56 protein-coding genes and 4 pseudogenes (1 of these 60 cut by a window edge) are annotated in these 56,403 nt (G+C 70.1%); 29 read left to right on the plus strand and 31 right to left on the minus strand.

Features of this window, described 5'->3' with window-relative positions; all coding sequences use genetic code 11:
- Window positions 1-428: 428 nt before the first annotated feature.
- Complete coding sequence (locus CRV15_RS38020) at window positions 429-812, plus strand: DUF1214 domain-containing protein (RefSeq protein WP_078504733.1); 384 nt, start codon at window positions 429-431, stop codon at window positions 810-812.
- A gap of 151 nt (window positions 813-963) precedes the next feature.
- Window positions 964-1,095 carry a hypothetical protein gene (locus tag CRV15_RS37640; protein WP_003952736.1) on the plus strand — a complete coding sequence of 44 codons (132 nt, stop codon included), beginning with the start codon at window positions 964-966 and terminating at the stop codon, window positions 1,093-1,095.
- 231 nt (window positions 1,096-1,326) lie between these two features.
- Here the strand turns inward: CRV15_RS37640 and CRV15_RS35435 are convergent, their stop codons facing one another.
- Window positions 1,327-1,977 carry an NAD(P)-dependent oxidoreductase gene (locus tag CRV15_RS35435; protein ID WP_003952739.1) on the minus strand — a complete coding sequence of 217 codons (651 nt, stop codon included), beginning with the start codon at window positions 1,975-1,977 and terminating at the stop codon, window positions 1,327-1,329.
- A gap of 243 nt (window positions 1,978-2,220) precedes the next feature.
- Window positions 2,221-2,430 (minus strand): hypothetical protein, encoded by a 210-nt coding sequence (locus CRV15_RS35440; RefSeq protein WP_003952741.1) that lies wholly within the window; start codon window positions 2,428-2,430, stop codon window positions 2,221-2,223.
- Window positions 2,431-3,400: 970 nt separating this feature from the next.
- Here CRV15_RS35440 and CRV15_RS35445 point away from each other — a divergent pair.
- From CRV15_RS35445 to CRV15_RS35455, 3 genes are all read left to right on the plus strand, one after another.
- Window positions 3,401-4,546 carry a PP2C family protein-serine/threonine phosphatase gene (locus tag CRV15_RS35445; protein ID WP_003952743.1) on the plus strand — a complete coding sequence of 382 codons (1,146 nt, stop codon included), beginning with the start codon at window positions 3,401-3,403 and terminating at the stop codon, window positions 4,544-4,546.
- 353 nt (window positions 4,547-4,899) lie between these two features.
- Window positions 4,900-5,334 carry a hypothetical protein gene (locus CRV15_RS35450; RefSeq protein WP_003952744.1) on the plus strand — a complete coding sequence of 145 codons (435 nt, stop codon included), beginning with the start codon at window positions 4,900-4,902 and terminating at the stop codon, window positions 5,332-5,334.
- Between the two features lie 46 nt (window positions 5,335-5,380).
- Window positions 5,381-6,070 carry a CDGSH iron-sulfur domain-containing protein gene (locus tag CRV15_RS35455; RefSeq protein WP_003952745.1) on the plus strand — a complete coding sequence of 230 codons (690 nt, stop codon included), beginning with the start codon at window positions 5,381-5,383 and terminating at the stop codon, window positions 6,068-6,070.
- Between the two features lie 772 nt (window positions 6,071-6,842).
- Here CRV15_RS35455 and CRV15_RS35460 read toward each other — a convergent pair.
- The 8 genes from CRV15_RS35460 to CRV15_RS35515 form a co-directional block, all read right to left on the minus strand.
- Window positions 6,843-7,298: a hypothetical protein gene (locus CRV15_RS35460; RefSeq protein WP_003952747.1), complete on the minus strand. Its 456-nt coding sequence runs from the start codon at window positions 7,296-7,298 to the stop codon at window positions 6,843-6,845.
- A 955-nt stretch (window positions 7,299-8,253) separates the two neighbouring features.
- Window positions 8,254-8,523 (minus strand): hypothetical protein, encoded by a 270-nt coding sequence (locus tag CRV15_RS35470; RefSeq protein WP_009999685.1) that lies wholly within the window; start codon window positions 8,521-8,523, stop codon window positions 8,254-8,256.
- Between the two features lie 697 nt (window positions 8,524-9,220).
- A complete protein-coding gene (locus tag CRV15_RS35480; protein ID WP_003952752.1) occupies window positions 9,221-9,475 on the minus strand; it encodes a type II toxin-antitoxin system RelE family toxin in 255 nt (84 codons plus the stop codon).
- Window positions 9,476-10,037: 562 nt separating this feature from the next.
- Window positions 10,038-10,535, minus strand: a complete 498-nt coding sequence (locus CRV15_RS35490) for a hypothetical protein (protein ID WP_009999686.1) — start codon at window positions 10,533-10,535, stop codon at window positions 10,038-10,040.
- A gap of 410 nt (window positions 10,536-10,945) precedes the next feature.
- A complete protein-coding gene (locus CRV15_RS35495) occupies window positions 10,946-11,749 on the minus strand; it encodes an SAM-dependent methyltransferase (protein WP_003952758.1) in 804 nt (267 codons plus the stop codon).
- A gap of 436 nt (window positions 11,750-12,185) precedes the next feature.
- On the minus strand, window positions 12,186-12,530 hold the full coding sequence (locus CRV15_RS35500; protein WP_003952759.1) for a GNAT family protein: 345 nt from the start codon (window positions 12,528-12,530) through the stop codon (window positions 12,186-12,188).
- A 470-nt stretch (window positions 12,531-13,000) separates the two neighbouring features.
- Window positions 13,001-13,546 (minus strand): hypothetical protein, encoded by a 546-nt coding sequence (locus CRV15_RS35510; protein ID WP_003952760.1) that lies wholly within the window; start codon window positions 13,544-13,546, stop codon window positions 13,001-13,003.
- A gap of 551 nt (window positions 13,547-14,097) precedes the next feature.
- On the minus strand, window positions 14,098-14,379 hold the full coding sequence (locus CRV15_RS35515) for a hypothetical protein (protein ID WP_003952762.1): 282 nt from the start codon (window positions 14,377-14,379) through the stop codon (window positions 14,098-14,100).
- A gap of 228 nt (window positions 14,380-14,607) precedes the next feature.
- Here CRV15_RS35515 and CRV15_RS35520 point away from each other — a divergent pair, with 228 nt between their 5' ends.
- Both CRV15_RS35520 and CRV15_RS36200 read left to right on the plus strand, forming a co-directional pair.
- On the plus strand, window positions 14,608-14,919 hold the full coding sequence (locus tag CRV15_RS35520; protein ID WP_003952763.1) for a transposase: 312 nt from the start codon (window positions 14,608-14,610) through the stop codon (window positions 14,917-14,919).
- Window positions 14,916-15,092, plus strand: coding sequence for a hypothetical protein (locus CRV15_RS36200; protein ID WP_003952765.1), 177 nt, complete (start codon window positions 14,916-14,918; stop codon window positions 15,090-15,092). Before CRV15_RS35520 ends, CRV15_RS36200 begins: the two co-directional genes overlap by 4 nt.
- Before the next feature lie 13 nt (window positions 15,093-15,105).
- Here the strand turns inward: CRV15_RS36200 and CRV15_RS35525 are convergent.
- Window positions 15,106-16,792: pseudogene (locus CRV15_RS35525) on the minus strand (ISAzo13 family transposase).
- A gap of 127 nt (window positions 16,793-16,919) precedes the next feature.
- Between CRV15_RS35525 and CRV15_RS35530 the strand changes: the two are divergent.
- Window positions 16,920-17,558 carry an IS3 family transposase gene (locus CRV15_RS35530; protein WP_261785547.1) on the plus strand — a complete coding sequence of 213 codons (639 nt, stop codon included), beginning with the start codon at window positions 16,920-16,922 and terminating at the stop codon, window positions 17,556-17,558.
- Here CRV15_RS35530 and CRV15_RS36420 read toward each other — a convergent pair.
- A complete protein-coding gene (locus tag CRV15_RS36420) occupies window positions 17,519-18,268 on the minus strand; it encodes an IS5 family transposase (protein ID WP_197361317.1) in 750 nt (249 codons plus the stop codon). The genes CRV15_RS35530 and CRV15_RS36420 overlap by 40 nt on opposite strands.
- Window positions 18,269-18,551: 283 nt before the next feature.
- On the opposite strand from CRV15_RS36420, the gene CRV15_RS35540 reads away from it, so the two are divergent.
- Window positions 18,552-19,868, plus strand: coding sequence for a bifunctional folylpolyglutamate synthase/dihydrofolate synthase (locus CRV15_RS35540; RefSeq protein WP_230864278.1), 1,317 nt, complete (start codon window positions 18,552-18,554; stop codon window positions 19,866-19,868).
- Between the two features lie 395 nt (window positions 19,869-20,263).
- Here CRV15_RS35540 and CRV15_RS35550 read toward each other — a convergent pair whose 3' ends face one another.
- From CRV15_RS35550 to CRV15_RS35565, 3 genes are all read right to left on the minus strand, one after another.
- Window positions 20,264-20,611: a nuclear transport factor 2 family protein gene (locus tag CRV15_RS35550; RefSeq protein ID WP_003952773.1), complete on the minus strand. Its 348-nt coding sequence runs from the start codon at window positions 20,609-20,611 to the stop codon at window positions 20,264-20,266.
- Between the two features lie 648 nt (window positions 20,612-21,259).
- A complete protein-coding gene (locus CRV15_RS35560) occupies window positions 21,260-21,502 on the minus strand; it encodes a DUF2267 domain-containing protein (protein WP_106428596.1) in 243 nt (80 codons plus the stop codon).
- A gap of 102 nt (window positions 21,503-21,604) precedes the next feature.
- The gene (locus tag CRV15_RS35565; protein ID WP_009999692.1) at window positions 21,605-23,392 is read right to left on the minus strand and encodes a cytochrome c biogenesis protein CcdA; all 1,788 of its coding nucleotides are present in this window, start codon (window positions 23,390-23,392) and stop codon (window positions 21,605-21,607) included.
- A gap of 251 nt (window positions 23,393-23,643) precedes the next feature.
- On the opposite strand from CRV15_RS35565, the gene CRV15_RS35570 reads away from it, so the two are divergent.
- Window positions 23,644-24,507 carry a DUF4394 domain-containing protein gene (locus CRV15_RS35570; RefSeq protein WP_003963749.1) on the plus strand — a complete coding sequence of 288 codons (864 nt, stop codon included), beginning with the start codon at window positions 23,644-23,646 and terminating at the stop codon, window positions 24,505-24,507.
- 165 nt (window positions 24,508-24,672) lie between these two features.
- On the opposite strand, the gene CRV15_RS35575 is transcribed toward CRV15_RS35570, so the two are convergent.
- Window positions 24,673-25,326 (minus strand): fasciclin domain-containing protein, encoded by a 654-nt coding sequence (locus CRV15_RS35575; RefSeq protein ID WP_003952778.1) that lies wholly within the window; start codon window positions 25,324-25,326, stop codon window positions 24,673-24,675.
- 638 nt (window positions 25,327-25,964) lie between these two features.
- Between CRV15_RS35575 and sigK the strand changes: the two genes are divergently transcribed.
- The 3 genes and pseudogenes from sigK to CRV15_RS35590 all read left to right on the plus strand — a co-directional run.
- Window positions 25,965-26,552 carry an ECF RNA polymerase sigma factor SigK gene (gene sigK, locus CRV15_RS35580; RefSeq protein ID WP_003952779.1) on the plus strand — a complete coding sequence of 196 codons (588 nt, stop codon included), beginning with the start codon at window positions 25,965-25,967 and terminating at the stop codon, window positions 26,550-26,552.
- Complete coding sequence (locus tag CRV15_RS35585) at window positions 26,549-27,292, plus strand: anti-sigma factor (protein WP_003952780.1); 744 nt, start codon at window positions 26,549-26,551, stop codon at window positions 27,290-27,292. The genes sigK and CRV15_RS35585 overlap by 4 nt, the downstream gene beginning before the upstream one ends.
- 120 nt (window positions 27,293-27,412) lie before the next feature.
- Window positions 27,413-27,915 (plus strand): annotated as a pseudogene (locus CRV15_RS35590) (transposase); the annotation flags it as partial.
- A 103-nt stretch (window positions 27,916-28,018) separates the two neighbouring features.
- Here CRV15_RS35590 and CRV15_RS37280 read toward each other — a convergent pair.
- Window positions 28,019-28,895: pseudogene (locus CRV15_RS37280) on the minus strand (IS3 family transposase); the annotation flags it as partial.
- 131 nt (window positions 28,896-29,026) lie between these two features.
- On the opposite strand from CRV15_RS37280, the gene CRV15_RS35605 reads away from it, so the two are divergent.
- A complete protein-coding gene (locus CRV15_RS35605) occupies window positions 29,027-29,914 on the plus strand; it encodes a radical SAM/SPASM domain-containing protein (RefSeq protein WP_003963752.1) in 888 nt (295 codons plus the stop codon).
- 14 nt (window positions 29,915-29,928) lie between these two features.
- Complete coding sequence (locus CRV15_RS35610; protein WP_003963753.1) at window positions 29,929-31,083, plus strand: methyltransferase domain-containing protein; 1,155 nt, start codon at window positions 29,929-29,931, stop codon at window positions 31,081-31,083.
- 595 nt (window positions 31,084-31,678) lie between these two features.
- Here the strand turns inward: CRV15_RS35610 and CRV15_RS35615 are convergent.
- A complete protein-coding gene (locus tag CRV15_RS35615) occupies window positions 31,679-32,443 on the minus strand; it encodes an adenosylcobinamide amidohydrolase (RefSeq protein WP_003952790.1) in 765 nt (254 codons plus the stop codon).
- Between the two features lie 400 nt (window positions 32,444-32,843).
- Here CRV15_RS35615 and CRV15_RS35620 point away from each other — a divergent pair, with 400 nt between their 5' ends.
- Entirely contained in the window at window positions 32,844-33,560 is a 717-nt protein-coding gene (locus CRV15_RS35620; RefSeq protein ID WP_009999700.1) for an RICIN domain-containing protein, read from the plus strand.
- 417 nt (window positions 33,561-33,977) lie between these two features.
- Here the strand turns inward: CRV15_RS35620 and CRV15_RS36215 are convergent, their stop codons facing one another.
- The 4 genes from CRV15_RS36215 to CRV15_RS37285 all read right to left on the minus strand — a co-directional run bounded on the left by CRV15_RS36215 (window position 33,978) and on the right by CRV15_RS37285 (window position 37,558).
- On the minus strand, window positions 33,978-34,118 hold the full coding sequence (locus CRV15_RS36215) for a hypothetical protein (protein ID WP_003963758.1): 141 nt from the start codon (window positions 34,116-34,118) through the stop codon (window positions 33,978-33,980).
- A gap of 544 nt (window positions 34,119-34,662) precedes the next feature.
- Window positions 34,663-35,493 carry a class I SAM-dependent methyltransferase gene (locus tag CRV15_RS35625; protein ID WP_003952795.1) on the minus strand — a complete coding sequence of 277 codons (831 nt, stop codon included), beginning with the start codon at window positions 35,491-35,493 and terminating at the stop codon, window positions 34,663-34,665.
- On the minus strand, window positions 35,490-36,668 hold the full coding sequence (locus CRV15_RS35630) for an alpha-hydroxy-acid oxidizing protein (RefSeq protein WP_003952797.1): 1,179 nt from the start codon (window positions 36,666-36,668) through the stop codon (window positions 35,490-35,492). The genes CRV15_RS35625 and CRV15_RS35630 overlap by 4 nt, the downstream gene beginning before the upstream one ends.
- A 401-nt stretch (window positions 36,669-37,069) precedes the next feature.
- The gene (locus tag CRV15_RS37285; protein ID WP_307786339.1) at window positions 37,070-37,558 is read right to left on the minus strand and encodes a hypothetical protein; all 489 of its coding nucleotides are present in this window, start codon (window positions 37,556-37,558) and stop codon (window positions 37,070-37,072) included.
- 60 nt (window positions 37,559-37,618) lie between these two features.
- On the opposite strand from CRV15_RS37285, the gene CRV15_RS37290 reads away from it, so the two are divergent.
- Entirely contained in the window at window positions 37,619-37,777 is a 159-nt protein-coding gene (locus CRV15_RS37290; protein WP_009999702.1) for a hypothetical protein, read from the plus strand.
- Between the two features lie 555 nt (window positions 37,778-38,332).
- Here the strand turns inward: CRV15_RS37290 and CRV15_RS35640 are convergent.
- Window positions 38,333-38,872 (minus strand): phenolic acid decarboxylase, encoded by a 540-nt coding sequence (locus CRV15_RS35640; protein ID WP_003952800.1) that lies wholly within the window; start codon window positions 38,870-38,872, stop codon window positions 38,333-38,335.
- Between CRV15_RS35640 and CRV15_RS37295 the strand changes: the two are divergent.
- Window positions 38,871-39,155 (plus strand): annotated as a pseudogene (locus tag CRV15_RS37295) (hypothetical protein); the annotation flags it as partial. The gene CRV15_RS35640 and the pseudogene CRV15_RS37295 overlap by 2 nt on opposite strands.
- A gap of 113 nt (window positions 39,156-39,268) precedes the next feature.
- Here CRV15_RS37295 and CRV15_RS37300 read toward each other — a convergent pair.
- Window positions 39,269-39,469, minus strand: a complete 201-nt coding sequence (locus CRV15_RS37300; RefSeq protein ID WP_009999704.1) for a hypothetical protein — start codon at window positions 39,467-39,469, stop codon at window positions 39,269-39,271.
- Between the two features lie 158 nt (window positions 39,470-39,627).
- On the opposite strand from CRV15_RS37300, the gene CRV15_RS37645 reads away from it, so the two are divergent.
- The 8 genes from CRV15_RS37645 (at window position 39,628) to CRV15_RS35680 (ending at window position 48,022) form a co-directional block, all read left to right on the plus strand.
- Complete coding sequence (locus CRV15_RS37645) at window positions 39,628-39,792, plus strand: hypothetical protein (protein ID WP_009999705.1); 165 nt, start codon at window positions 39,628-39,630, stop codon at window positions 39,790-39,792.
- 455 nt (window positions 39,793-40,247) lie between these two features.
- Window positions 40,248-40,697: a hypothetical protein gene (locus CRV15_RS35650; RefSeq protein ID WP_009999706.1), complete on the plus strand. Its 450-nt coding sequence runs from the start codon at window positions 40,248-40,250 to the stop codon at window positions 40,695-40,697.
- Between the two features lie 123 nt (window positions 40,698-40,820).
- Window positions 40,821-42,155 (plus strand): FG-GAP-like repeat-containing protein, encoded by a 1,335-nt coding sequence (locus CRV15_RS35655; RefSeq protein ID WP_003963768.1) that lies wholly within the window; start codon window positions 40,821-40,823, stop codon window positions 42,153-42,155.
- Window positions 42,156-42,274: 119 nt separating this feature from the next.
- The gene (locus tag CRV15_RS35660; RefSeq protein ID WP_003963769.1) at window positions 42,275-43,441 is read left to right on the plus strand and encodes a transglycosylase family protein; all 1,167 of its coding nucleotides are present in this window, start codon (window positions 42,275-42,277) and stop codon (window positions 43,439-43,441) included.
- Between the two features lie 148 nt (window positions 43,442-43,589).
- Window positions 43,590-44,900, plus strand: a complete 1,311-nt coding sequence (locus CRV15_RS35665) for a VCBS repeat domain-containing M23 family metallopeptidase (protein WP_003952804.1) — start codon at window positions 43,590-43,592, stop codon at window positions 44,898-44,900.
- A 9-nt stretch (window positions 44,901-44,909) separates the two neighbouring features.
- Window positions 44,910-46,655 (plus strand): FG-GAP-like repeat-containing protein, encoded by a 1,746-nt coding sequence (locus tag CRV15_RS35670; protein ID WP_003952805.1) that lies wholly within the window; start codon window positions 44,910-44,912, stop codon window positions 46,653-46,655.
- 143 nt (window positions 46,656-46,798) lie between these two features.
- Window positions 46,799-47,209, plus strand: a complete 411-nt coding sequence (locus CRV15_RS35675; RefSeq protein WP_003952806.1) for a hypothetical protein — start codon at window positions 46,799-46,801, stop codon at window positions 47,207-47,209.
- Between the two features lie 408 nt (window positions 47,210-47,617).
- Complete coding sequence (locus CRV15_RS35680; RefSeq protein ID WP_003952807.1) at window positions 47,618-48,022, plus strand: hypothetical protein; 405 nt, start codon at window positions 47,618-47,620, stop codon at window positions 48,020-48,022.
- Window positions 48,023-48,825: 803 nt separating this feature from the next.
- On the opposite strand, the gene CRV15_RS36225 is transcribed toward CRV15_RS35680, so the two are convergent.
- The 3 genes from CRV15_RS36225 to CRV15_RS35695 form a co-directional block, all read right to left on the minus strand.
- Window positions 48,826-48,963, minus strand: coding sequence for a hypothetical protein (locus CRV15_RS36225; protein ID WP_003952809.1), 138 nt, complete (start codon window positions 48,961-48,963; stop codon window positions 48,826-48,828).
- 69 nt (window positions 48,964-49,032) lie between these two features.
- Window positions 49,033-49,614 carry a tetratricopeptide repeat protein gene (locus CRV15_RS35690; RefSeq protein ID WP_003952810.1) on the minus strand — a complete coding sequence of 194 codons (582 nt, stop codon included), beginning with the start codon at window positions 49,612-49,614 and terminating at the stop codon, window positions 49,033-49,035.
- 94 nt (window positions 49,615-49,708) lie between these two features.
- Entirely contained in the window at window positions 49,709-50,404 is a 696-nt protein-coding gene (locus CRV15_RS35695; RefSeq protein WP_003963770.1) for a flavin reductase family protein, read from the minus strand.
- Between the two features lie 65 nt (window positions 50,405-50,469).
- Between CRV15_RS35695 and CRV15_RS35700 the strand changes: the two genes are divergently transcribed.
- Window positions 50,470-51,189: an ArsR/SmtB family transcription factor gene (locus CRV15_RS35700; RefSeq protein WP_029183298.1), complete on the plus strand. Its 720-nt coding sequence runs from the start codon at window positions 50,470-50,472 to the stop codon at window positions 51,187-51,189.
- Window positions 51,190-51,836: 647 nt separating this feature from the next.
- Here the strand turns inward: CRV15_RS35700 and CRV15_RS35705 are convergent.
- From CRV15_RS35705 to CRV15_RS35715, 3 genes are all read right to left on the minus strand, one after another.
- Entirely contained in the window at window positions 51,837-52,580 is a 744-nt protein-coding gene (locus CRV15_RS35705; RefSeq protein WP_003963773.1) for an SDR family NAD(P)-dependent oxidoreductase, read from the minus strand.
- A gap of 84 nt (window positions 52,581-52,664) precedes the next feature.
- Entirely contained in the window at window positions 52,665-53,096 is a 432-nt protein-coding gene (locus CRV15_RS35710) for an Rrf2 family transcriptional regulator (protein WP_003963774.1), read from the minus strand.
- Window positions 53,097-53,196: 100 nt separating this feature from the next.
- The gene (locus CRV15_RS35715; RefSeq protein WP_003952816.1) at window positions 53,197-54,066 is read right to left on the minus strand and encodes a helix-turn-helix domain-containing protein; all 870 of its coding nucleotides are present in this window, start codon (window positions 54,064-54,066) and stop codon (window positions 53,197-53,199) included.
- 137 nt (window positions 54,067-54,203) lie between these two features.
- On the opposite strand from CRV15_RS35715, the gene CRV15_RS35720 reads away from it, so the two are divergent.
- Together CRV15_RS35720 and CRV15_RS35725 are read left to right on the plus strand one after the other, a co-directional pair.
- Window positions 54,204-54,947: an SDR family oxidoreductase gene (locus CRV15_RS35720; protein WP_003952817.1), complete on the plus strand. Its 744-nt coding sequence runs from the start codon at window positions 54,204-54,206 to the stop codon at window positions 54,945-54,947.
- Window positions 54,948-55,169: 222 nt separating this feature from the next.
- Complete coding sequence (locus CRV15_RS35725) at window positions 55,170-55,622, plus strand: hypothetical protein (RefSeq protein ID WP_009999715.1); 453 nt, start codon at window positions 55,170-55,172, stop codon at window positions 55,620-55,622.
- Window positions 55,623-55,773: 151 nt separating this feature from the next.
- On the opposite strand, the gene CRV15_RS35730 is transcribed toward CRV15_RS35725, so the two are convergent.
- On the minus strand, window positions 55,774-56,403 hold the 3' portion of the coding sequence (locus CRV15_RS35730; RefSeq protein WP_009999716.1) for a hypothetical protein. It continues 219 nt past the right edge of the window; the window shows 630 of its 849 coding nt (coding positions 220-849); the start codon falls outside the window, past its right edge; it ends in the stop codon at window positions 55,774-55,776.

Here is a 56,403-nt window from a genome sequence, read left to right on the forward strand (position 1 = left end):
GGATTTCTCGATCTTCTCCGGAGAGCGGATCGACGGAACGATGAGTGGTGATCCAGCAGGATATTGCCAGTGAATCGGTCAGAAGCGGTCATAAATGAAACGTACGTGATCTCGCTTCAATCCCCCTCCTGCGAAGATACGTTTGCATGAGGGGAAGTTGCAGGAAGCCCGGAGCGAAGGCCGTCTTCTGAGGCTGGGGTGACGCCACCCGCACGAATGGGCGGGTAGCGGAGTGACGCCATGGCGGCGGCCCACGAGGGTTGCCTCCCCGAGGGCCACCACGGGCCGTCACCACCTCCGAAAGGGCGATACATGACCCAAGGAAGAGTCCCGAGGCTGATGAGTCCTGTCCCGGGCATTCCCCCGACCATTATTCCTTCCCCGCGTGGTGGTGAAACACCTACCTCGACGTTCCTGCCGGGCCGGGTCTGGGGCAGCGGTGTGTCCATGCACGCCGCCGCGCCCGCGGTGCTGTCCAGGGGGCGGGCGCGGTCCGCCGGGGCCGGTCTGTCCGGTGTGCGGGCGGGCCTGCGGCCCGCGGCGACGGCGACGACACCTCCAGCACCCAGAACCGCTACACCCTCACCTTCCCCGCCGGCCAGCTCCAGCCCGTCAACGCCTTCTGGTCCCTCACCGCCTACGACGAGCACGGCTTCCTCATCCCCAACACCCCCCGGCGTCTACTCCATCGGCCACCGCTCTCCCGCACCCACTGCGGCACCGATGTCGTACGTTCCCGCCCGCCCGGGACCGGCCGGTGCTTCCTCGCTGTGAGGTCGCCCGGCCCGGGTGGGAAGGACAACCCACCATGAAGATCATCGGAGACGGTCTGTACATCCACGACGCACTCGCCCACGGACCGCTCGCCGAGGCCGCGCTGCGCCGTGCGGGACAGGCAGGGAGCGGCTGGACCGGCTTCAGGAGGAAGCCGGGCACCTCACGGACGCCCAGCTCCGCCACCGGGTGCACGGCGCACTGCCGCACTTCACGCAGGACACGGCGCCCGCCCGCCGGGCCGCCGATCCCGTCGCCCAGATCCGCCGGGGCGTCCGCGTCGTCGAATGGACCGTGCCGGACCGGCAGCGCTACGGCTGACCGCTGTCGGTGGCCCGCCCGTGCCGACCGGGCCACCGTGCGGGACCCGCACGGGCGGCTGACGGTTGGTCGGGTGGTCACGTCGGCAGGGCAGTTGCCGACCCGAGCGCGTTCTCGCCCAAGGGCGAGAACGCGCCGGGCAGATGCTCGTCGAGCCAGTCAGCCGTCACGATCGATGAGGCCAACCTGCACTTCTGTAGCCACCTGCTGGCAGGGCCCGGCTCCGGAGCCTCACGCTCCAACCGTGAAGCGCTCGCCGATGTGGTTCGCTTTCTCGATCTCATCGACGAGGGCCACGGCGTAGTCCTCGGCGGAGATCCGGCTGATTCCGTCGGCGTCCGTCACCAGGTCGTCGAGAGCGGTGCGGTAGGTGCCGGTGCGCTCGCCGGGCGCGATCTGTCCAGCGGGGCTGAGGCATGTCCAGCGGACGTCATCGACGGACCGGTAGAAGTCCAGGGCATCGCCGTGCGCGTGCATGATCTGGAGCAGGAACTCGGGCAGCCCCTCGGCGTCCCACACCTGCTTGCCGTCCGGCGTGCGCAGCGACCCGGCGCCACCAACGGCGATCAGCCGCGGGGCACTCCCGCCGAGCGGGCGCACTCCGGCCACCAGGGACTTGGCTGCCGGTGCGATGGTGGCGATGTGACCGGGGCCGTCGCCGCCGCCGACAGCGCTGACGACGACGTCCTGTCCCTCGGCGACAGCCGTGACCGACGCGGGGTCGAGTACGTCACCGGTGGTGACCGTGAGGTTCGGGTGCTGCTCAGTGATCTTGCTGGGGTTGCGGACCGCGGCCGTGACATGATGGCCACGGTCCAGGGCTTCGCGCAGCACGCGGCTGCCGATCGTGCCGTTGGCGCCGAAGAGTGCGATCTTGGCCATGCGTAGTCTCCTTACAGCGAGCGGGAGTTGTACGTGAGGGCCACGTTATGAGCGGGGCCCGGAGCCGGGTAGGCCCGTGCCTGTTCGCTACATCACTCGGGCGGTCCAACGAGGCCCCGAGGCCGAAGGAACGGCGTCTTCCGAAGGCGCCGTGATCCGTGTTTGGGGCTGGTGACATGGTCGTCAACGGCTCACGACACCGCACGGCTCCCAGAGGGAAGTCGGGAAGGACACACATCCAGGTCACTCGATCGAGTGCGTCCGCGGTCGGCTCTCCGGGCCATCTGCACTGGTGAGACAGCCGTCTGCCCGGACAACAGTGTCCAGGGCCGCGTACCCGTCCGGATCGGTGAGGATCTTCTGCGCCCGGGCGACGGCGGGTCCGAGACCGCCCCACCGGGCCCGGTCCGCCCGCCGCCGCGCCTCCGCCTGTTCATGGGCGATCTCGTTCACGCACGATCCGCGGCGCCGGGATGGCTGTCGCCCGCTCGCGCCCGCTCATCACCGGCCACACGGTGAGCGGGAACAGTTCCACCGGGCACCGCCGACAGGAGCGTTCCACCGGCGATCGTGCCGCCCGCCATCCGCGTTCGATCCGTTCGTCGTTCGATCCGTTCGTCGCCCGCCGGGCACATCCCGCCGCCGGAGCCCCCGGCCGGCCGAACCGCGGAAGAGGGTGCCGCAGTCCCGGCACATACGGCGGCGCAGCGCCGCCGGGCGCCGGGCCTCACCGTCCAGGCACCGGCCGGACATCCCCCACACCGGGGCCGGAGACAGGACGCCGCAGCGGTGGCGGCCCCGCACTGAACCGGCCGCTGTGGAGCTGGCGGCGGACCTGCTCCAGGCGAGTCCCGCCCTGCTGGTGGAGGCCGCCGGGACTCTCCGCCGCCTGGCCGACGCACCTGTAACCGGTACCCCGGCCCCGGCCCGTCGCAGGCCGCCGGGGCCCGGGCCCAAGGAAGGGCACCGGCGGGTGTCGAGAGCAGGGCTGCCCGGACGCTCGTCCCAGCGGCGCTCGCGGGCGGCTGCAGGACCCCGTGGCGCTGGCCGGGATCATCAACAACGGGAAGACCGCGCCGTTCGTGACGGTCGCCGTTCGTGACGGTCGGGGCTCTGGAGTCCGATGGGGAGGAGACGCCGTACCGGGAGGTGCACATCGTGGGCCATCCCGTGGGCTCGCCCTCGCCCATCAGGCCGCCGGGAGCGTAGGCACGACTACCGCCGGGCCGGACGGCTCCGGCTTCACGGGATCACCCGGGAACGCCACAGCCGGTCTTGCCTGTGCTCCTGCGCCGAACGGCCCCGCTCACAACCCAGCGCCACCGGTCCGGCCCCAGCGCGGCACGCCAGGCAGTCCGCATACCGTTCCGCCACTGGCGTACCCGGCGTGGCACGGTCCGCCGTCCTGTGATCAGGTGAGAGCGTGCGCCGTATCCGCAGGCCGACCCCGGTGGTCGACCGCCACGCGCCCGGCAGCAGTGTGCCGTCCGTGCTGTGGCTGCTGCCCTGGCTTGTGATCGGCGCCGCGATCGTCTACGACACCTTCGTCCCGCCCAGCTACACCGCCGCACCACTGCTCGCTTCCGCGCCGCTGCTGGCGGCCCCGTTCTACAGCTGGCTCGGCACCCTGGGGGCCGGGCTGACCGCGATCGCCGCGCAGATCGGCCTCCACCTGAGCACCGGCTCCCTGGGATCACCCAGAGCGGACACCGAGACCGCGACCGTCCTGTTCGTCACCGGCCTCGCCGTCCCGGTGAACCGCATCATCTTCACCGCGAGCCGCCGCCTGGCCTCCGCCCGCCAGACCGCCGCCGCCGCCCAGCGCGCCGTTCTGCCGCTGCCGCCCCGCAGGGTCGGAGGGCTTCAGGTCGCCGCCCGCTACGAGCCCGCCGCCACCGAAGCCCTGATCGGCGGCGACCTCTACGCCGTCCAGGAAACCCCCCACGGCATCCGCCTCCTGATCGGCGACGTCCAGGGCAAAGGACTGGACGCCGTCGCCGAAGTGGCCGTCGCCATCGGGGCCTTCCGCGTCATCGCCGACACCGAACCCGCCCTGCTCGCCGCCGCCGACAGCCTCGACCGCACCATCACCCGCGAAACCACCCGCCGCGCCGGAACCGTACCCGCCGAGTCGTTCACCACCGCGGTGCTCTGCGAGATCCCACCCGGGCGCCACACCCTGCGGATCGTCAACCGTGGCCACCCCCCACCCCTGCTGCTGGACCCGGACGGCACCGTCCACACACTCGAACCCGCCCACTACGCCCTGCCACTCGGCACCCACGGCCTCATCCCGGACAGCGGCGGGGACACCCGCCCCGACACCTACGCACTCCAGGCCCGCGGCTGCCTGCTCCTGCTGTTCACCGACGGCCTCACCGAAGCCCGCGACACCCACGGTGTCTTCTACGACCCCGCACGGCGTCTCGCGAACCACCGCTTCACCGGCCCGGACGCCCTCCTCGACCACCTTGTGGCCGACGTTCGCCGCCACACCGGCGGGCGCGTCACCGACGACCTCGCCCTCCTCGCCCTCGCCCTGCCACCCCACCCGCACACGGACCCATGAGCGTCCGGTCACCGCCCCGTCCGAACGGCTCGGCGCCGCGGGTCCTCGCTGTCTCTGTCCGCCGGCTGCACCTGGGGCCGGGGGCGTCGGCACAGCGGCGTCACCGCCGCAGAAGCCGGACCCGTACGTAGGGTGCCGTGCCGGTCGTCCGCCGTCGGCGGTGTGCACGGGTGCGGGGGCGGGCGTAGCGTGGTGGGAGCGGGGCGCTGCGGAGTGGGCCGTGCCCACGGGACGGGGTCGAAGCCGCCCGGAGGTCCGGGTCCGGCCGGTTTCCCCGGTTCTGCGCGGCTGCCGCTGCACGGGACCGGACGAGGCGGGAACGGTACCGACCTCGGGGAGTGCGGGAGTGACTCATGCCGACCGTGGAATGGATCAGGGTGACGACGGCCGCCGAACTGTCGGGTGCCTTGGCGAAGAAGGTCCCCGCGATCGAGCTCTACGACGGCAGCCTGCGGCAAGCGCGGTTCGACTCCGTCACCAGCACCGGCGGCATCGGCACCAGCCTGGTCCGCGGGGTGCGGACACAACTCTCCGCCACCGCGCTCAGCGTCAAGGAAGGCGGGCACGTCGGCACCGCGGAGATCGGCGGCCGGATCGCCTCCCGGGGCGACGGGGTGACCACCGTGGAGATCGACGGCGGCCTGGACACCCTCACCGTGACGGGCGGAATCCACGCGGACGGCCCGGACGCCGACGCCGTCCACCTCACCACCGACCACGGATCCGACCTCGGTGGTATCGCCGTCACCGCCGCCCACGGACGGCCCCTCGTCCGCAACTCCCCCTGAACGTCCCCGCCCGGCATCCACGGGCGGCGAACGGGAGACGATCACGATGACAGAACAGCCGCAGCCGCCCCCGTCGGTCCGGGTGACCGAGAACGGACCCTACGAGGTCACCGGGGACATCCCCCTCAGCCGTCAGAGAATCGTTCCCGACACCGAAGGGAACTCGGTCGGCTGGCAGGAGACACGCACCTACGACACCCCGGACGGGCACTACGCCCTCTGCCGCTGCGGGCGCTCGGCGAACAAACCCTTCTGCGACGGCACCCACACCACCATCGGCTTCGACGGCACCGAAGGGCCCCTCGCGCGCGTCCCCTATCTGCAGCAGGCCGGTGAGGAGGACGGTCCCGACGTCATCCTCACCGACGCCCAGCCGCTCTGCGCCTTCGCCCGCTTCTGCGACGTCGACGGTTCCGTCTGGCGCCAGATCGACGAGCCCGGCAAGGGAGAAGCCGTTATCAGGGAGTCCGGCTACTGCCCCTCCGGCCGCCTCATCGCCTGGGACCGCGAAAGCCGTACCCCCATCGAACCGGATCTGCCACCGTCCATCGGCGTGGTCGAGGACCCTCAGCAGAACGTCGCCGGCCCCCTCTGGGTCCGCGGCAACATCCCCGTCACCGCTCCCGACGGCACCCCGTACGAAACACGCAACCGCGTCACCCTCTGCCGCTGCGGTGCCTCCCGCAACAAACCCTTCTGCGACGGCTCCCACGCCGCGACCGGCTTCCGCGACTGATCTGTGCTCCCCAGAGCCGAACCGGACGGCGATCGGGACGCAGGGCCTCCGCGCGGCATCAAACACGCCTTCTCTTTCTTGGCCCCTCCACGGCCCACGCGACCACCCGTCGCGCCGGCACCCTGCCCGCCTGGTCGTTCATCACCGCGGTGCTCTGCGAGATCCGACCGGGGTGCAGCGTCCTGCGGATCGTCAACCGGGCCACCCCCGCCCATGCCGCTGGACCCGGACGGCACCGTCCACACACTCGAAGCCGCCCGCGACGCCCTGCTGGCGGTGTCACTCTCCGGACTGAGATCCCTGGCCAGAACGCCGCGCGCCCGGCGCGGCCTCCCGGGCAGGAGGTATACGCCGCTCCTGTGCTGGAGCGGCCGTTCCCGCCGGTGCTGTTCGTGTTCGCTCCCGCCCTCAAGCGCACTGCCCCGGCGATGAGGGCCTTGATAGCTCGCTTGCGCCTGTGATCGGTGCCGTGTTCCGGGCCCGGCTCTGGGTCTGCCGGGCCGGGTTCGGCAGAGTAGGAGCGGTACTTCCCTCAGCAGCGCACGCCGGTCCCGTCGCCGGGGCCTGGAGCCGGGTTACGCGGGTATCCTCACCGGCTGAGCCGTTGGAGTCGGCCGGAGCCGGCGCACCCCCGGGTGGGCGCTCGGTGATGACGCGACCCGCCGGGCGCCGGAGGAATGCCAGGACACCGCCCGCGACAAGACCCTGACGTGGGCGGAGGATGCCCTCGCGGAGATCCGCTCCTTTGTCGTCGTGGCGGTGTGGTCCGGTGTCAGTGCAGGGTTACCAGGACGCAGCTGTTGCCGCCCGATCCGGCGGAGTGCCCGGCTCCTGTGGCGGGGCCGCCGTTTCCGGCGTTGGGGCACCTGCCGTCCGACCGGTTGGCCCTGGCACCGGTTCCGCCCGGTCCACCGAGGCCCTGTTCGATGCCGCTGGTACTGCCACCGCCGCCGCCCCTGCCGTTGCCCAGGGGACCGCTTCGGCCGGTGCAGAGGGAGACGTCACCGCCGGTACCGCCGTTGCCGCCGCTCCCGCCGACCTGCGATCCACGGGCGCCGCCCGCCCCCCAGGCGGTCAACGTCCTGCTGTCGTGGCTCATCGAGGTGCTGCCGCCGCTGCGGCCGTCCCCGCCCTCCTGGAAGAGCTGGCCGCCTGAGCCGCCGGTCCCGCCGGCTCCGACGGCGAGGCTCAGCAGGGTTCCGGGCCTGAGGTGGATGGTGCAGTCCACATCGCCTCCGCCTCCTCCGCCACCGGACGTGCCGATACGGCTGGACGTACCGCCCCCCGCCTCCCCCGCCGCCGGCCCCGATGATCAGCAGCGAGGCGGACTGGGCACCGGAGGGGATGGTGCACTGATACGTACCGGGCCAACTGTAGGCGGTGGTCTGCCAGGCGCAGGACGCCTGCGGCAGCGCGACGGCCTGGGTCGGCGCGGTCACCACACCGCTCACGGCGAGCGCGAGAGCTGATCCGCCGATCACGGCGGCCTTGCGGAACACAGTCACGGAATGTGCTTTCTCTTCCCCGGGGCGGGTCCCCGCGTTCCCTGGTTCTCCCACCCCGACGATGCACCCGGGAGGCTCGCGCGGGAACGCCGCGGGAATACCCGTACCAGCGGGGAGACGCTACGGTCTCCTCGTCGGCGGGGAACTGGAGCTGGATACAGTGCCCTTGCTGCTCTCGCCACCCTCGGCGAACTCCACGTCCTGGCCCGGGAGGGCCGGCCCGTCCTGGTCCCGAGTCTGCCGACTTCCTGCTCCACCACGGTGTAGCAGCACACCCCGGCCCCCGCGTGAACAGCGTGACCGCGGGCGACACCACCACCTGTCCGGCGCGGACCACACCCCGCCGCCCCACCATTGGCCCACGGCCGCCCCAAAGCATTCCGGAACGGCACCGGCCGCCCAGACGGCCACCGGATCACCGATATACGTCGCACCCTGCGAGGCCCACCCGGCGACGGGCGCCACAAACGGGCACGCCTTCGCTTCGCCGCGGTGCTTCGTACCCATCACGCGCAGACGCTCGCCGAGACGGGCCGGTGCCCGGACCCAGGCCACGTGGGGTCCCCGGCCCGTGCAGCGGCCGGGGTGTGTCAGGGGGAGTCCGAATAGGCGAGGTGGGTTCCGCAGTGCCGGCAATGGGGCGCCGGGCTTCCGGTCGGTGGCGGGTGGCCCGGGTGGTTATGGGGTGGTGGTCTCGGGCTGGGTCACGGCCAGGGACCAGCGAATGTGCTCCGCCGAGGCGTCGATGCCTATGGTGAAGTCGCCCGGCCGGACGATTCCCGGATCGAGCGTCACGGCCCCCGTACCCGCTTCACCGGACGGACAGTCCACCGTGAACCGGGCGACCTGCACCTGTTGGTACTCCATCGAGGCCACGACGCTGCCGCCCCCTTCGCACGCCACCGTGAGCACGGTGGGCAGCGTCTCCCAGGCTCCCCCCGAGGCCACTCCTCCGTCTCCGGTTACTCTCCTCGACCCACACCACACCGTCCGGCCCGGGATGCGGGAGGAGTCCTCCGGCGGAGGCTGCGGGCAGGGTCGCCGACCCGGTGAGGCCGATCACCACCGTCAGCACCGCCGCGGTTAACGCCTTTGTCGCTCTGTTCCTGTTCCGTCCCCTTCTGTTTGCCGTGCCTGGAGGGGGACAGTCCGGCGTGGGAAGGTGCTCGTACCTGAGTACGGATCCTTATACGCACACGGCGAGAGAGGCCGGCCTGCCCGAGCCGGCAGCGGGAGCTGGACGGCCCCGGCCCGCTGCCCGACCATCCCGTACTGGTCGACCGCCCCCTCGACCGGCGGCATCCTCGCCCGCCAGATCAACCATGAGGAAGAACAGCGCCGCACCCTGGTTGACTTCCTGGATGGCCGGGGCACGGCGCGCGGGGGAACACGGTCGTAGCGCCGGACGGGCGCCGACAGCGTCAGACGGCTGTTGCCCGGGCCACGTGCAGTGATGCGGGCGGGGAGCGTGGCCATTCCCAGCGCGCACGGCTGCTCCCAGTCGACCTTGGGGTGGGCAGGGACGACCGCGTCGACGAGTTTGGTGGTGTAGAGGGGGGCGAAGCGGCAGTGAGCGGTCTGTGCGCGTTCCAGCGTCCTGGTGGTTTTCCGGGCCCGGCTCGGCGATGCCGGGGGTGGGTGGGGTTCAGGCGGGTGTGGCGCCGACGGTGAGGATTTTCACGGCGATCCGGGTGCCGTCGATCTCGTAGGTGGCGCGGAAGTCGCCGACCCGTAGTCGGCGCAGGCTGGTTCCGCCGAGTTTGCTGCTCGCGGGCGGCTCGGGATCGGAGCCGAGAGCGTTCACCGCGCGGACGAACGGCTTCACCGCGTCTCCGTACCTCGCCCGCAGCCGCTTGAGGCCCTCGGCCGCGGCGTGCTCCCAGACAACCGTGTGGCTCACGACACCACACCCATGATCATCCGCTCCACCTCGGCCGGGCTGTGGACCGGCCCGCCCGCGGCGCGCGCCCGCAGGGCGACAGCGAGATCCGCGAACTCAATGACCCGCTCCCGCACATTCCCACTCCCACCCCGCCTTCGGCGATGTCGACGAGAGCCTGGACCCACCAGTGACCGAGGAACACATCGAACGCCGCGCCCCGTCAAGGCCGCCGAGTTCCCGGTCGAAACCGGCCCGCCGTTCGGCACGGACCGCTGTCCGTGCCGCCGCCACGGTACGGGCGGGAACCTCACCGCCGAAGCCGGTGGACTCCCGGGCCTCCCGCACCGCACCCGCCCAGTCCACTGCCGTCATGTCCGTCCGCTCCTCCCACGGCAGACCCACGCTACCGCCGGACCGGGCGCCGGGAGCCATTCGCCGAACGAGCACATCACCCGTCGAATCGCTGTACGGAAACTGTCGGGGACTCCCGTATCCGGTAGGGAGCGAACCGTACGCACCCGGATTCCTTCCCGTGGGCCGGCTGCCGGAGTCGGCCGTGGCCGGCGTGGTGGTGGTTCTGTCAGTGGCGTCGTCGGCCGGGTCGTTCCTGGTCGGGTGCGGGGAGACGAAGGACGCCGAGATCGGCTCGGGCTTGTTCGTGGTAGGTGTTCATCAGGCTGATCAGCTCTTCTTCCTCAGGCACGGCATCCTGGGCGCGGGTCGCTTCGACAGCCCGCCACAGGGCGAGGTTGACCTGGTGGGCGGCCTCGGTGGCGGCCGGGGAGGCGAGGAGGACGAGGGTCTCGAACAGCACTGACCTCCTCAGCTCGGCCGATTCCATCGCGGCGAGATACTCCCGCCGCTCGTCCGATCCCTCCGCCGCGAGCCGGGCTCGTTTCGCCGTGCTCGAAATCTCCTTCACACAGGAGGCGTATTCGATGTAGGTGCTGAGTTTGCGTTCGTCCCAGCGCGTTGCCATGGTCTGCCGGTGCCGGGTGCGCTCGGCCATGGTGGCTGCCAGGAACGAGGTCAGGGCGCCGACCACGACACCGACAAGGGTCACTATCTGAGTGATCATGAGAATGAACTCAATCCCCGCCGGGACAGAACGGCAAGACCGGAAACCGGACAATGTCGGCACACGGCCACCGGTGGAACGGCCTCCCCGGATCCCGTGGCGGAGACGTCCACACGGTCCATCCGGCTCGTCCGGGAACGCCGGGGTGGAATGAGCCTGCGGATTGCCTTCACCCTGTAGCCGATGCCGACTTCCGGTGTCCCCGCCAGGGCGGGTGGCTGCCGACCCGGCCCCGGGGCACGATGTCCCGGGGCCGGGTCGGTGCGCTCGCTGACCTCTGGACTCAACGAAGGGCGGGGGAGTGTCTCGCGCCCAGCCCATGCCGGGTTTCGCGAGTGCGTCCCGCTGGTCCGGGGTGAGTGTGTCCTGCCTCATTTTCGTGTTGGAGACCCATAAGCCCAGTTTTCCGGTTACGGAATGCGGGCGACGCCGCCCCAGCCGGCGCGCTCGGTGAGGCGGCCGGTGTTCCCGTCGGGCCGCCAGTTCGGCCAGGAGACGAAGCCGGGCTCGACCAGCTGCAGGCCGTCGAAGAACGCCTTTGTCTGCTCCGGCTCGCGGAAGATGTACGGGATCGCTCCGGAGTTGTTGTACTCCTCCTGGACGGCACGGTGCTTCTCGTCGGCGGCGGTCGAGTGGCTGAGAGCCAGGTAGCTGCCGGAGGGCAGCCGTCCGACGAGGCGTCGTACCAGGCCCAGGGCGTCGTCCCAGTCCACTATGTGGCCGAGCACGTCGGAGATGACCAGGGCGACCGGCCGGGTGAGGTCCAGAGTCTTGAGCGCGCCGTCGATGACGGCGTCGGTGTCCCGCATGTCCGCGAGTACGTAGGCCATGGCCCCTTCGTGGGTACTGAGGCCCATGGCCCCGACATGCAGCAGGACGAGGGGGTCGTGGTCGACGTAGACGACACGGCAGTCCGCGGCGATACGCTGGGCGACCTCATGGGTGTTGTTGCTTGTGGGGAGACCGGCACCCACGTCGAGGAACTGTCGGATACCCGCCTCGCGCGCCAAGTAGCGCACGGTCCGGATCAGAAAGGCCCGGGACTCTTTCGCGAAGGGCTCGATGTCCGGGTAGCGCTCGCGGTAGGCGTCGCCGGCGGCCTGGTCGGCGGGGTGGTAGTCCTTCCCGCCGAGCCAGTAGTTCCAGACCCGGGCGCTGTGCGGGACCGAGGTGTCGATCTCCCCGCGGGTGGTTCCGGAGAAGGGTTCATTCATGAGAGTGCCTCTTTCGATTCATCGGGCTGAAGTGCCGTTGCGCACGATGCGTTCAGGAGTTGCCGGTACGAGGCGACGACATCCCATGTGTCCCATACGGTGGCGCCCCGGGGAAGACCGCTCTTCAGAACGAGTTGGTCCGGGATCTCCGCACGTCGACCCGGAAATACGTGAGCGCGGGAACGCCGGTCGGAGGGGCAGCGGGCACGCCAGGCGGTGTATCCGCAGGAAGCGGGGCCAGATCCCGTCGAAGACCTGCCGCCGGTCCCGGGGTTTGCGCCCCATCACCGGTAACTCGGCCAGCTCCGCCCTCAGACGCCCCCATTGTTCGTCGGTCAGATCCCCACGAGCCACTCCAAGATGGTTCCACAGGGAAGATCAATATCTCGAGCACGCCTTGATTCTGCTCGAAAGTCGCTGTCCGTGGGGACGGCTGTCAGTCTTGGTCGGCCGTCCGCGTGGCTGTTGGTGGCCAGAGTTTGTCCGTGGGCTGCCAGGGTCGGGATCGGGCGACGATGCTCCCCGTCGCCGGCTCGACCACCGCCAGGTCCAGCCGGTCGTCCTGCTGCCGGCGGCTTTCGTACCAGGCGTGTATGCGCCTCTCATCGAGTGGCCCGTCGTCATGGCTGCCGGTCAGCCGTGATGTCTCGGCGTCCATGAGCATGGGCATCAGCGCAGGCATGTCATCGGCCGTGACCGGCCGGAGCAGTACCTGTTCCCCGCCCAGCGACGGCTTGCTGAGAAAATCCGGGCGCGAAGCATCTCGAACATGATCAACCATGGCCGCATTGTGCCCGACCGACCCACCCGACAGCCCCCCGATAATTGCCACAGACCCCTTGCGACCGGGGACACAGGGCCTGCGCCTTCTGGCTGCAGAACGAGTTCACGGTCACCGGCAACCCCACCACAGTGGAGTCATCCAGAGCGCCATCGGCAGGCCGGTGCCGGTGATCCTCCACGAGCTGGAGTACTACGAGGAAATCGCTCGCCGGACCGGGCGGCCGACCCGCCAGGGCTCGTCGACGAGTTCACCGTCTGGGTCCACACCGGGTGAGGCGTCCCGGCAGTTCCCATTCCCGCCTCCACCATCAGCGATCTGCCCGCGGGACGTGATCTCCCACCACCGGGGCCTTCATCGCCCTCGGCAGGACCGAGCGACCTGGCATCGGGGTCGCGCGACCTTGAGCCTGAACCCACTTCACGGGTGTCCGGGTGCGGGAGTACCGAGTACCTCGTGGCCGTCTTTGCTCATCGGAGCTCAGGCAGTGGTCCGGGGGTTTTCGGGTAGCAGCCTTCTTCAAGCCGGAAGAGGTACTTCCGGAGGTCCGTGCCGAGCCCTTCGGTGATGTAGGCGGCGAAGTCCCTCAGCCCCTCCGCGGCTTCCCGCTCGTCGGTCCTGTCGCTGGACGACCATCTGGGCAGGAGGGACTCCAGGTGCCCGGTGACCCGCCCGCGGTCGTGCCACCAGCCCCGGACGGCCTCGGGTGTCCATCGGCTGTCGCCGTCGCAGGCGTAGCCGCGGTACGGATCTACCTGGGCTGCCGTCGCCAGGTTCAGGACCTCGGCCGTGGTCGCCGGCTGGCGATACACGTACTCACTGAAGTGCTCGCCGCCGTAGAGCACACGACGCGGTGCGTGCAGCCGGCCCGTCCAGCAGTTGTCGGCGATGCCGGTGTAGAAGGGGCCGGGAACGTTCAGCCAGAGCCGGTCCTCCCAACGCCCGCCGAAGGACGTCTCGGGCTCGCCTTCCGGGAGCGCCGCTACCGGTTCCCAGCACAACTCTTCGTACGCCATCCGCGAAGCCTAGGGCCGATCCGAGGGGAAGGACCTCCCAACGCCGGCGCTGCTTGGTCCGGTGCCGCATCGGATGTCGGGCCTACCGAGGTGCGGGGGACGGCAGCCCGGCCGCAGATCCTGCCCCAGGATTTTCACGGCGTGAAAACCCGGGCTCCAGCACGACCCGCCGAAGGGGCCCTGAAACGCCGGAGGGCCTGTGCTCCCCCGCAGGGCTGCGGGGGAGCACAGGCCTTGCGGGTTCGGCCCGGTATCGGGTGATGAGGGTCAACTTCACTCATGGTGTCCCAGTTGGTTGGCGGTCCGGCCAAGTCCTCGGGTTGTCGTGTGCGGTTCGGTGTGCTGGATGTGGGCCGGGTCGGTGGTGGTGGTGTGGGTCGGCCTCGGCAGCGTGGAGGCTCCGTCCCGGAGGGCGCGGCTGATCATGCGAGTGGTGACGCCGACGACAGCGACCAGAGCGACCGGGGTGGCGCCTGTGATGGCGAGTGCGGCGGGGTCGACTCCGCCCAGTGTCCAGATGCGTTTCCGGGCTCGGGTTCACCGATGAGCTGTCAGAACGGTGGCTCGTTCCAGGCGGGGGCGGGCAGGAGTCGGATGCGTAGTTCGCGGCGGTCGGCCCAGCAGCTGCATGCCTCCATGTCGGGGAAGGCTCCGTCTGTCCACCAGCCGCCGTTTCCGTGGCATTGGGGGCAGGCGGGCCGGGGACGGGCGGCGATCTCGATGCGGTGCCGGTCGGCGTGGAGCTTGAGGCGGCTGGCGTTGAGCACGACGGCGACCGTCACCGCGGCGAACGGGACAGCGAGCAGCAGGGTGGTGTGTGGGCGGGTCAGCATGGGGGTGTTCCGGTGGTCTGGGTGTTGGTGAGGGTGGTCCAGAGGTGTGTGGAGGGGCCCCAGGTGGTGTCGGTGAGGGTGATGTGGGTGGCTCTGGTGAGGGCGGTGAGTGCGTCGGGGTGGGTTCCGGTCCAGAGTTGTGTGAGGTGGTCCGGGTGAGCTGTACCGAGTTTTGTGGAGTCTCTGATGCCAGGGTTACGGTCCTGGCGAAGGAGAACCACCAGCAGCATGCCAGCACCCCGTAAATACCCCGATGAGCTCCGCGAGCGCGCGGTCCGTGAGGTCCGTGCCACCGGTCGGCCGATCGCGCACGTCGCCAAGGACCTGGGCATCCACAAGGAGGCCCTGCGCGGCTGGGTCCGCCAGGCCGAGACCGACCGCGGCGAACGCGACGACCGGCTGACCACCGCCGAGCAGGACGAGCTGAAGCGGCTCCGCAAAGAAGTGGCGGAGCTGAGGCGGGCGAACGAGATCCTGAAAGCGGCCTCGGTGTTTTTCGCCCAGGAGATCGACCGTCCCCGGACGAGGCCGAGCAGGTGATCGACCACCTGCGTGACAAGGGCCTCGGGGTCGATCCCGTCTGCCGGGTACTGAAGCTGTCGCTGTCGACGTACTTCGCCCGCAAGAAGCGGCCGAAGTCCGCCCGTCGGCTCCGGGACGAACAGCTGATGCCGCTGATCGAGGAGGACCACACTGTCTCGGGCGGTACTTAGGGCTTGCCGGGAATCAACCCGTCGGTTTGATCTTGATTCTGTCGAGGTCGAGGAACCTCGCAATGTCAGCTGGTGTGCGGAAGCGGGCGGTCGAGGCGGGGATGTGAATGCCGTGGGCGTCCAAGAGCGGGCGGACGTCTTTCGCTGCGCGGCTGATGGTCATGGCGGTGGTGTCGAAGAGCTGGCCCAGGAGGTCCATGGTCGCGATTTTTCGCAGGTGGAGAACGGTTGCCAGGACACGGTCGGCGTAGGTGAGCTTGGCTTTGGCGCCTGGGCCCGGGGCCACCAGGCGCTCATGGCCCCGACGCGTGCGGAGCACTTGCTCGCGTTGAACCTCCATCGCTGGAGTCAACGAGTCGATGAGCTGGCTGAGCTGCAGACGGGTCATCCCGGTCAGTTCGGGGTGCTGGAGCGTACGCGGCGTGAGGTAGGTCAGCCGGTCCGCCATGGCCTCGTCCGGTGTACTGCCGGTGGTCGCCGTGTCCGCCGGATGCTGGGGGTGGAGGGTGTAGTTCCAGTCGCCGTGGAAGCGGTGGCGGTTGATGGGCAGGGCGGCGATCTCGTTGTCGCTGACGCGGATGCCGGTGGGGTACTCGCCGCTGTCGAGTTCGGCGTGGACGGTGAGTCCGGTGCGGCTGGTGGTCGCGGCGATGGTCTGGAGCATGACCTCGTGGCTGGTCAGGGGTCTGCCGCGCCAGTTCATGGTGATGCGGGAGAACAGCCTGTGCTCGATCTTGTTCCACTTCGATGTGCCCGGCGGCAGGTGACACACGGTGATGTCAAGGCCGGTCTCGGCGGCGAGGTCGGCGAGCTGGGTCTTCCAGCCCCGGGTGCGGTAGCCATTGGATCCCCCGCCGTCGGCGGTGATCATCAGTCGGCGGGCGCGGGGGTAGTCGTACCGGCCGCGGGCCTGCCACCAGCGGCGGATCGAGGCGACGGCGAACGCCGCGGTGTCGTGATCGGTGCCGATGCTGACCCAGCCGGTGTTCGCGGCCATGTCGTAGATCCCGTACGGGATCGCCTTCTCGGCCTGGCCGGGGAAATCATGCGTCTTGACCTTCACAGGCTGTCCCGCGGGCCGCCATTCGTGCCCGGCGTTCTTGTAGTCGCCGATCAGCTCTTTCTTCTTGCTGTCCACGCTGATCACCGGGTCACCGGTGTCCCTGTGGTCCCGTGCCTGCTCGTTGAGGTAGTGGAACTGGGCATCCCTGTCCGGGTGCTGAGTGCCTTCGATGGTTTTGACGTTGGTTGGCCTGCAGGCTGAAGCCTTCCTCCCGCAGCAGGCCCGCGACCGTATCGGCGGAGACCCGGTGACCCTGCCGGGTCAGCTCCGCCGCCAGCTTCCGGGTCGACTTCGTCGTCCACCGCAGTGGAGACATCGGGTCGCCGCGTTCGTCGGGCTCGACCAACGCCAGCAGCGCCGGCCGCAGCCCTGGATCACGGTCCGCAGCCTTCTTCCGGCCCCCACCAGGACGCCGGACCCGCCCCACCAGAGCTGGACCAGAGGCTAGCTCGGCCGCCCCGCGCGAGACCGTGCCCTCCCGGACCCCGGCCGCGGCAGCGACAAGTCTGATCCCACCATGCCCCAGTGACAGCGCTTCCGCTCCTATGGCCAACCGACGCTGACGCTCGTCCAGATGCGGCAACAACACCTGGAACTTCGCAGCCAGAACGGCCTCGATCCCCTCCGGTCTCCCCATACCACAACAACGAGCCCCACCCCTGGAAACTACGACTTGTTTCCCGGCAAGCCCTTACGGCGCCCGCCGGATGACCCGCGTGCTTCGGCGCGAGGGCCACGAAGTGGCCTGATGCACTGTCGAGCGCCTGATGGCCGAGCTGGGCCTGGAGGGCGTCATCTGTGGCCGCCGGCGCAGGACGACGGTCCCGGAGACGTCGGCTCCCCGGCCGCCGGACCTGGTCGACCGCGACTTCACCGCGATCCGGCCGGATCAGCTGTGGGTGGCGGACATGGCCTATGTCCGCACGTGGTCCGGGTGGACATACGTGGCGTTCGTCCTGGACGTGTACTCGCGGATGATCGTCGGCTTGCAGGTCGCGAACCACATGCGTACGGAACTCCCTCTGGAAGCACTGGAAATGGCGCTGTGGAGACGAAGGTTCAAGAAGGGCTCCAGGCTCATCCATCACAGCGACCGCGGGTCGCAATACGTGTCAATTCGCTATACCGACCGCCTCGCCGACATCGGTGCCTCAGCCTCCGTCGGCTCGGTCGCGGACTCGTACGACAACGCGATGGCCGAGGCCCTGAACGGCACCTTCAAGGCCGAACTCGTTGAGATGCAAGGCCCCTGGAAGGATATCGACCAGGTGGAGCGGGCGATCTTCCAGTGGATCACCTGGTACAACGAAGAACGACTCCACTCCGCCCTCGGCTACGTACCGCCTGGCGAATACGAACAGGACTACTGGCGAGGCCAGGAACAAACCCCGCAGTCCGCATGAACCAAGACCACCAGGCTCCACGAAACTCGGTACAGCTCAAGGCTGCCGGTGCAGCCGCCGTCGGCCCAGACGAGTTCCAGCCGGTGGTGCGCGTCGGCCACCTGCTCGAGCAGAACCTTCGCGGCGGCGCGGTCACCGATCCCCGCGCTCGTGACCATCACGCCCAGCAGCAGGCCCAGGGTGTCGACCACGACGTGCCGTTTGCGCCCGTTGATCAGCTTCCCCCCGTCGAAGCCGCGGCTGTCGGCGCCGACGACCGCGTCGGCTTTGACCGACTGCGAGTCGATCACTCCCGCACTCGGCTCGGCATCCCGCCCCGCCTCCAGGCGGACCCGGCCGCGCAGCCGGTCGTGGAACTCCCTGACCAGGGCACGGTCACGCCAGCGGCGGAAGAACGCATAGACCCGGTCCCACGGCGGGAAGTCGGCCGGCATCGCCCGCCACTTGATCCCGTTGTCCACCAGGTAGCGCACCGCGTCCAACATGGCCCGGTGGCAGTACGCCTCCGGCTGTCCGCCCCGGCCCCGCATCCAGCCCGGCACCGGCAGCAGCGGCCGGACAGCCGACCACTCCGCGTCCGTCATGTCCGACGGATACCGCCGGACACGCTCCGGGTGATCGGCCGCATTCCCGAACCGATGAGCGAAGCAATCACACGACGGGGCAGCCGAGTTGAAATCCACCGGCGCGAGCACGTACAACTGCGGCAACAGGGCCTCCTGGATCTCGGTTGGCTTCGCAACCCCGAGCTACCAAGAGGCCCTGCCTTCATGCCCGCGGCCGACCGCGATCACCCAATCGAGACTCCCGTTCGACACCCACCCCTCAAGATCGGAACGACAACAGCCACTCAGTTCAGCTCGGCTGTCGTCGCCAGGTGTCCAGAAAGGGCTGCCGGGCACAGAGATCGTCACCCAGTGCTTCTGTCTCATCGCGCTCAGTGCCATAATGTGGCGGGTGGATTACCAGCGCTGCACAGACATCCTCGCAAAGGTGCACGAGAACCCGCACGGGCTTCCTCGGGAGGTGCGGCAGGCGAACGTCTCCAGACTGCTGGAGGCGCTGGGCCGTCCTGAGCGGGGGCTGCGCGGGATGCTGGTGGTCGGGACGAACGGCAAAGGGTCGACCTGCGCGTTCGCGGTGTCTGCGGTGGCCGCGGCCGGCGCGCGGGTGGGCAGTCTGCCCAGCCCGCACCTGCAGGAGCCCAGGGAGCGAATCCGGATCGACGGGGTTCCTGTCACGCGCGCCGAGTACACCGCGGTGTTCGCCGAGGTCTGGCGTGTGATCGAGCAGCACGGTCTGTCCGTCCTGGCCCAGGGCATCTTCACGACCACCGCGGCCGTGCACTTCCGACGGGCGGGCGTTCGCCTGGCGGTGGCCGAGGCGAGCATCGGCGGGAGCAGAGCCGCGGCTGCGGAACTCGGCCTGGACGTGAAGGTCCTCACCGGCATCGGACTCGACCACACCAGGCTGCTCGGCAGTTCCCTGGCCCAGATCACTCAGGCCAAGATCGAAGCCGTGCGGGACGGGGACCACGTGGTTCTCGGGCGGCTGGCCCCCGAAGCGGCCACCAGCGCGGAGCGGGTCCTCAAGACACGGACAGGACTGTCCGTGTGGCGCATGGACCACGAGATCCACTACACCGCCCGCGCTGTCGGCCGGGACGGCAACCACGGCCCGGCGACGCTGGTGGACGTCACCACCCCCCGCGCCGTGCACCACGATCTGCCCTGCCCTCTGCCCGGCCCACACCAGCACCACAACCTCGCGGTCGCCATCGCCGCAGTGGACGCGATGGCCGAACGCGGATACATCCGCGAGCCGGACGGCGAACAACTCCGCGCACGACTGGCGGCCACAAGCTGGCCCGGCCGCCTTGAACTTGTTCCCCACGCCCGGCTGGGCAACTGGACGGGCCGTGTCCTCCTGGAAGGCGCCACCAATCCCCAAGGTGTCGCGACCGTCGCGCCGGAGATCCTGCGCCATGCCCGTGACGACGGCCACTCGGGCCCGCCCGTGCTGGTCTTCGCCGCGATGGACGACAAGGATGTCTCCGGAATGCTCACCCCCCTCCCCTCCAACTGGCCCCTGGTCCTCACCCGCACCGACTCGCACCAGGCCGCGGACCCCACCACCTTGCACAGCCGGCTCTCCCCCGCCCGCCAGGGACCGTGCCTGACAGCCGCAGACACCCCAGCGGCACTGCACCGGGCCGCCGAACTCGCAGGGCCCGGCGGCCTGATCGTCGTCTTCGGCTCGCTGCGCCTCGTAGGCGAAAGCCGCACCGCACTCGCTTTGCAGCCCGTGTGAGGGGGCTCACGACGGACGCCTGCCGCAACGGCCGTGACAGGCACAGCGGGAACCGGACCAGAGAAATAAGATGAAACCCCACATAAACGGCAAACATGATCACTCACCACACGGCGCAGTGAGAATCCGACAGCACGAACGAGAAGCCCTGAGAATCCGACAGCCTCAGTGCGACAGGACACTGAAGACGGCCCTGTCTCCCGAAGCTACGGTGAAGCGTGACAAGTAGCTCTGTGTAGTCAGAGTGACATTTGGTGAGGGCTGGCGGGGCGGGGCCGGGGACTTCGCTGGTGTGGAGGTCGGCGAGGTCGGCGTGCGCGGTCTCGACGGCTTCGGGGTACGCCTCCCGTTTGGCGTGTTCGGCGAGCGCCCGGTAGCGGGTCCGGCCTCCGTGTCTATGCCCAGATGTACTCCTCGGCGATGGCACCGTCGTGCCACTTCGCGACGGTGACCATGCGCCCGCCGCCTTCGAACTCGCCGATGACGCAGGTCCACTCACCCGACCCGAAGGCAATGGGGTGAGAGGTGATCTGCGGCGGCGTGCCACCCACTGACGCGACATAGGCCTTCATGGCGTCGATGTGCTCCCTCACGCCACGGGTGGGCGGCTGGCCCTTCCAGTCGACCAGGACATCGTCGGTGTGGTGGTGGGCAAACACACCGTCCCAGTCGGCCCTGTTCCATCCGGTGAAATCAAGATCGTCCATGCCCTTGAGATTGCGGCTGACCTGGTCATCCACCATCGGTCTCGCTCCATTCCCCGTCCGGTCCACAAGGTTTCTCGCCGATCTCCGCACTCGGTGCCCCAGCGGTGCGAGCCTACGGGCGGCTCATGTGCAACGCACCCGCAGCGGGTCCGGCCGGGTCAGGCGCGTGACGACCGGGATGATCCCGCGACGGGACCAGGTACGTGCGGTGGGTGGCGTCATCGGGAATCCGGCTTCGACCTCGAAGACGAGGCAGGGCGTCGAGCGCCGCCGCGGTGGTTCCAGGCGGGGCCACATGTCCGGGCCAGGGTCGCGGGCCGGTCCGGCCAGCCGTGACCGGGTTATGGGCCATTTCCTCCTCCAGGGCGGCGAACAGGCGCTCGTCCAGCTTCGGCCGGGACACCGGCCCACAGGACCGCGCCCCCTGGGTCGGCCAGAGGAAGATGCCTGCGGTGCCGCAGTCGGGCTGACGCCTCGTCCGGTGGAGGAGTCGCCGCGGCGTGCCGGTCCCCGCAGGGTGCGGTACCTGGTCCTTTCCCGCGTGCCCGCCCCCGGGCACGGGCCGTCGGGTGCCCCTCCCGGCTCAGGCCGGTACCGGAGATGCCCGTCGGCGGGCGGAATGCGGGAGAGGCGGGGTACGGGCGCGCAGCGGGGCCTGCCCGGCCCTTTCGGGGGTGGTCCGTTTCAGCCTGGGGGAGCGGGGTCGAGGAGTCCGTCCAGGCCGTGCGGGAGGTGTGCTTTGAGGGTGGTACGGGCGGTGGGGGTGAGGTGGTCGGCGAGGGTGGACAGGACGGCGTGGATGTCCCATTCGGGGGTTCGGGGGCGGCGGCCGGTGTGTCCGTCGACCCGGGTGCAGAACTCCTGGGGCCTTGACCCAGGGCCCCCGGGCGTCGGCTCACGGAAACGGAGCAGGTACCCAGGCAGGATCCGGCGGCTGTCGTGTGGACCCCTGACGGGTGACTTGCCTGGCTTTGGGTGGTTCGCTCATGGTGCTGCGCGGAGTGCTAGGGGTGGTGGGGCGGCCGTGTTTCATCCGAAGGTGAGGGCGTACGCCTGGATTCCTTGCGTGATGCGGAGTTCGAGGTGTGCGGTGCGTGGGGTGCCGTCGTCGGTGAGGCGGTGGAGGGCGGGGGTGCCGGAGATGGTGAGAGTGCGGGTGGGTGTGCCGTTGACGAGGACGGTCACTTTGCCGGTTCCGGCGAGGACAATGTTGGCGTTCTTGGCTCGGTAGGTGAGAGCGAGGCGTGCGCCGGGTCCGGCGGTGAAGTGTTCGTATCCGGCGGTCCAGGTGCCGTCGAGGGAGATGTAGTTGAGGGGGAGGGGCTGGCGGGGGAAGCGGTAGCGAGTGGGTGTGTCGTCGGTGAGGGAGGTGCCGGTGTAGTTGCGGATGCGGTGGGTGCTGAGGTAGCTCTCCGGGGTGCGGTCCTTGGTCAGGTCGTCCATAGCCCGGTTGGTGGGGTCTGGCAGGGTGATGGTGGGATTCGCTTCCCGGAGCAGGTCCCGGATATGTGTTTCGGTCTTGTCGTATTCGCCTTCGCCGAACTTGAAGTAGCGGACGGTGCCGCGGGCGTCGATGAGGTATTTGGCGGGCCAGAACCGGTTGCGGTAGTTGTTCCAGGTGGTGAGCTTGTTGTCGAGGGCGACGGGCCAGGTGACACCCAGCTTCCGGGCCCCGGCGGCGACGTTGCCCCGCTTCTTCTCGAAGACGAACTCGGGGGAGTGCACACCGATGGTGTGCAGCCCCGCGTCGCGGTAGGTGCGGTCCCAGTCCCGCAGGTGCGGCGCGGCGCGCTGGCAGTTGACGCAGGAGTAGGTCCAGAAGTCGATCAGAACGACTTTTCCGCGCAGGCTTGTGAGGTCGACGGGGCGGTTGCCGGGGGTGTTGAGCCAGGAGTGGATGCCTTCGATGGGCGGTGCCTGGCCGCAGGAGCGCAGTTCGCCGGCGCCGTCCTGGCAGCGGGAGAGTTCCTTGTTGGAGTCGTCGTAGAGGCCGGAGAGCTTCTGGCGGGCGATCTCGTGGTCCTCGACCGTGCGCTGGGCGGCGGCGGTGTAGTCGGGCAGCGCGCGCTGGAGCGCGGTGGTGAGGTCGAGCGCGAGGGCCGCGGCGAGGGCGATCATCAGGATTCCGGCGGTGATCCGCACTGCGCGGGCGCGGGTGCGGAAGGCGGTGACGCGTTCGGCGACCCGGCGGCCGGCGAGGGCGAACGCGAGGAGCGGGATCGCGGTGCCCGCGGCGAAGGAGAGGGTGAGGGCGATGACGTCGGCGCTGATCTCACCGCGGGCACCCGCGACGGTGATCGCGGCGAGGACCGGTCCGGCGCAGGGGACGTAGAGCAGGCCGAGGCCCAGGCCGAGGACGAGCGCGCTGCCGTCCTTGTCGACCTGGCGCTGGGGGATGCGGGAGAACGGCTTCTCCAGGAGCCGTTCGACGGGCGGGAAGAGAAGTCCGAGGCCGATCAGGACGAGGAGGGCCAGGCCGGTGTGGCGCAGGATGTCCTCGGGCAGCCCGAGGACCGAGACGATCGTCACCCCGAGCAGGGTGAAGAAGCTGAAGCTCAGGACGAGGCCGGTGACGACGGCGTAGGGACGGCGGCTGTGGGACGGGCGCGGTGGGGCCTTCGGCGGGGTACGGAGGAGCACCGCACCGTCTGCGGACCGGCCTGCGGTCGTGGTGCTGGTGCCGGTGTGGGTGTCGGTCGGTGGGGGCTGTCCGGCGGTGCCGCCGGCGAGGAACACCACGGGGAGCACGGGCAGGATGCAGGGTGAGACGGCGGTGATGAGGCCGCCGAGGAGGCCGATGAGGACAAGGGTGAGCATGGGCGACCGCCTCTTGCCGGTGGAACGCCGGACGCGTCCCCTCGGCAGATGATTCGGACCCCTCGCCCCGGTGGATGGCCGGGTGCCCGCTGTGCTTGCGGGAGGACCGCGGACAACCACCGGGCGGTGGCTGTGCGGTTTCGTGCGCCACGCGGGTGGAGTCCGGGCGTGGCACATCCGGGCGGGCCGCGGCGCCGAACCTCTCCCGACTCCGGCCCGTGGGGGCCGGGGCACCCGATCTGGGAGTCATCATGCGAAACCGCACCACTGCCACCACCACGCTCCTGGTGGCCGCCTTGTACGCGGCACCCGCGTTCGCCACAGCCGGCCCCGCGCAGGCGCCGCCCGCCATGAACCACACGGCGCTGACCGCGATCGGACTGACCAGCGACCAGCGACTGGTCGGGTTCGACGTCGACAAGCCGTCCGCGCCGTGGTCGATCGGCGGGGTCTCCGGGCTCGCCGGTGACACCAGGCTCGTCGGGATCGACTTCCGGGTGCAGAACGGGAAGCTGTACGGCGTCGGCGACCAGGGCGGCATCTACACCCTGAACACCGCGGACGCGAAGGCGGTCAAAGTGTCCCGGCTGACCGTCGCGCTCTCCGGCGGCGTGTTCGGCATCGACTTCAACCCGGCCGCGAACCGGCTGCGGGTCATCTCCGACACCGGCCAGAACCTGCGCCACAACATCGACGACCCGGCCGCCCCTCTGACCACCACCGCCGACGGGACGCTCACCAACCCGACCACACCACCGTCGACCGCCCTCGGGGTCACCGGCGCCGCCTACACCAACAACGACCTCAGCGCCGCCACCGCGACAACCCTGTTCGACCTGGACACGTCAGCAGACCGTACCTCGCTGCAGTCCCCGGCCAACGCCGGAACCCTCGCCCCCACCGGCGGCCTCGGGACGGACGCCGGTCCCGACGCGGGATTCGACATCTACTACCACCCGGCCACCGGGACCAACCACGGCTTCGCCGCGATCGGCACGGGCGCTGCCCACCGCCTCTACGCGATCGACGTCCTGACCGGGAAGGCCACCGACAAGGGCGCCTTCCCCAAGTCCCGCCAGGTCACCGATATCGCCCTGCCCCTCAACCAGAGGTAGCCCCCGGACGCCACCCGCGCCACGGCACCGAGGTTCCGTGGCGCGGGCCCGGGCCGGAACGGGCCGCCGGCCTCCCCGTGTCACGGACGCCGACGGCCCGGCACCCCGTTCTGGCTTCGAAGGGGTCCCGGGCCGCCGGGCTGGGACAGCAACAGGAAGAGGCGGCTATCCGGGCATCAGCACGGTGTCGACGATGTAGACGGTGGCGTTGGAAGTGCTGACGTTGCCGCAGACGACCTTCGCGGTGTCGTTGACCTTGTAGGCCCGGCCGGATCCGCTGGTGGTGACGATGCCCTTCTGCAGAGTCTCGAAGGAGCCGTTCTGCAACTGCTCCGGCGTCAGGTTCCGGCCGACGACGTGGTAGGTGAGGATGTCGGTCAGCGTCTTCTTGTCGGCGAGGACCTTGTCGAGATCGCCCTTCGGGATCTTCGCGAAGGCGTCGTTCGTCGGGGCGAACACGGTGATGCCCTCGGCCTTGTTGAGGGTGTCCACCAGGCCGGCCCGCTTGACCGCGGCGACCAGGGTGGACAGGGCCGGGTTGTTGGAGGCGGCGGTGGCGACAGGATCCTTGGCCATGCCGTCGAAGCTGCCCGCGCCCTCCTTCGGGACACCGGCGCAGGCGGGGCCGAACGGCGTGCCGGGCGCCATCGCGTCAGTCGCCGGTGCCTTGTCGGCCTGGGCGGCCTCGTCGGAAGCCGGGGTGGAGGCGGCGTTGGTGTCCTTCCCGGAGTCCGGGCCGGAGCAGGCGGCCAGTGCGAGGGGCAGCACCACGGCCGCCGCGAGGGCGGTCGCGGCACGGCGGATACGCAGACGGTTCATGATCAGGATCTCCTCTTGCAGAAGCATGGCGCCGGGCGGGTTGTCCCGGCAGTCAGGGAAACAGGGGGGACGACGGTGCGGGGCTGTCACCGATCCGGGCGGCGGCAGGCAGGGCAGCCGGGCGGCCCACCGCGGGGCAGAGGGCAGCGCGGTCAACCGGGCGGCACCCCGCGGAAAAGCCAGAGAGCGGGGACTCCTCTCCTGCCGGTGCCGGTGCCGGCACCGGCAGGGGGAAGCGGAGGCGGGATGTTCCATGCCCGTTGTTCGCAGGCAGCGGCCCGCCGGATGGGCCTGTCATCCTTTCCGGTGACCCGCAGGCACTTCCCGGCCGGTCAGGCCGCCCTTCGGCGACACTCTGTCCGGCCGGCCCGGCGCCAGGCGTTGACCCCATCCCGCTCGGCAGGCGGGTCCAGCGGACCGGGCTCCCACCCGTCCACCGCCGGGCGCTCCCACCCATCCACCTCCGGGCCCGCTCCGAACATCTCAGGAGACCACCGCCGAGGTCACCGTCTGCCAGAGGGTGAACCCGGCGGCCACGCACCCCAGATCCGAGGGATCTCCATGGCGATCACAGCCCGCCCGAGGGCGGCCGACACCGGCTTCCGCCCCATCCGGTCACCTCAGCCGGGGCCCGCCCGGTGAACCGGCCGCTCCCCACCACCGCCACCGGGCACACCGGCACAGGCGACCTCGCCGTCCTCATGCGGCAGACCGCTCAAGGCGACAAAGAGGCATTCGCCGCCCTCTACGACGCCCTCGCCCCCCTGGTCTTCGGGATCGTGGTCAAGGTCGTACGCGACCGTGCCCAGTCCGAGGAAGTCGCCCAGGAAGTCATGATCGACCTGTGGCGGCGGGCCGCCCACTACCGCCCGGACTCCGGCACCGTCACCACCTGGACGGCGACCATCGCCCACCGCCGAGCGGTGGACCGGGTGCGCTCCGCCCAGGCCGCCGCCGACCGAGAACGGGCCCAGGCCGCCCGCGAGCACCGGACCGCGTTCGACGACGTCGCCGAGCAGGTCGAGACACGCCTCGACAGCGAACAGGTACGCCGGTGCCTGCGCGGGCTCACCGAACTCCAGCACCAGGCCGTCACCCTCGCCTACTACCGCGGACTGACCTACCGCGAAGTCGCCGAAACACTCCGCACACCGCTGCCCACCATCAAGACACGCATGCGCGACGGCCTCATCAGGCTCCGCGACTGCATGGGGGTGACCACATGAAACAGCCCGTGTCCGACGTCCACACCCTCGCCGCGGCCCATGCCCTCAACGCCCTCGAAGACGACGACCGCGAGGCGTTCACACACCACCTGCGTCACTGCGAGGAATGCCGCCAGGACGTCGCCGAATTCGAGGCCACCGCCGCCCGCCTGGCCACCGCCGTCGCCCAGCCGCCACCCCCGGCTGTCAAAGAGCGGACCATGCTGGCCATCGACGGCGTCCGTCAGCAACCCCCCCGCACGGCGGCACCGGGTACCGGTTGGCGCTCGCGCCGCCGCATCGCCATGCCCCTCGCCCTGGCCGCGAGCCTCGCGGCGGCGGCCTCCTTCGCCGGACTCGCCACCTGGCAGCACCACACGAGCGAGGAACACCGGCGGCGGGCCGCCCAGAGCCAGCGGCACCTCGACGACATCGGCGGCGTCCTCGCCGCTTCCGACGCCCGCACCGCCCACGGCAGAGCGCGCAACGGAGCGCTGGTCACGGTGGTCGCCTCCACCAGCCGGGGCAGAGCCGTCGTCACCGCCACAGGGCTGCCCGAACCCGCCTCCGGCACGACGTACCAGCTCTGGCTCGACCAGGGGGGAACCATGCGTCCGGCCGGGTTCATCCACCGGGACGGCACCGTCCTCCTCGACGGCGACCCCTCCGGTGCCACCGCCCTCGGGCTCACCCGCGAACCCTCCCCGGGCTCATCCCACCCCACCACCCCACCCCTCCTCCTGATGACTCTCCCCACATGACACACCAACCGGCTGGGCACCGGACGGAACCGAACTCCCCGTCCCGCAGGCCCACGCATGGCTCCTCGCCAACCGGGAGTGTTCGATGATCGGCGGATTCGGTGGTCCAGGAGACGCCGGATGAGCGGCACCATCATCGAGCAGATACCGGGCAGCGGGCCGACGGCGGGCGTGCCGCCGAGCGATGAGCAGTTGGTCGCGATGCCCATGGGCCGGGCCCGCAGCGGGGGTCTGCGGCTGACGGGGGGAGGCAGCGGCTCACCAAGCGGGTCCTGGAGTCCGCCCTGGAGGGCGGGACCTCCGGTCACCTCGGAGGCGGGAAGCGTGACGCCGAGGGCCGGGGCAGCTTCCGCAGCGGGATGCGGGCGAAGACGGTGCCGGCCGATGTCGGCCCGGTCGCGGTCAGGGCCCGAGGGGGCGTGGCGGGCACGTTCGGGTCGGCCATCGTCGAGAAGCGGCGGCAGCGCCTGTCCGGTGCGGACGAGATGGTGCTGTCGCTGTCGGCGAAGGGGCCGACGCGCGGCGAGATCTCCGCCCGCCTGGCCGAGGTCCACGGCGCGAGCGTGTCCGAGGCGGTCGTCTCCACGATCACCGGCAAGGTACTGGACGGGATGGCGGAATGGTCCGACTAAGGTTGATCCCCGGGAGTGGACACCGGGTTTCATGTGACGAGTGACAGCGTACGTGGAGTGATCTGGTGCTGTTCGGACTCGATCGGTGTGGGGTGGTCGAGCGAGAAACGCCGACGGCGCCGGTGACCAGGGACGCGTGCATGTGGCTGGCGATTGACCGGCCCATGCCCCGGCGACGCATAGATGTCGATCACTGTGGCCAGACAGAGCCACGTCGAACCGACGGGTATGCAGGTGATGTCACCGCACCACTTCGTGTTGAGCGGGGCGGCGGTGAAGTCGCGCATCACCCAGGTCCGGGACGGGCGGGGGCCGTCCTGTCGGCGATCGTCGTTCGCCTGGTGCGGTGCAGGTGACGCCCGACAATGTGGTGGATGCGCATCAACCGTGTCACGCGTTTGCGGTTGACCTTCCGTCCCCGGTGCCTCGGCTCGGCGTGGACGCGCGGGGCGCCGTAGGTGCCCCGGTGCCCGGTGTGGATGTTCATGGTCTCGGCGACGCCGTCGCCTCGTGGGCCTGGCGTTCGGCACGGGTCACTTCGGTTCCCCGGTGCCGGCAGTAGCCGGAGCGGGAGACCCCCAGGACCCGGCAGAGCCGCTTGACGCCGGAGTCAGCGCGGTGGTCGGAGATGAAGTCCCGGTGGAGGGGCCTCACTTCACCTCCCTGGCGAAATAGATGGCCGCCCGTCGCAGGATCTCGTGCTCCAACTGCTTCTTCTTGCGGGCCTTCACGAGCCTGGCGTTCTCGACGCGCAGTCCGACCGGCTCGCCGGCCTGACTCCCCGGGCCGCTCCCGCCCCCGGTGGCCGACACGTTGACCCCGGTGTCCTTGCGGACCCACATGCGCAGAGTTTCCCCGGTGATACCAAGTTCGGTGGCCGCGACCGCGTACGTACGCCTGCCGCCGCCCGCGCGATACAGCGCGACGGCATCCCTCCGGAACTCCTCCGGGCACGGAGATCGGCGTCCCACCTGGACATCCTCCCTGGACCATCGAGATCCATTGTCAGGGTGTCCACTCCAAGGGAGCAGCCGCACACTGCCGGGTCAACCTTCCCCGAAGTCAGTCGGGTTGAGCGTTCAGGTGTCTACTCTTGTTCCCTGTGACGATCGCTCCGGAGGGCCCCGCCGCCGCCCCGCTGCGCTGTGTCGCAATCGAGCTGACCGCCCGGTGCCAGTTGACCTGCTCGCACTGCTACGCGGAGTCCGGGCCGACGTGCGGGCACGGCTCGATGAGTACGGGGGACTGGCGCCGGGTCATCACCGAGGCCGCTGCTCTCGGCGCGGTGACTGTGCAGCTGATCGGGGGAGAGCCGAGCCTGAGTCCCGGCTTCACCGGGCTCGTCGGGCACGCGCTGGACGCCGGGCTGCGCGTCCGCGTCTACACCAATCTCTACCGGGTGCGCGGGGCTCACTGGAGCTTGTACGAGCACCCGCGGGTGGACCTCGCCTGCTCCTATTACAGCGACGAGGCAGCCGAGCACGACCGGGTCACCGGCCGGGCCGGGTCCCACACCGCGACGCGGGCGAACATCGTCGAGGCGGTGCGCCGGGGGATCAGGGTCGAGGTCGGGATCGTGGACCTGGGCGGCGGTCAGCGCGTCGCGCAGGCCCGTGCCGAGCTGGAAGCCCTGGGGGTGGCGGGGGTCCGTGTCGACCGGGTCCGCCGGGTCGGCAACGCCGCGGGCAGCGTGCTGCCTTCCACCTCGGCGCTGTGCGGCCGGTGCGGGGACGGGAAGGCGGCCATCCTCCCGGACGGGACGGTCGCACCGTGCGAGATAGGCCGCTTCCTTCCCGGTGGCAGCGTCGCCGACGGCACGAGCCTGGCCTCGGTCCTGGCGAGCGACCGGTGGGCCCGGTTGAGAGCGCGCATCCCCCACCGGGCCGCAGCTCCATGTGACCCTGAGTGCGCGCCCTTGGACGACAGCCAGTGCGGGCCTGTGAACAGCGGCCCGTGCGGCCCCGGAGCGGACGACGACGGGGACCTGTGACCGTGACGGAAGCGATGCCGATCCCCCTGGTGGACTGGCGGCCCCACGCCCGCCGCCTGGCCGATGCGCACCTGCGGCCGGAGTCCCGCTGGTGGGCGCCGATCGCCTCCGTCCCGCGGCACATCTTCGTCCCGCGCTGGTTCGAGCGGACCGACGCCGGGCGGGTGGTCCGCGACGGCCCCACCGACACCGGCGCGTGGCTCGACGCCGCCTACACCGACACCACCCTGGTGACCCGGATCGGCACCGTCCACGCCGACCACACCGAACCTGGCACCACCGCCCCGCCCGGCGGGTGGCCCACGTCGTCCTCGACCCTGCCCACCCTGATCGTCACCCTGTACCGGCTCGCCTCCCTCGCCGACACCTCCCGCACCCTCGTCACCACCGGCACGGGATACGGCACCGCCCTCGCCTGCCACCGCCTCGGTGACCACCACGTCACCTCAGTCGATGTCGACCCCTACCTCGTCCAGGCCGCCACCGAACGCCTGGACGCGATCGGGCTCCACCCGCACACCGCCGTCCGCGACGTCACCGGTTTTCTTCCCGCCGAGTTCGACCGCATCATCTCCACCGTCGCCGTACGACCCGTACCCGCCTCCTGGCTCACCGCACTGCGCCCCGGCGGTCGGCTGGTCACCACGATCGCCGACACCGGCCTGATCGTCGTCGCGGACAGGACGCCGGACGGCGGCGCCAGGGGCCGTGTGGCCCCCCACTGGGCCTCGTTCATGTCCGCCCGACACGGGGACGATGACGAGCACACCACCCCCGCCGCAGAAGTGTGGGGAGCGGCGGACGGCGACGGCGAGGAGGTCTCCGGCAGCCGGTATCCGCTGCTGGACGTGCAGAACACCTGGGACATCCGGTCCATGCTGCACCTGAAGGTCCCCGGGGTCAGCCACCGCATGGGGCGCAACGACGACGGCTCCTGGACGATGCGGATGGCACACCCCGACGGCTCCTGGGCCCGCGCCGACGCCCCCACCCGCCGCGAACCCCCGACCGTCCACCAGGGCGGACCCCGCCGCCTCTGGGACACACTGGAGAAGATCCGCACCTACCTCAACACCTGGGGCGAACTCCCCCTCCACGGCGCCGAGGTCACCATCACCCCCGACGGTGAGACCACCCTGCACCGCGGACACTGGTCCGCCACCCTCTGAACCGGGCCGGCCGACACGGGCCGAGCCACCTGCAACCATTACCGGCGGCACCGGACAGCGCGTCGACCCCGCGTACTCCACGTTCTCCGCCCGGCCGCGCGAGCCGTGGACCGAGGAGCCGTCGAAGCGGGAGCACAGCCGGACGGATGTGATCCTCACGGTGTGCCGCCGGCCGTCCCACGCGGTGACACCGACGATCGGGCAGTCGGAGGGAAGGGCCAGCCCGGCGCGGCGATCCGCCTCGGTCAGCAGGTGGGGACGTCGGCTGTCCGACCGACTCCATCCGCGCATAGCCCGACGGCTGGGGCCTGGCCTTCCGTCCACAGGACATGGTCACCTCCGTCGGCCGGGTCAACGGCGGCCACGGGGACGACTGGCTCGCCACCGACTGCCCTGCCGTGCTGGTCCACGGCACCCGGAGCGACACGCTCACCGCCGAACATGCCCAGGAGATGGCCGACCGCTGTCCCCCCACCGGCTGGTCGCACCCGCGACGGGACACACCGTGCACGAGTCCGTCCCACCGGCTTCGCGGCGGCGGGGCGAGCCTTCCCTGGCACCGCCCGAGCCTGCTCCTGACGGTTCGGCCAGGTCGTCAGCAGCGGGCTTCGGACGCCCGCGCGGAGGCCCGTACGGCTGTATGGACGGCCCGTGCCAGACGGGCTCCCCACAGGGAGCGGGGACCGGCGAAGGGGTGGGGCACGGCGCCGGGGCCGGGCGTGCGAGCGGCGACGCACACGGCGTCGGTGGGCGTGCCGGAGCAGTCGAACCCGGCGTCCAGCAGGGCCTGGACCTTGGCCTCGGTGGCGGTGGCGACCGCGTTGACCAGGGCCGCGTCGGTCAGTGCCACGGGGAGCGCGACGACGATGTTGACGGTTCCGGGCTGGACGGGCGCGTATGCCCCACCGGTCCCGGGCACACTGTCGGCCCCGGACGCACCATGGGCCTCCGGCTCGCCATCGGCCTCCGGCACGCCGTCCGCCGGGGACGCGGCCCACCCCCGTACCCGCAGCCCCGCCGTGGCCACCGCGTCCACACCATTGTCGTGGCCCTGACCGTACGCGCGGACATCGGCGGCTGTCAGAAGCCCGACCCCCGCACCGTGCGCCCCGGCGGCAGCGGCCAGCCCGGCCAGGTGACGATCGGGGTCGGTGCGCCCGTAGCCGTGCGGCACCTGGGCGTTGAGCACCCAGTGCCGCTCACCCAGGCCGCCGCCCAGCACGGCACTGCTGATCATCCGCCAGCCCGCACCCGCTCGCCAGAGCAGCGCGGGCAGCCGCTCGCCGTCCTCGGTGCGGACGATCCGCCGCACCGGCAGCAGTCCGGTGACCGCGCGGGGCGGTGGGACGACCGTACTCACGGAGGGCGCTCCTTGCCGGGGGAGAGAGAACGGGCCCATCGTACGCACGAGCCCGGACCCGACTGCGGCCGGGCGTCCGCGACACCCGCGTACGGGTGGGGACAGGTCCCGCCGGGCCGAGGTTCTCCTCCTCGTCGCCGGGGCCCGTCGGCTACGGGGGCGCGATCCGGCAGCCGCGCCGGATCGAGGGAAGGCGTCGGTGCGCGGCTGCGGTTTCGCAGGAGGGCCGGGAGAGCGTCACCGTGGCCGTGTGTGGTTCCTGTTCTGTCGTCGTAGTTGTCTTGATAGTGACGTTTCGTACTGATGTGCTCTTGTGGGGGGAGGCCGGGAGGTGAAGGGTTGCGGTGCATTGGGCGGCGCACCGGATCATGCGGGGCGGATCGAGGAAACGGGTGAGGCTGTGGAAGAGTGCAGCGGTGACTTCGTCGACAGGCCCATCAGGAATTACGAGTTCGTCTGGATGGTCGGGCTGAGCGGTGCCCGTGCCGGGGGCCGTGTCACTCCCGTCATCGTGCTGCGCCGGGCCAGGGTCAATGAACTCGGCTGGAAGGACGCCGAACTCGCCGCCGTCCAGGGCTCGTACACCCTGACCGATCCGGACGGGCATGTCACGACGGGGACATGGGCCCGCCGGGAGTGCGCGGGGTCCGGTACGGCCCGGGTCGAGGGGGACAGCTCGGGGGCGTGGGCGCAGGGCATGTGGGATCTGTCGGTGCGGGCCACGCTCAGCACCGGTTTCACCGTGATCCACCCGCAGTGGAAGTCGTGGGACGTCTCCCGCGAGGTGACACTTCAGTTCGGGTCGCTGGGGACGGCCGAGGAGGTCCCGGAGTGGGCGTATCTGGTGGCGAAGCACTCGGGCAAGGCCCTGGACATCGGCGGGGCGTCCCAGGACGACGGCGGCTGGGCCGACCAGTGGGACTGGGCCGACGTCGACCAGCAGAAGTTCCGGGTCGAGCCCGCCGACGGCAGGTACTTCCGCCTCATCGCCAAGCATTCGGGCAAGGCCCTGGCCATCGCCGACAGCAGCCTCTCGGCGGGCGCCGCCCTCGTCCAGTGGGAAGCCGGCAGCGGCGACAATCAGCGCTTCCAGCGCTTCAGTCTCGGCCGGGAGTGAACCCCGGCGCGGGGCCGCGCATGCCGTTCCAGGGCCGCGGCCCCTCCGCCGTCGATGGGCTCTCCGGCGGGCGGGGGCAGCGCCGTTCCCCGGATCGTCGGCGGACCGGGTTCCGTCTCCGGAGGCGCACCGGCCCGGAGCGGGCCGTTCCCCGGCCTGCGTCCGGGGAATCCACGGGGTGGGGTTCCTGGCTGTCCCGGTCGTACCACGCGGTCGTCCTGCCGGTGTCGCCCGGCGCGCCGAGGACGACGGCGACCGGCTCGGCGAGGGTGATCGGTCCCTCCCCGCCCCCGGAGTCGGCTTCCGGGGCCGGGCCGCGGATGCCTCGGCCCGGCGTACGGCGGTCAGTTCGGTCCAGTTGGCGGGGGCTCTGTGCGGGTGGCGAGGTCAGCGGTCGCCGCGGGGGCCCGCGCCTGCTCAGTCGCCGAGACACAGGTCGGCCTTGCAGGCGGTGTTGGCGCCCTGGACGAGCCCGGTGACCAGGCGCCGGCTGATCTGGACGGCGATGAAGGCGGTGACTGCGGCGCCGGTGGGATGTGTCCGTTGGCCGTGAGCCACAGCGGCATCGCGTAGACCCCGCCGGTGGGGGCGCCCGCGATGGCGTCGTCGGCCAGCCTGTAGCGGGCACTGGTACGGCCCACGGCCGCGGCGGTTGAACCGTGAGGCGACGTCGCGGAACCAGCCCAGCCGCCAGGGCCTCACGGTGCAGGCGCGGACTTCCAGGGTGCTGTCGCGGGCTGGAGGTCTGGAAGATCAGGGAGTGCCGCAGGCGCCGGTCGGCGAGGGGGTGCCGGTCGACGGCGTGCGCCGTGCGGACGGCGGTCCACCGCGGGGAATGAGGGCGAGCAGCATCAGGGCGGCACCCCGGCCGGTGTCCTCACCGCTCCGCCGACTTCGGCGCCGTTCAGATGTGTCTTTCTGCGAATCCCTACGGACTTGCTGCCAGCCTGGTGCGCGGAAAGCCACGGCTTCCCTCATCCGCGATGCCCTGGGCTGTGAGAACGAGAACCAGTGGCAGACCGGACGCGGTCCGGCGGGGTCCCTGGTCTCTCAGGCATACGCATTCATGAGAAGAGCCGTGGTGTGACGCCCGCTCTACCGGTCACTGGTGCTGACACTCCTTCCCTTCCAACCCGTTTGCGGGCTTGCGGCCGGTGACGGTGTAGGTGGCCATGCCGAGATCGACGAAGCCCGGAAGGGACATCCGGTCGAGTGTGTACAGGATGTCGCTGCGGTTGATGCCGGGCAGTTCGACGAGTGCCGGTGCGAGATGTTCGAGGGTCAGCTTCCAGAACGCGGCCATCGGGGTGCCGCAGGAGACGGTGGGAACCATGACGCGCAGGTTGATATCGGTCAATCCCCGGTTGGTGAAGCGTTCGGCAAGGGAAGTGGGCCACTCGTCGGAGTCGGTTCCGATCCGGCTCCTGAGGACGTGCACAGCACCGAGGGAGACGCGCCGGTATGTGTCGTCACGGGCTGCCCTCAGCGAGAAGAGGGACGGGTCTTCGACCATGAGGGTTCCGCCTGGGGCCAGCCACCTCACGAGGTCCCCGAGGACTCGGGCACGGCTGGGGAGGTGGGACAGCAGGTAGCGGGCGTGGATGACGTCGAAACACGCTGCCGGGAACCCGTCGCGCGTCACGTCGTGCCGTTGGACGGTCAGGTTGCGGTGGCCATGGGTATGCAGGAAGCGGGTGTCGAGCTCGGTGGCGGTGACACGCCCTTCCGTGAAGTGGACGGCCATCCACCGGGCGACGGTGCCGGTCCCCGCCGCCACTTCCAACAGGCGCAGACCGCGTTGCCCCGGAACGGCTTTCAGCACGTCGGTGGTGGTGGGGTCCAGCACGGCGCCGAGGGAGTCCAGGCACGCACGCTCATTGGGGGCGGCGTGGTTGAAGAGGACATCTCCATAGCGTTCCGTGCGGCCGCTCACGGTGCCCTCACCGGTGTGAGGTCGGATGGGGACAGTGTGGCGCAGGTATGGTGCCCGGTCAGAGTGAGGGCGGAGGTGAATTCGTCCTTGAGGCACCGCAGTACGTGAGCCACTCCGTCCGCTCCGCCCAGCGCGAGGCCGTAGAGCCATGGGCGTCCGATCATGACGGCGTCGGCGCCGAGAGCGAGGGCGATCAGGACGTCGGTCCCGGTACGGATACCGGAGTCGAAGAGGAGGGGCACTCGACCCGAGACCGCCGCGGCGACGGCGGGAAGGCAGTCGAGTGCGGCGACACCGCTGTCGAGCTGTCGGCCGCCGTGGTTGGAGACCGCGATGCCGTCCGCACCGGCGTCGACGAGGCAGCGGGCTTCGCCCGGGTCGCACACGCCCTTGACGAGGACGGGCAGGTGCGTCCAGGACTTCAGGGTCGCCAGGTCCTCGGGCGCGAGGCTTGGTCGGGTGAAGACCCGGTTCCAGGTGGCGGCGGCAACTGCGCGCGTGGCGTCGTCGGGAAGGCCCGGTCCTGATGGTGAGTGGTCGGCGAGTTCCCAGAACCGGGGGTCTGAGGAGTAGTTGCCGAGACCGTGCCCGTGCCGGTACGGGAAGAAGCCGTGATCGAGCTCGCGTGGACGCCATCCGGCGGCGTAGCAGTCGCCCATGAGGACGACTGCCGCGTACCCGGCCTTCTCGGCACGGTGGACGAGTGATCTGGCCAGTTGCTCGTCCCCGGGCCAGGCGAGCTGGAACCACAGGTGGCCATGGGGCGCCGCGGCAGCGACGTCTTCGAGGGGGGTGCTGGTGACAGCCGACAGGACAAGGCTGGTGCCGACGTCTGCGGCACCTCGTGCCGCCTCGGCCTCGGCCCCGGGATGGGCAAGGTCGGCCGCTCCTGCGGGGGCAAGGAGGACGGGCAGGGCGAGGGGCGTGCCGAGGAGGGTGACAGCCGGGTCCGTGGGGCTGTTGTGGCGCAGGACGCGGTAGATGAGGCCGTAACGGGTGAAGGCGGCGATGTTGGCGCGGGCGGTGAGCTCGCGGCCTGCCGCGCCGGCAATGTAGTCGAAGGATTCGGCCGGCAGCTTCAGGCGGGCCGCTTCCTCCAGCGCGTCCGCACCGAAGGGATAGGCGCTTCCTCCGGCGCGGAAGGTGTGGCTCTGGTAGCTACCCGCGTAGACCATACGGCAGCACTCTTCCATCTGTGCCGTCGGGCAAATCAGGCCGCATCCCGCCCATCACGGGAAGCTCGCGGCGCTCGCGGCACCAAGTTCACCGCAGTGGGATCATCCACCCAACTCGGCCCGGACAACGGCGACAAGGGCAGTCACGGGGTGCGTCGACCGGCACCGAAGCACCGGGCCCCGACCTGATGCCCAGTCTAGGCTTCCGCGCGAAGATACGCCTTCCGTGCGCTGCCAACCCCCGATCAGCACCTACGCGCCCCGGCATGACCCAAGCAGCGACAGATCCGGAGCAAGCGGCCCGGTCGAAGCCGTTGGCAGTGGTCTCTCTGGACGGCGGCGGTGCCGCCGTCCAGAGAGACCACAGACGCAGCATCCGGTCCCCGCCCGTGGGGGCCGGGTCATAGGTGGCGTCGAGCAGGTGCAGGCGGATGGCCCAGCGGTCGGCCGGGGATCGCAGTACCTCGCGCGGGTCCACCGGCGACGCCGACACCCGCGCGTCGTCCTGGGCAGGCTCCGGCCAGTGGAGCCGCTGCCCGTGCTCCCACATGAAACTGACCGCGGTGCGGCTGAAATGTCCGATGGCGCTCCCGTCGCCCTCGCGGACGAGACGGGTCAGGCCGGTGGGGGACCAGAGGGCGCCGCAGGGGGCGACGATACGGCCCCGGGCCGGACCTGGGCGAGCCGGACGGGCGGTATCCGGCGGGGACGGCGAGCCCGGCGTGCACCGCGTCGAACCCACCCCCCAGGTCATGGTCCTGGACGGCGTCGCCGTGCACGGTCGTGATGCCCTTGTAGCCGGTCAGCCGGGTGGCGGCCACGGTGGCGACGTGCGCGTCCGACTCGACGGTCGTCACCCTGGCCCGGTACGCGGCCAGGAGGGCCGCCACCCACCCCGTGCCGGTGCCCAGGTCGAGAACCTACCCCCCCCGGGGGGCAGGTCCAACGCGGTGATCATCGCGGCAACGGCGGCCGGGGCCGACGACGAGGACGACGGGACCGGCAGGCCGTCCATCGGCGACGGCGCCAGCCGGGTGATCACCGCCGTAGGCGAGGCCACCAGCCGAGCCCACCCGGCTGACTGCCCGTCACGGGTCACCTTCTCGTAGCGGTGCCCCTCGCCGGGGACCTCGGCGTAGACGCTGTCGGGGGTGAACGCGGCGCGATCGACCGAGGGTGAAGACGGCCGCCCACCGCCCGGCCGGCGAACCGGGCTCCACCAGCCGTGCGACGGCGTCCCCACAGGCGGTCACACCTTCTCGCCCTCCTCGGGAGGGTCCTCGATCAGCATCCCGCTCAGATCATCCTGCTTCTTCCCGGTCACCGCACCGTCCTTCGCCGCCTCCCCACGCGCCACCGGACATCCCTCCTCCCGACCGGACCCCGAACCAACCGGCTTCTCACAGGGCCCGTCGCGGTGAACTGTCACCATGCTGCCGAGGGCGGAACGGACCGCCACCACCACCCGCACCCGTGGAGCGGGCCGGAGTACGCCCCCCGGAGCCTCCCCCGGGGCGCTGCCAGTCGGTGAGGTCCACCATGCGCTCGCAGTGCGGGTCCTCCTCGGCAGCGGTGGTGCGCCCGTCCTCGGTGAGCAGATCGGGCAGTGCCGCCAGGAGAGCGGTGAGCGCGCCGTCAGTGAGTGCCGCGCCCCGGGGTTCCAGTCAGTTGGAGCGGTCGGACCAGCCCTGCGGGAGTTCCACGGGGGATGCGGAGATGACGGTCTCGTCGTCGGGGCCGACGAACTCGAACAGGGTGATCTTCGCGAATTCGGGGACCACGTAGATCGGGTAGGTCGGTCCCTCGTCGCGGTACGTGCGCATCTCGTCGAGGTGGTCGTTCTGATAGAGGGCGGTGCGCCGACCGTGTTCCTCGACCCAGCGCGGGAAGAAGATCACGCCATGAAGGCGGCGCTTGCCCGGCAGGACATTGACGGAAACCGATGTGCCGGTCGGCTCGTTCCAGGAGATCTTGTAGTCGTCGTCGTCCAACTGGACGAGGTCGACGTGCTGGTCTTTGACCCAGCGGCCACCCACCAGACCGGAATGTATCCGGTAGTCGATGGTCGTGGCGTTCTTCACATACATCTCGTACTGCCAGCCGTTGGCGTAGGTGTAGATGAAGCGGTGGCCGACGACCCCGGAGAGGTCCTGCGGGGGAACGGGGTTCTGAACGGTGGTCTCGTGCGCTCCGCTGACGGTCATGGGGTGCCTCCTGCGCATCCGTTGGCGACAGATTCATTTTCCCTGCAGGACCATTCTGTGTCCGACTGTCCGATCGGGGTGTGATGAGCCCTTGGACACCGCGACCGGCCTCGGACGAATCATCAACCAACTGCGACGCGCCGTGCTGCGCACCCGCGAGGCCGAGGATCTGCCTGATCTCGCCGAAGCGCAGACCGAACTGCTGCGAGTCCTCTCCGAAGGCGGTTCACTCACGTCGGGGGAGCTTGCCGTTCGACTGAGCGTGGCACCCTCCACGGTCAGCGACCTGGTGCGCACCACAACCGCCTCCGGCATCGTCGAGCGCACACCGTCCTCGACCGATCTGTGCACGGTCCGCCTCGTGGCCTCGCCGCCTGCCATCGACCTGCTCAACCGCTACGACCGGGCGGGCAGGAAGCCCTCCATCGCGCTCTGGACGGTCTTCCGCCGGAGAGCCGACAGGCCCTCGAACGGGCGCTTCCCGCGCTCGCCGAACTGCTCGGCATACAGCAGGGCCGGACGCAGGAGTGCCTTGGGCGGCCCCCTTCCACGAGCGCCTCCTGTCCTCTCCGACTCATGGTGGACAGATCCGTCCACGGCCCTTTCCGTCCACCTGATCACCCTTCCACCCCGTCTGAACTGCGACGAAGCTGAACTCGTCAGCCAGGCACCCCTGAAGGACACCACCGGAGCCCAGCGCCACCGCGGGACGCGAAGCACCAGCGACCATCACGTCACACAGAAGGATCACGACCATGCTTCGCAGCGCCCTCGTCAAGACCGACGCGGTTGCCGCCCTCTCCCTCGGCGCGCTCGGCGCCGCCCACGGGGCCCGGTCCGAGTCGGCCGAGAACCACTCCTCCACCACCGCCGTGACCGTCGTCGCCTACGGGCCCGGCAACGACATGATCTGGGGCTGACCGCCAGGGCAGCACCCGAGATTCACCTGCCATCGGCCCACGTGCGGAAGAAGCAACCCGTCTTGACGTTCATCGACTCCAACCCTCGTTCGCCCCGGCGGCTCGCCGCAGCCGTTCTGCTCGTCGCCGGGCTCGTCGGATCACTGGGCGCCTGCGCCAGTTCCGATCCGACCGTCCCTGACGCCCGTACCGCGGCCACTGCGGTCACCCCGCCCTCCGACGCCGACAGCGCGGACCACGCCGCAGCAGCCCATGCCTCGCAGGCCCCCGAGCCCCTGGATACCGGCCCGACAGGCCGGGCACCCGAACCCCTGCCGACGCCAAGCGCGGCCCCGGGGACTCCGCATCAATCGGGAACCCCGCAGAAACCGAGCCGCCCGGCGTCTGCCACCCACCGGCCTGCCACGCCCCCGCCTGCCGGACAGCAGCAGCGCCTTCCCGAAGGACGGCTGACCGTGGCCAAGACCGCGCGACTCACCGTGGACATCACCGGACTGCCCGCCTCACCGCGGCTGGTGCCCGGTGGCGCACCGCTGAAGTTCACCGTGACCATGCGCAACACCGGCGCCACCGACCACCCGCTCATCGCACCCGTGGTCCGCTTCGACCAGTACGACGGGGGGCTCGCCCCGCTCGGCTCGGTGGCCGGGCGCCTGGAGCGCTTCGACCCCGCGACCGGCAGCTGGCAGCCCGTCTTCCTGCCGCAGGCCTCGGGCATGGACTTCCTCCTTGCCGCCACCGGTGGGGCGCCGCTGCCCAAGGGCGCCACGACGACGATCCGCTACCGGGTCTCAGTCGACACCGGTCTGCGTGCCGGAGCCACCGAACTCCAGGTGTACGCCGTTTCACAGCCGACCAATCAGCAGGCCGGGATGGCCACGGCGAAGGTCACGATCGCACCCTGAGCAGCACCACCTGACCGGCAGCAGCACCTCTGATCGACGGTACCGCTGTCCGTGTTCGTCGCGCTTTCGCGCGGTGCGGTTCTTTCTCAGTTCACTCGGCACGCGCGTGCCGAGAACTTCAGCATGCCGATTTACAGGAGACATGACGTGTCAAAGATTTCCGTTCGACGCACCCTGCAAGGGATGCTCGCCACTGCCCTGCTCGCTCCCGCCCTGATGCTCTCCGGCGCCCAGCCCGCCTCCGCCAGCGTGGGTTCCACGATCATAGGAATAGCGGAGCAGAACCTCGGCAACGGCCCGTGCGACACCAACAGTGCAGGCGGATCCGGCTATTACGGAAGTTGTGGACAAGCCTGGTGTGCCGACTTCGCGAAGTGGGTCTGGGCCCAGGCGGGTGTGGACGTCGGCGGGCTCACAGCAGCCGCCGGAAGCTTCGGCCAGTACAACGGTGGGCTGAAGAGCACCCCGCACGTCGGTGACGCGGTGGTCTTCAACTACAACGGCGCCGGATACGCCGACCATGTGGCCCTCGTGAAGTCCATCAACTCCGACGGCACGATCACCACGGTGGGCGGCAACCAGAGCGGAGCCGTCACCTACGGCACCATCACCGCCGCCGGCTACTACAACACCCAGCGCGTCAGCGGATATGTCTCGCCGATCGGCGGAGTGGACCAAGAGCCTCCGATGGCGGTGGGGGTGTCTCCGATCATCGGTGTCGGGGATATCAACAAGACCGGTGTTGCCGACTACCTCGCGCGTGGTTCGGACGGCCGTCTGTATTCGTATATGGGTAAGGGTGACGGTACTTTCACGGGTCGTACGGATCTGGGTGGTGGCTGGAACCAGTACGACATGGTCATCGGTGTCGGTGATATCAACAAGACGGGGGTGCCCGATCTTCTGGCTCGCGGCACCGATGGCCGTTTGTACTCGTACATGGGTAAGGGTGACGGTACTTTCACCGGGCGCACCGATCTCGGTGGTGGCTGGAACAAGTACAACCTCATCGTCGGTGCCGGTGACATCAACGGCACCGGTGTCGGGGACATCGTCGCCCGGGATGCCAGCGGTGACCTCTGGGCGCATATGGGTGTCGGTGACGGTACTTTCACCGGTCCCACCAAGATCGGCCACGGCTGGAACCAGTACGACACCATTATCGGCGCGGGTGATATCAACAAGACCGGCGTGCCCGATCTCCTCGCCCGCGGTACGGACGGCCGCCTGTACTCGTACATGGGTAAGGGTGACGGTACCTTCACGGGGCGTACCGACCTGGGTGGTGGCTGGAACAAGTACAACGCCATTACCGGCCCCGGTGACATCAACTCCACGGGTGTCGCCGACCTGATCGCCCGTGATGCCAACGGCGACCTCCACTCCCACATGGGTGTCGGTGACGGTACTTTCACCGGCCCCACCAAAATTGGCCACGGCTACAACATCTACAACTGAGGTTGACCGGCGGGCGCGCGGACTCCTTTCCCGCGCGCCGATCCTCCCTCCCCTCCCTCTTTCCTCCCCCTGTGCCGTGGTTCCCTGCGCCCGGCGCCCCCGAATCCCCGGAGACATTCATGCCGCGTCACCTGTCCCTGACCCTGCCCCGAGCACGCAAGGCCGCCGGTGTCCTCGCCGCCGCTGCTCTTGCCGCTTCCGCCCTGGCCGGCGGCTCCGCCAGTGCGGCTTCGCTCGCCACGTGGGACAAGCTCGCCGAGTGCGAGAGCGGAGGCAACTGGAGCATCAATACAGGCAACGGCTACTACGGCGGAATCCAGTTCAGCCTGAGCACCTGGCAGTCGATGGGCGGTACTCAGTACGCCGCCTACCCGCACCAGGCCACGAGGGAGGAGCAGATAACCGTCGGCGAGAAGCTGCTCGACGCCGCCGGCGAGGGCCAGTGGCCCCACTGCGGCCCGCGGGTGGGCCTCGGCTCCGACCCCGCCGACCCGTTCCCCACCACACCTCCGATGGCGGCGGGGATGTCGCCGATCGTGGGTGTGGGTGACATCAACAGAACGGGTGTGGCGGACTTCGTCGCGCGTGGTTCGGACGGCCGTCTCTATTCGTACATGGGTAAGGGTGACGGTACTTTCACGGGTCGTACGGATCTGGGTGGTGGCTGGAACCAGTACGACATGGTCATCGGTGTCGGTGATATCAACAAGACGGGGGTGCCCGATCTTCTGGCTCGCGGCACCGATGGCCGTCTCTATTCGTATATGGGTAAGGGTGACGGTACTTTCACAGGCCGTACCGATCTCGGTGGTGGCTGGAACAAGTACAACCTCATCGTCGGTGCCGGTGACATCAACAGTACCGGTGTCGCCGACCTGATCGCCCGGGACGCCAACGGTGACCTCTGGGCGCATATGGGTGTCGGTGACGGTACTTTCACCGGTCCTACCAAGATCGGCCATGGCTGGAACCAGTACGACACCATCGTCGGCGTCGGCGACATCAACAAGACCGGCGTGCCCGACCTCCTCGCCCGCAACAAGGCAACCGGCCACCTGTACTCCTACATGGGCATCGGCGACGGCACTCTGTCGGGTCGTACGGACCTGGGCGCGGGGTGGGACCAGTACACGGCGATCACTGGGCCGGGCGACATCAACTCCACGGGCGTCGCCGACCTGATCGCACGTGACGGCAGCGGCGACCTGTACACCTACATGGGTATCGGCGACGGCAAGTTCACGGGCCGCACCAAGGCCGGCCACGGCTACAACATCTACAGCTGAACCACACCTGACCTACGGCTGATCTCCGGTCTCACCCCGTCGAGAAAGCCGTTCCCCGTGGTACGGGCGGCGGGACCCCGCGGACCGCTCCGGGAACCGCCGCCCGCTCCGCCTCTCTCCCCTGACTTTCCTCAACGAAGGATTCTTCATGCCCATGCGTCGCTCGCTCAACGCTGCCCTTGTCGTCGCGATCTCGGCGGGAACGCTCACCCTCGGAGCGTCCGGGGCGCAGGCCGCCGAGCGCCCCGACTTCCAACTCCCCGCCCCCTGCGGCGAGATATGGACGGCCAGCACCTACGCAGGTCACAACCCGACGAACTCCGTCGACCTCAACCGCTATCCCGGTGACGACACGGGACTGCCCGTGGCCGCCAGTGCCGCCGGCACTGTCGAGGTTGCGGGAGACAGCGGGGGCTGGGCGGGCATACGCGTCCGTATCAACCACGGTGGTGGCTGGACCACTCACTACGCACACCTCTCCGCCGTCGACGTCACCGCCGGTGCCTCGGTGATCGCGGGCCAGACCATCGGCAGGGTCGGCAACACCGGCAATTCCTCGGGCGCCCACCTGCACTTCGAAGAGACCCTCAACGGTACGGGTCAGCCCGTCACCTTCGACGGCGTGGCATACAACGGCGGGACGCAGGAGTTCGTCAGCAAGAACTGCGGCGAGCCGGAGCCTCCGATGGCGGTGGGGGTGTCTCCGATCATCGGTGTCGGTGATATCAACAAGACTGGTGTTGCCGACTTCGTCGCGCGTGGTTCGGACGGCCGTCTGTACTCGTACATGGGTAAGGGTGACGGTACTTTCACGGGTCGTACGGATCTGGGTGGTGGCTGGAACCAGTACGACGTGGCCATCGGCGCGGGTGATATCAACAAGACGGGTGTGCCGGATCTTCTGGCCCGTAACAAGGCAACCGGTCACTTGTACTCGTACATGGGTAAGGGTGACGGTACTTTCACGGGCCGCACTGACCTGGGTGGTGGCTGGAACAAGTACAACCTCATCGTCGGCGCTGGTGACATCAACGGCACCGGTGTCGCGGACATTGTCGCTCGTGATGCCAATGGCGATCTCTGGGCGCACATGGGTGTCGGTGACGGTACTTTCACCGGTCCCACCAAGATCGGCCACGGCTGGAACCAGTACGACACGATCATCGGCGCGGGTGATATCAACAAGACCGGCGTGCCGGATCTCCTCGCCCGCGGTACGGACGGCCGCCTGTACTCGTACATGGGTAAGGGTGACGGTACTTTCACGGGGCGTACCGACCTGGGCGGCGGCTGGAACAAGTACAACGCCATCACCGGCCCCGGTGACATCAACTCCACGGGTGTCGCCGACCTGATCGCCCGGGACGCCAACGGCGACCTCCACTCCCACATGGGCATCGGCGACGGCACCTTTACCGGCCCCACCAAAATCGGCCACGGCTACAACATCTACAGCTGAGGACTCGCCATGCGCATCCGCCGAACCGCCATCGCTGGCGTCCTCGCCGTGGCAGGTCTGATCACCCCCCTGACGCCTTCCGCGCAGGCGGACACCGTCAACCCGGCCTCCGCTCCTGTTCTGCGCTTCCTCAGCTACAACATCTGCGGCAACTGGGAGGCGTGCAGCTCCACCGCGGACGAGGTCACCAACCGCGTCCAGAAGGTGTACGACGAGACCATGGCCTGGAAGACGGACGTCGTCCTCCTCCAGGAGGTCTGCCGTACACAGTTCACCAGGCTGGAGCAGAAGCTGGGCTCTCAGGGCTACACGGGTTCCTTCACCGTCACCCAGACCCCCGCCGGGGACACCTCGCAGGATCTCTGCAAGGACGACGCCGTTCCGAACGCTGTGGAGGGCGACTACGGCCTCGCCGTGTTCACGAAGGGGGCCATCACCAACCACCAGGTCATCGATCTGGCCACGGGCCTGGAGAAAGGCACGGAGCGCTGGACGACCCTGTGTGTGGACGCCCCCCTTCAGGGGCGCACCACCCGGAGCTGTTCGGTCCATCTCTACTCCGACAACACCTCCGTCGCGAAACAACAGGCCGAGACGCTGGCGGTTGCCGCGAACTCCTGGATCGACAAGGGCATCCCCGTTGTCCTGGGCGGCGACTTCAACCCCCGGTACAGCGGCGGCCAGGCCAACGCGCCGCTCTCCCCGGTCCTCGACTCCTTCTACAGCCACTCCGGGGGCACCGGCCGCTTCACGGAGGCCGACGAGACGGACACGAGCCGGTTCACGGCCGCGTGCTCCTCGCTCAACCGGCCTGCGGGCCACTGCCGTTCGGGGGCTCCCACGCTGATGACGAAGGCCCCCGACCCGGAGGCCAAGCTCGACTACATCTTCCTCAGCAGGAACCACTTCAAGAACGTCGCCGGCGACGCCCTGCCCCAGATCTCTTCGGTGTCCGACCACTACGCCTACCGAGGTGCCGCGACCTGGTCGTTCTGCAACAACCCTGATGACGGCATGGCGGACATGCTCCGCCGCGACGCGGCGGGCGATCTCTGGCGACACTTCGGACGTTCCAACGGCGTACTGGACCCCGTTCCCTGCAAGGTGGGCGCCGGCATGAGCGATTTGCGCCTGATCGGGCGGGGTGTCGACCACGACGGCGGCGGCGAGGACCTGTACTCGATCAACAGCACCGGGGACCTCCTCTTCCACCCGGGCCACACGAGCGAACTGTTCTTCTCCACGCCGCAGAAGGTCGGCTGGGGGTGGCAGGCAGCGTCGGCGCTGAACTCCAGCGCCGACATGAACGCGGACGGCATCGCCGACCTGCTCGTCGCCTTCGACAACGGTGACCTCTACCTCGTCCCGGGCAAGGGCGACGGCAGAGTGGACGCCAAGATCCGCATCGGGCAGGGCTGGGACATCTATGACACCGTGCTCGCCCCTGGCGACGTCACCGGCGACGGCAAGGCCGACGTCATCGCACGCGACAAGGCCGGAGCGCTGTTCGTGTACCCCGGTACCGGCACGGGGACGCTGGGGACGCGCGCACAGATAGGCCACGGCTGGCAGATCTACCACACGGTATTCGCTCCGGGAGACGTCAACGGGGACGGCAAGCCGGATCTGCTCGCCCGGGACGACGCGGGAACTCTCCAGTTCTACGCCGGAAGCGGCAAGCAGAACGGAAACGCCACCTTCGCCGCCATGGTCAAGTCCGGATCGGGCATCTCCAGTACCGACCTGGTGCGCTGAGACGACGGCGGCACGGCGGCACGGTCCTCGTCGGGGAGGCGCCCGGGCTCAGCCCGCAGGCCGCCGAGCGGCTTGCGGGCCGAGCCCGTGGATTCCGAATATGGCTGCGTGAGGGAGTGCCTTGAGTTGAAGGATCACAACAGATGAGCCGGCTGCGTTTGTTCGCACGGAAAGATTTTCATGTGAGTTCGTGGTTTGGGATTCCGGTTGAAGCGGGCGTGAAGACGGTGCCGATCACTGGAATGCGCGAGCTGGTGGCTGCCGCAAACCGTCGAGGATACAGCAGGAAAGGGACGGGCCTGGATCTGGAAGGAAGCCAGAGATTCGCACTCATTCCCTACCTGCCGGAAAATTCCCCTGAGGCGAGCTGGATGTGCTTGGTGGCCGCCTTCCCGCACTCTTTCACGCTTGCAGTGGCTGAACGACCGAGATGCACATTCGGCAGGATCGATGTATCCACCGTGGACTTCGAGTCCTTGCCGTCGGCGGACTCCGCCACCCGGGATCAACTGTTGCACTGGATGATGTGGGAGGCTTATCGGGCGCACCAGTGAAGATCCTTGAGAGGGTGTCTCGGGAGACACCCTCTCAAACATGTGCACCTCTGGTGCGCATGGGGGGTGCGAGTTCTTTTCGATCTCATGCGGAGCGAGCCTGTCTGAATTCAGCAGTTCCGGCTGTGGCGATTACTGGCATCATTTTGTATCGCACTTCGTTTCCGGTCGGCTCCGGGACCGGAAACGGGCCGTGGGCCCGAAATTCTGGCATGCCCACTGTTCATCAAGCCGGTTCTGTACAGGGTAATGGACCGACTTCAACTCGGCAGGACCTGACGATGGCGCATCGGTGCCGGAATCTGACAACGTCCGCCCGGAGGCTGTCCGGTTGACGGATCCGACCCGCCCGAAGCGCTCATCGCAACCGCGTACAGGACCACCCCGACACAGCGCAGGAGGACCGTCATGCGACATCTCGGACACCGGGCGTCGGCCCTGCTCGGCACCGCCGCTCTGCTGGCAGGGTTCAGCTCGACCACAGGGACGGCACAGGCGAGCACCGGGCCCGCAGCGACCCCGGAATCCGTCTGCGGCAGCGGCTACACCGTCCGGGATCAGAGATGGCTCGTCCACGCGACGGTGTGGCTGCTCCGGAACGGCAACTCGGCGTGTGTGGTGACCTTCAAGGAAGGGTCGGCGATCGGCAACGACGTCGTCGTCGGGGCCTGGGTCGAGTCCCGGACCGGCGGTCTGCGCGGCGACAAAGGGAGGTACTCGTACTACGCCGGACCCGTGAAGATCACCGCCTCCTGTGTCCACTGGGGCGGCGAGTACGGACCCTACTCGGGCAGCAGTACGCCCTGTTGGTGACCTGACTGTCGTGCCCCCTGCCCCGGTGCCGGTTCGGTGTCGGGGCAGCGGCGGTGAAACCCCCGGCGGAGCACCGCATGTGACCGCGCCCCACCCACTGGCTGCGGCCAGGTCAGGGTGCGGGGCTGGATCACCGTGGTGGCGGCGCACCGGTGGAGAGGGCGATGAACCGGGTGCGCTCGCCGGGCCCGCCGAGGTATCAGCGGAGTCCGGTCGCGGTCCACTCGCTCGGGCAGCGGCACAGCGCCGAGGGCGTGGGCAGCAACTGTTCGGCCGGGTCCTGGCCGGCCGTCGGCCGAGGTCGGCCCGCCGCCGTCATCGACCGCGGTCGGCGGTGTCGGGGCTGAGCGGGATCTCCTCACGTTCGCCGGGCGGTCACCGAGAACGCGGAGGGGACAGAGGCCTATTCGTGGGCCCCACGGCTCACCCGTAACTACAGTTCTCGGGGGAGCCGTCCATCTCCACATCGCCGACCGCCCCCGGGAGCGGGCCTCGGTCCGCAAGACCGCCGCCGGGCCGGGCCGCGGCCCGTCGGCGATCAGCCGGGGGACCAGCGTCGCCGCCTCGGAAGCGGCACCTGCCGCCCGCACGCGGCCCGGACCCGCGCGGACGCCCGCAGGCCACGGCCCCCGGCTTTCCGTTCGCGTCGTCCGGCGGGCCGGTTCCGGCGAAGACATGCGTCACGGCCTCCGCCGGACCGATGCGAAGGCTGTGGGTGTCCACCGGACCTGGACCCGGTGCCGGCGTACAGGTGAACGGCCCGTACGCCGATATCCGGCACGGCAGGACCCCGGGGCTGGGGGTCAGCGAGCGACGGGGTCCAGGGCGTGGAGTTCGGCGGCGGCCTCTCGCTGGAGAGGGTGGTGGTGGACGGTCAGGGTGTGCAGGGCGCCGGCGAGGACGGCGCGCGCCTCCTCGGGGCGGTCGAGGCGGCACAGCACACGCCCGAGATCGAGCTGGATGGGTCCGCTGAGCGCCGGTGAGTCCGCGGTCTCGAAAGCGGTCAGCGCCTACCGCAGCGGTGCCTCGGCTTCCTCCCAGCGGCCGAGTGCCGCGTAGTCCTCGCCGAGATGGCGCAGGGTCAGCGCCTGATAGACGGCGAGCAGATGGGGCGAGAGCCCGCGATAGCCCGCACGGCACAGCTCCAGCCCGTGAAGATGGTGTTCGAGGGCCTGGTCGGCGTGACCGCGCTCGCGCAGCGTCTCCCCGAGGGCGTTGAGGGTGGTCAGCAGGGCGAGTCTGCCCTCGGTGGTGGGGTTGTCCCGGTGGAGAGCAGTGCCGCGCGCGGTGAAGTCACCGGTGTCCCTCGACAGCGACAGCGCGCCCCGCGCCGGTGGACCGGCATCCGCGCGGGGGCGTGACCGGCCTGCGCTGGCGGCCGCCTCCAGGTCCCCGGCCCCGGCGGCGGCCCTCCCAGCGCCCCAGGACACCGGGGTGGCCACCCAGAACATGCAGCGCAAAACGGAACTGCGGGCGGGCGGGTCACGCCGCTGGCCCAGAACTTCGATGTGGTCGCCCTGCGCAGGCCCAGCCGGTGCGGACAACGACCCCGTCGAGCAGGAGAAGACGATGAAACCCAACGTTCTGCTCATGAACGCGGTGATCTTCCACAACGCCCCTGGACCTCGCGGAGACCGTCCGGCAGTCGCTCGTCGACTTCACCCCGCTGCGCGACATCGCCTGATCTCAGTCGGGCGCTGTGCCGGCGGGCGCGGGCTCTGCCGCAGGCCCCTCGAAGTCACGGGGTGTCTGGGTGCGGTAGGAGTGGCCGAGCTCCGGGCCGAGTCCGAAGTAGTGGCGGAAGTTGTAGATGAGGGGGCTCCAGGCGGCGGGATCGATGTGGTCGGTGCCCGGAACGACGATGCGGGAGTCGGCGTGCACCTTGCACACGACGGCCTCGACGATGACGAAGTCCCCGGAGGCATCCGGCTGCACCCGCTCCGCGCGGGCCTCCAGTTGGATCGGGCACCCGGCGACCCGAGGCGGCCGGACCAGATGGGAAGGTTCGCTGGTCATACCGGCTGCGGCGAACTTGTCCGGCTCGAAGCGGCAGCCCTTGGGCTTGCTCGTGGGCACGGGACTCCGGCCCGTCAGCGGTGCCAGCCGCTCCACCGCCGGCCACTGGGCGGGGGCAGGCATGCTGATGACCAGGTCGGGGCGGCTGCCGAGGTTGTACGCGGTCTGCCCCTCACGGCCGAGTCCGATCACCACCGTCCGCCCGAGGGCCCATGCGGAGGATATCGGCGCGAGGTTGAAGGAGCCGTCCTGATTCTCTGTCGACAGGAGCACCACGGGCGTCCCGAAGTACAGGATGCTCGGCTCGATCTCCAGGTGGGTGGCTACTGTCTGTGCGGGCAGAGTGCTGGGAAGTGCCGTGTTCATGGCGAACAGCCTAGGGTCCGGTTGTTTCGGCCGAGGCCGAAGTGTTTCAGGTGACAATGGACCATATGGACATGCAGCGCGCACATACAGCCGGTCCCGACCTGGCCGCCGTGGCGAAGCTTCTGGCCGACGGTACGCGGGCGGGCTTCTGTCTGGCCCTGCTCGACGGCCGGGCGTGGACAGCGACGGAATTGGCACGTCACATGGGGGTGGCGCCCTCGACCGCGACCGAGCACCTGCACGCGCTCGTCCGCGGAAACCTGCTGGCCGAGGAGCGGCAGGGGCGCCACCGCTATGTGCGTCTGGCCGGTCCGCACGTCGCCGAGCTGGTCGAGAGCCTCGCCGCGATGGCGCCCGAGCGCGCCCCGGCACCCCGTTCCCTGTCGGCGTCCGGCCGCCGACACGCCCTCGCCCACGCCCGTACCTGCTACGACCACCTTGCCGGGACCGTCGGGGTCGCCATCACCGACGCGATGCTCCAGCGGGGGCTGCTGGACCTGGGGCATGGACTCGGGCTCACCGGCGCCGGAGCGACCTGGCTCGAAGATCTCGGCATCACCGTCCCGACCGGCACGCGCCGGCCGTCGGTACGGTCGTGCCTGGACTGGACCGAACGCCGCCCCCACCTGGCCGGCGCCGTCGGCGCCGCCCTGTGCTGCCACGCGTTCGACACAGGCTGGATCACTTCCGTCGGTACCACGCGCGCCGTCGCCGTCACCCCCCTCGGCCGACAGGCACTCCGCCGCCAGCTCGGCTTGTCCGATGCACTTCTGTCGCGGAAATGAGTGGTTCTGAGAGACCGCGGCCCCTCGCTGGTGTCGCCCCTGCCTGCGGCGGACTCAGCCGACCGCCGGGGCCGGCGGCGCGACCGCCTCGCGCAGTCCGGCGGCCGTCCGGGCCATGAGTTCGGAGAGGGCCGCGTCCGGGTCGACCGGCCGGCGGGACGCGGGTGCCGGGAGACCGCCATCGCCACATCGACGATGAAGCGTGCTGTAGGACGAGCCGCACCGCGCCCTGGACACGGCCCCGACGGGCGCGGCCGGATCGACCGCGCCCACCAGGCAGGTCCGGGCGGCGGCTCGCTGCCCGGATTCGATCGGGCCGACCGGGGACCCGACCGCGTCCTCACCGTCTCGGACTTCGCCCTGCGGAGGTCGCACTGCTGCGTTCGCGCGAGGACGTCCATTGCGCCGTCGAGGTCTTCCTCCGGTGGGCGGCGGGTCCTGGCCGACGCCGCCCGTCGATCCGGCGCTGGCGCGGGCCGGGTTCCCCGTCGGCCACGGGGACGGCACCCGCTCCGGCGTACCTGCCCCGGCCAGGACCCCGGCGGGGCCGCGTTCAAGGGGCCCAGCGACGGGAATCCGGCGGAGGCGGGGGAGTCGTCCGGGGTGAGGATCTCGTAGCGGCCGATCGCGCCGGGCGGCCCGTGTGACTAGAGCTGGGTGGCGCCGCCGTCGACGACCAGTTCCGCGCCGGTGGTGAAGGAGCTCTGGGCCCCGGCCAGATAGAGCGCGGTCGCGGCGACCTCGTCGGGGTGGCCGGACCGGCCGAGCGGGGTCGGCGCGGCGGACCCGGCGTGGTCGTCCAGCGGGAGCGCGGCCCGCAGCTCGTCGGCGCCGGGGGTCGTGACGGGGCCGGGGGTGAGGGCGTTGACCCGGATGCCGCGGTCGGCGAGCTCGGCGGCCCAGGTGCGGGCGAGGCTGCGGATCGCCGCCTTGGTGGCGGCGTAGACGCCCAGGCCCGGGACACCGCGCAGGGCCGCGCTGGAGGAGAGCAGGATCACCGAGGCACCGGCCGGCAGCAGCGGAAGCGCCTTCTGGACGGTGAAGACCGTGCCCTTGAGATTGATGGAGGTGGTGCGCTCGTACTCCTCCTCGGTGATCGTGCCGAGCGGACCGGAGTCACCGACGCCGGCGTTGGCCACGACGATGTCGAGACGGCCGCTGCGCTCGGCGATCCCGGCGAAGAGCCGGTCGAGGTCCCCGAGTTCCGATACGTCGCTCCGGATACCGATGGCACGATCGCCGACCTGTTCGACGGCACTCTTCAGCTCGGCCTCGCGGCGGCCGGTGAGGTAGACGGTCGCCCCTTCGGCGGCGAACCGCCGGGCGATGGCCAGTCCGATGCCGGTGGAGGCCCCGGTCACGAGGGCGGTCCGGTTGTCCAGTTGTCCCATGACATTCTCCCCAACTTGATGTAACTACTATTGTTACGATGAGGGCCGCGAAAAGCGCCGCCCCACCGCGATCCGCAGGCGAAGCTAGGTGTCTCTCAGCAGGTCGCGCAGCACGTCTTCCAGTGTGGTTCTCGCCAGCTCGGCACGGAGAGCCGCCTCGACGCCGTCGTAGGCGGCGCCCAGTACCGGCGCTATGCCCCGGCCCACGACACACTCGGGGTCGGGCGCGGCGGGGTGCAGAGCGAAGACCGGCCCCGTCTCCACCGCTTCATAGACGTCGAGCAGAGTGATCGTCGGCAGGTCCCGCGACAGCATCCAGCCTGCCCCGGTACCCCTTCGTGAGTCGACCAGGCCACCCTCGCGCAGTTGGGCCAGCAGGCGGCGGATCACCACCGGGTTGGTGTTGACGCTCGACGCGATCTGCTCGGAGGTCGCGACCTCATGCCCACGGCGCTGATACAGCCCGATCCAGGTCAGGGCGTGCGCGGCGACAGTCAGCCTGCTGTTGGCCCCCATGCCGTCCACCTCCCTTCCCGTCCTCTCGTTGTAACGATAGCAGTTACGACAACATTCCGGGAGTGCCGGGGACGGTTCCCGGGCGCCTCGGCGGTCTCCGTCACCGCCGATCGGCCGTGCCGCTCCGCTCGCCCCCGTTGCTCTCGGCGCGGTCTCTCCCGGTGCGGTGGCCGGTGAGCGAAGCCAGGCGGCGGGCGTCGGGGCTCGCGGGCTCGGCGGTGCCGACCAGGAGGTACTGGCCGGAAGCGTTCTGGACCTCGAACGTCTGATAGGCGAGTGTCAGCCGCCCGGCCCTCGGGTGACGGAAGGTCTTGGCCTTGCTGCCCAGGCGGCCGACGTCCTGACGGCTCCAGAGCTCCGCGAACTCCTCGCTCCCGGCGAGCAGGCCGTCGATCAGGGCGCGCATGCGCGGGTCGTTCCGCTCGTGACCATGGGCCAGCCGCAGCGTGGCGACGGTGTCACGGGCCACGGTGGGCCAATCGGCGAACAACTCGCGGGCCGCGGGGTCGCGGAACAGGGACCGGGCCATGCTCCGGGGTTCCGTGAGCGGGGAGAGCAGGGCGTCGGCGAGCGCGTTCGAGGCGAGGACGTCCAGACGCCGGTTGACGACATACGCCACCGCGGCGGGGAAGGCGCGCATCAGCTGCAACAGCTCCGGCGCGACCCGCTCCACGTCCGGGGACGCCTGCTCCCCCGGGACGAGCCCGGCCAGACGGTAGGCGTGCCAGCAGGCGTCGGGCTCCAGCCGCAGGGCCCGCGCGAGAGCGTCGACGACCTGGCCGGAGGGATGCCTCTCCCGGCCCTGCTCCAGACGGGTGTAGTAGTCGGCGCTGACTCCGGACAGGACGGCGACCTCCTCACGCCGCAGCCCGCTCACGCGACGGCCCCGGGAAAGGGGGAGGCCCACGTCGGCCGGGCCGATCCGGGAGCGACGCGCCAGCAGAAATTCCCCCAGCTCATTGCCGCTCATGCCCCGATCGTACGCCGCCGGTTCCTGGGAGCGGCACACCCAGGAAGCCCCGCCCTGCCGCTCGCGCGGAACCGGACGCATCCTGGCGACACCGGCCGTCGTCCCCCGCGGCCGTCACCCGCTCCGAAGGGAAGACCATGACCGACCCGTCCACCACGGCCGCTTCCAAGGTGGTCCTGATCACCGGAGCCGGCAGCGGTATCGGCGCGGCCACCGCCCGAACGCTCGCCGCCGTCGGCCACCACGTGGTCCTCGGGGCACGGCGCACCGAACGCCTGTCCGCCCTCGCCGAGGACATCGAGGCCCGGGGCGGCAGCGCCCTGCCGATCGCGCTGGACGTGACCGACCCGGCCGGCGTGCGGTCCTTCGTCCACACCGCCCACGACCGGTACGGGCGCGTCGACGTCCTGGTCAACAACGCCGGCGTCATGCCGCTGTCGCGCCTGGACGCGCTGAGGGTCGACGAGTGGAACCGCATGATCGACGTGAACCTGCGCGGGGTCCTGTACGGCATCGCCGCCGTCCTGCCCCTCATGCGGGACCAGCACGGCGGGCACATCGTGAACATCTCCTCCGTCTCCGGACTGAAGGTCGACCCGACCGCGGCCGTCTACAGCGCCACCAAGCACGCCGTACGCGCCCTGTCGGAGGGGCTGCGCCAGGAGAGTCGGGAACTGCGGGTCACCGTGGTCAGTCCGGGCCTGACCCGGAGCGAGTTGACCGCCTCCATCGGCGACAGCGGGATCAAGGACGCGGTGCGGGAGCAGATGGGCATCGCGATCCCCGCCACCGCGATCGCCGAAGCGATCCGCTACGCCATCGACCAGCCCGCCGACGTGGACGTCAACGAGATCGTCGTCCGGCCCACAGCCCAGGGATGAGTACCCGCGCACGCATCACGGAACGGCAGCAGCGAGAGAAGCACCGGCGACATCCCGTCGTGGACCGTGGCCGCCCGGGGTCCCGGTGAGGTGCCACTCCTGCGTGGACGTGGGCGAGTTCATGATCGCCAGCGGCAGGAATGGAACGGGAAGCAAGATCCGTTCCACCGTAGGCAACGGGGACACCAACTACCTGATGGGCAAGACAGATATATGCGTCGGATGACGGACACCCATCCCGTGCTCGTGCGGCACTGGCACGGTGAGCACCCCTTCGCGCTGACCGTGCTCGCGCTGCCCCCGGAGCGTCTCGCCGAGGCCGAGGAGCACGCGCTCGCCGCACTCGGCGGGCAGCGGCTGCCGGATTCCTGGGAGGACGCCGACCCGTTGCTGCGCAGGCGTCTGGTCGGGTGGTGCCGGAACATCCCCACCGAGGGGCTCTGGCACCTCACGGACGAGGACTCCGGGACCACCGAGGCCGAGGCACACCACCGGCTCCTGGAGCGGACCGCCCAGGAGTGGGAGTTCGGCCGGGGGCCGACCGCCGGAGCGGCCCTGCCGGGGCTGCTGGCCCTGGTACGCCTGTCGGCACTGGTGTGCCGGATGCCTCCGGACATCTGGCTGGATGCCGATGAGGACCTCCTCGACATCTACGACCGGTACACGGTCGGCTGACCCGCACCGGCCGCCGGTACCACGCCGGACAGCATGACCCGGGCGCCCCCGGCCGAGTTCCTCTCGGCCGGGGGCCCACGCCCGTCCAGCACGCGCCGCCGGGGGACGACCCCCATCGGGAACGGCCCTGGCGAGCCTCACGACGCCGAGGTCACCGCGCCATGCGCAGCCGCTGACAGCCCCGGAGCCGATCCGGCTGCCCGGAGTCACAGACATCGAACCAGACGTTCTTCAACCCGTAGCGGACGCTGTCCTGGCCCACGTCGGGATGACCGTCGGTGTTCACCGTCAGGCTCGTGACGTGGCTGCCATGGCGGTCCTCGTAGTGCATGCGCAGCGTGCCGCCCCAGCCGTCCCTCCGCCCCTCACGCAGATCCCGTGAGTGCGGCACGACGTACTCGATGCCGTACCAGCCGTCCCGGGTGTCCCAGTACCGGTACCCCACACTGGCCGCCGTCGAGCCGCCCCGGCTGCGCCCCTCGAAGAGGGTGAACCCGGCCCGGGGCGCCGGTGAGACAGTGGGCGCGGCCGTGGTCTGCGCTGAAGGGGCCCTGTTGTGGCGGTGGAGGAGCACCGCCGTCCCCACGCCCGCGATCAGGGCCACCGCCACCGACACCGCCAGAGTCAGGCGCGTTCCGCCTCCCGGGAACCGCAGGGCCACGCCGGTGCCGCTCTCCCGCGCCGGCCGGGGGACCGTCCTGTCCTGCGGCGGAACGGCCTCCTTCCACACGATCCGGTCCCGGACCGCGAGCCACTCCGCCACCCGGTCCCCATCCCCGCA

It is taken from the genome of Streptomyces clavuligerus (assembly GCF_005519465.1).
Taxonomy (GTDB): domain Bacteria; phylum Actinomycetota; class Actinomycetes; order Streptomycetales; family Streptomycetaceae; genus Streptomyces; species Streptomyces clavuligerus.

Coding starts and splice junctions, on each gene's coding strand:
- CRV15_RS35435 (WP_003952739.1), bottom strand. CDS start 1,977: ATGGCCAAGATCGCACTCTTCGGCGCCAACGGCACGATCGGCAGCCGC.
- CRV15_RS35450 (WP_003952744.1), top strand. CDS start 4,900: ATGCCGACCGTGGAATGGATCAGGGTGACGACGGCCGCCGAACTGTCG.
- CRV15_RS35455 (WP_003952745.1), top strand. CDS start 5,381: ATGACAGAACAGCCGCAGCCGCCCCCGTCGGTCCGGGTGACCGAGAAC.
- CRV15_RS35490 (WP_009999686.1), bottom strand. CDS start 10,535: ATGATCACTCAGATAGTGACCCTTGTCGGTGTCGTGGTCGGCGCCCTG.
- CRV15_RS35495 (WP_003952758.1), bottom strand. CDS start 11,749: ATGAATGAACCCTTCTCCGGAACCACCCGCGGGGAGATCGACACCTCG.
- CRV15_RS35500 (WP_003952759.1), bottom strand. CDS start 12,530: ATGGTTGATCATGTTCGAGATGCTTCGCGCCCGGATTTTCTCAGCAAG.
- CRV15_RS35510 (WP_003952760.1), bottom strand. CDS start 13,546: ATGGCGTACGAAGAGTTGTGCTGGGAACCGGTAGCGGCGCTCCCGGAA.
- CRV15_RS35515 (WP_003952762.1), bottom strand. CDS start 14,379: ATGCTGACCCGCCCACACACCACCCTGCTGCTCGCTGTCCCGTTCGCC.
- CRV15_RS35520 (WP_003952763.1), top strand. CDS start 14,608: ATGCCAGCACCCCGTAAATACCCCGATGAGCTCCGCGAGCGCGCGGTC.
- CRV15_RS35550 (WP_003952773.1), bottom strand. CDS start 20,611: ATGGTGGATGACCAGGTCAGCCGCAATCTCAAGGGCATGGACGATCTT.
- CRV15_RS35565 (WP_009999692.1), bottom strand. CDS start 23,392: ATGCTCACCCTTGTCCTCATCGGCCTCCTCGGCGGCCTCATCACCGCC.
- CRV15_RS35570 (WP_003963749.1), top strand. CDS start 23,644: ATGCGAAACCGCACCACTGCCACCACCACGCTCCTGGTGGCCGCCTTG.
- CRV15_RS35575 (WP_003952778.1), bottom strand. CDS start 25,326: ATGAACCGTCTGCGTATCCGCCGTGCCGCGACCGCCCTCGCGGCGGCC.
- CRV15_RS35585 (WP_003952780.1), top strand. CDS start 26,549: ATGAAACAGCCCGTGTCCGACGTCCACACCCTCGCCGCGGCCCATGCC.
- CRV15_RS35610 (WP_003963753.1), top strand. CDS start 29,929: ATGCCGATCCCCCTGGTGGACTGGCGGCCCCACGCCCGCCGCCTGGCC.
- CRV15_RS35630 (WP_003952797.1), bottom strand. CDS start 36,668: ATGGTCTACGCGGGTAGCTACCAGAGCCACACCTTCCGCGCCGGAGGA.
- CRV15_RS35640 (WP_003952800.1), bottom strand. CDS start 38,872: ATGACCGTCAGCGGAGCGCACGAGACCACCGTTCAGAACCCCGTTCCC.
- CRV15_RS37645 (WP_009999705.1), top strand. CDS start 39,628: ATGCTTCGCAGCGCCCTCGTCAAGACCGACGCGGTTGCCGCCCTCTCC.
- CRV15_RS35655 (WP_003963768.1), top strand. CDS start 40,821: ATGCCGATTTACAGGAGACATGACGTGTCAAAGATTTCCGTTCGACGC.
- CRV15_RS35660 (WP_003963769.1), top strand. CDS start 42,275: ATGCCGCGTCACCTGTCCCTGACCCTGCCCCGAGCACGCAAGGCCGCC.
- CRV15_RS35665 (WP_003952804.1), top strand. CDS start 43,590: ATGCCCATGCGTCGCTCGCTCAACGCTGCCCTTGTCGTCGCGATCTCG.
- CRV15_RS35670 (WP_003952805.1), top strand. CDS start 44,910: ATGCGCATCCGCCGAACCGCCATCGCTGGCGTCCTCGCCGTGGCAGGT.
- CRV15_RS35675 (WP_003952806.1), top strand. CDS start 46,799: ATGAGCCGGCTGCGTTTGTTCGCACGGAAAGATTTTCATGTGAGTTCG.
- CRV15_RS35680 (WP_003952807.1), top strand. CDS start 47,618: ATGCGACATCTCGGACACCGGGCGTCGGCCCTGCTCGGCACCGCCGCT.
- CRV15_RS35690 (WP_003952810.1), bottom strand. CDS start 49,614: ATGAGCAGAACGTTGGGTTTCATCGTCTTCTCCTGCTCGACGGGGTCG.
- CRV15_RS35695 (WP_003963770.1), bottom strand. CDS start 50,404: ATGAACACGGCACTTCCCAGCACTCTGCCCGCACAGACAGTAGCCACC.
- CRV15_RS35700 (WP_029183298.1), top strand. CDS start 50,470: ATGGACATGCAGCGCGCACATACAGCCGGTCCCGACCTGGCCGCCGTG.
- CRV15_RS35705 (WP_003963773.1), bottom strand. CDS start 52,580: ATGGGACAACTGGACAACCGGACCGCCCTCGTGACCGGGGCCTCCACC.
- CRV15_RS35710 (WP_003963774.1), bottom strand. CDS start 53,096: ATGGGGGCCAACAGCAGGCTGACTGTCGCCGCGCACGCCCTGACCTGG.
- CRV15_RS35715 (WP_003952816.1), bottom strand. CDS start 54,066: ATGAGCGGCAATGAGCTGGGGGAATTTCTGCTGGCGCGTCGCTCCCGG.
- CRV15_RS35720 (WP_003952817.1), top strand. CDS start 54,204: ATGACCGACCCGTCCACCACGGCCGCTTCCAAGGTGGTCCTGATCACC.
- CRV15_RS35725 (WP_009999715.1), top strand. CDS start 55,170: ATGACGGACACCCATCCCGTGCTCGTGCGGCACTGGCACGGTGAGCAC.